This window comes from Nocardiopsis protaetiae (genome assembly GCF_045446735.1).
GTDB lineage: Bacteria > Actinomycetota > Actinomycetes > Streptosporangiales > Streptosporangiaceae > Nocardiopsis > Nocardiopsis protaetiae.
The window spans coordinates 1-43,631 of record NZ_JBJJBV010000027.1 but is presented as its reverse complement, the minus strand read 5'-3'; the positions used below and the strand labels follow the sequence as shown (position 1 = coordinate 43,631).

At 73.2% G+C, this 43,631-nt stretch carries 34 protein-coding genes and 2 rRNA genes; 28 read left to right on the top strand and 8 right to left on the bottom strand.

The window, feature by feature from the left end:
- Positions 1-461, top strand: a 23S ribosomal RNA gene (locus tag ACJOT3_RS06965); the annotation flags it as partial.
- A 106-nt stretch (positions 462-567) separates the two neighbouring features.
- Positions 568-683: ribosomal RNA gene (gene rrf, locus ACJOT3_RS06960) — 5S ribosomal RNA — on the top strand.
- Between the two features lie 2,229 nt (positions 684-2,912).
- Here rrf and ACJOT3_RS06955 read toward each other — a convergent pair.
- The gene (locus tag ACJOT3_RS06955) at positions 2,913-3,995 is read right to left on the bottom strand and encodes a hypothetical protein (protein WP_406970008.1); all 1,083 of its coding nucleotides are present in this window, start codon (positions 3,993-3,995) and stop codon (positions 2,913-2,915) included.
- Here ACJOT3_RS06955 and ACJOT3_RS06950 point away from each other — a divergent pair.
- The gene (locus ACJOT3_RS06950; RefSeq protein WP_406970006.1) at positions 3,963-4,796 is read left to right on the top strand and encodes a hypothetical protein; all 834 of its coding nucleotides are present in this window, start codon (positions 3,963-3,965) and stop codon (positions 4,794-4,796) included. The genes ACJOT3_RS06955 and ACJOT3_RS06950 overlap by 33 nt on opposite strands.
- 53 nt (positions 4,797-4,849) lie before the next feature.
- Positions 4,850-5,254: an NUDIX domain-containing protein gene (locus ACJOT3_RS06945; RefSeq protein WP_406970004.1), complete on the top strand. Its 405-nt coding sequence runs from the start codon at positions 4,850-4,852 to the stop codon at positions 5,252-5,254.
- 9 nt (positions 5,255-5,263) lie between these two features.
- On the opposite strand, the gene ACJOT3_RS06940 is transcribed toward ACJOT3_RS06945, so the two are convergent.
- Positions 5,264-6,208, bottom strand: coding sequence for a GNAT family N-acetyltransferase (locus ACJOT3_RS06940; RefSeq protein ID WP_406970002.1), 945 nt, complete (start codon positions 6,206-6,208; stop codon positions 5,264-5,266).
- A 202-nt stretch (positions 6,209-6,410) separates the two neighbouring features.
- Between ACJOT3_RS06940 and ACJOT3_RS06935 the strand changes: the two genes are divergently transcribed.
- The gene (locus ACJOT3_RS06935) at positions 6,411-8,039 is read left to right on the top strand and encodes an alpha/beta fold hydrolase (protein WP_406970000.1); all 1,629 of its coding nucleotides are present in this window, start codon (positions 6,411-6,413) and stop codon (positions 8,037-8,039) included.
- Positions 8,040-8,184: 145 nt separating this feature from the next.
- Here ACJOT3_RS06935 and ACJOT3_RS06930 read toward each other — a convergent pair whose 3' ends face one another.
- Entirely contained in the window at positions 8,185-9,189 is a 1,005-nt protein-coding gene (locus tag ACJOT3_RS06930) for an MBL fold metallo-hydrolase (protein ID WP_406969999.1), read from the bottom strand.
- 266 nt (positions 9,190-9,455) lie between these two features.
- Between ACJOT3_RS06930 and ACJOT3_RS06925 the strand changes: the two genes are divergently transcribed.
- Positions 9,456-9,911 (top strand): single-stranded DNA-binding protein, encoded by a 456-nt coding sequence (locus ACJOT3_RS06925; RefSeq protein ID WP_406969997.1) that lies wholly within the window; start codon positions 9,456-9,458, stop codon positions 9,909-9,911.
- A gap of 836 nt (positions 9,912-10,747) precedes the next feature.
- Here ACJOT3_RS06925 and ACJOT3_RS06920 read toward each other — a convergent pair.
- Positions 10,748-11,755 carry an HAD-IIA family hydrolase gene (locus ACJOT3_RS06920; protein ID WP_406969995.1) on the bottom strand — a complete coding sequence of 336 codons (1,008 nt, stop codon included), beginning with the start codon at positions 11,753-11,755 and terminating at the stop codon, positions 10,748-10,750.
- Positions 11,756-12,195: 440 nt separating this feature from the next.
- Positions 12,196-13,002 carry an AAC(3) family N-acetyltransferase gene (locus ACJOT3_RS06915; RefSeq protein WP_406969993.1) on the bottom strand — a complete coding sequence of 269 codons (807 nt, stop codon included), beginning with the start codon at positions 13,000-13,002 and terminating at the stop codon, positions 12,196-12,198.
- A 96-nt stretch (positions 13,003-13,098) separates the two neighbouring features.
- On the opposite strand from ACJOT3_RS06915, the gene ACJOT3_RS06910 reads away from it, so the two are divergent.
- The gene (locus ACJOT3_RS06910; RefSeq protein WP_406969991.1) at positions 13,099-14,655 is read left to right on the top strand and encodes a serine hydrolase domain-containing protein; all 1,557 of its coding nucleotides are present in this window, start codon (positions 13,099-13,101) and stop codon (positions 14,653-14,655) included.
- On the opposite strand, the gene ACJOT3_RS06905 is transcribed toward ACJOT3_RS06910, so the two are convergent.
- Together ACJOT3_RS06905 and ACJOT3_RS06900 are read right to left on the bottom strand one after the other, a co-directional pair.
- Positions 14,621-16,033: a DUF1015 family protein gene (locus tag ACJOT3_RS06905; RefSeq protein ID WP_406969989.1), complete on the bottom strand. Its 1,413-nt coding sequence runs from the start codon at positions 16,031-16,033 to the stop codon at positions 14,621-14,623. The genes ACJOT3_RS06910 and ACJOT3_RS06905 overlap by 35 nt on opposite strands.
- 20 nt (positions 16,034-16,053) lie before the next feature.
- Positions 16,054-16,404 carry an SCP2 sterol-binding domain-containing protein gene (locus tag ACJOT3_RS06900; RefSeq protein ID WP_406969987.1) on the bottom strand — a complete coding sequence of 117 codons (351 nt, stop codon included), beginning with the start codon at positions 16,402-16,404 and terminating at the stop codon, positions 16,054-16,056.
- Positions 16,405-16,615: 211 nt separating this feature from the next.
- On the opposite strand from ACJOT3_RS06900, the gene ACJOT3_RS06895 reads away from it, so the two are divergent.
- The 13 genes from ACJOT3_RS06895 to ACJOT3_RS06835 all read left to right on the top strand — a co-directional run bounded on the left by ACJOT3_RS06895 (position 16,616) and on the right by ACJOT3_RS06835 (position 32,784).
- A complete protein-coding gene (locus tag ACJOT3_RS06895; protein ID WP_406969985.1) occupies positions 16,616-17,368 on the top strand; it encodes a coiled-coil domain-containing protein in 753 nt (250 codons plus the stop codon).
- 100 nt (positions 17,369-17,468) lie between these two features.
- Entirely contained in the window at positions 17,469-17,657 is a 189-nt protein-coding gene (locus tag ACJOT3_RS06890) for a hypothetical protein (protein ID WP_406969983.1), read from the top strand.
- Positions 17,658-17,663: 6 nt separating this feature from the next.
- On the top strand, positions 17,664-18,464 hold the full coding sequence (locus ACJOT3_RS06885) for a TlyA family RNA methyltransferase (protein ID WP_406969981.1): 801 nt from the start codon (positions 17,664-17,666) through the stop codon (positions 18,462-18,464).
- A gap of 113 nt (positions 18,465-18,577) precedes the next feature.
- On the top strand, positions 18,578-19,510 hold the full coding sequence (locus ACJOT3_RS06880; protein ID WP_406969979.1) for an NAD kinase: 933 nt from the start codon (positions 18,578-18,580) through the stop codon (positions 19,508-19,510).
- A gap of 105 nt (positions 19,511-19,615) precedes the next feature.
- On the top strand, positions 19,616-21,325 hold the full coding sequence (recN, locus tag ACJOT3_RS06875; RefSeq protein ID WP_406969977.1) for a DNA repair protein RecN: 1,710 nt from the start codon (positions 19,616-19,618) through the stop codon (positions 21,323-21,325).
- 189 nt (positions 21,326-21,514) lie between these two features.
- A complete protein-coding gene (steA, locus tag ACJOT3_RS06870) occupies positions 21,515-22,687 on the top strand; it encodes a putative cytokinetic ring protein SteA (RefSeq protein WP_406970013.1) in 1,173 nt (390 codons plus the stop codon).
- Positions 22,684-23,712, top strand: a complete 1,029-nt coding sequence (locus tag ACJOT3_RS06865) for a copper transporter (protein WP_406969975.1) — start codon at positions 22,684-22,686, stop codon at positions 23,710-23,712. Before steA ends, ACJOT3_RS06865 begins: the two co-directional genes overlap by 4 nt.
- A gap of 386 nt (positions 23,713-24,098) precedes the next feature.
- Positions 24,099-24,848, top strand: a complete 750-nt coding sequence (locus ACJOT3_RS06860; protein ID WP_406970012.1) for a hypothetical protein — start codon at positions 24,099-24,101, stop codon at positions 24,846-24,848.
- A 10-nt stretch (positions 24,849-24,858) separates the two neighbouring features.
- Positions 24,859-26,481 carry a murein biosynthesis integral membrane protein MurJ gene (gene murJ, locus ACJOT3_RS06855; RefSeq protein ID WP_406969973.1) on the top strand — a complete coding sequence of 541 codons (1,623 nt, stop codon included), beginning with the start codon at positions 24,859-24,861 and terminating at the stop codon, positions 26,479-26,481.
- A complete protein-coding gene (locus ACJOT3_RS06850) occupies positions 26,478-27,560 on the top strand; it encodes a glycosyltransferase family 4 protein (protein WP_406969971.1) in 1,083 nt (360 codons plus the stop codon). Before murJ ends, ACJOT3_RS06850 begins: the two co-directional genes overlap by 4 nt.
- 379 nt (positions 27,561-27,939) lie before the next feature.
- A complete protein-coding gene (locus ACJOT3_RS06845) occupies positions 27,940-28,965 on the top strand; it encodes a TerC family protein (protein ID WP_406969969.1) in 1,026 nt (341 codons plus the stop codon).
- A gap of 364 nt (positions 28,966-29,329) precedes the next feature.
- Positions 29,330-32,164 carry an excinuclease ABC subunit UvrA gene (gene uvrA / locus ACJOT3_RS06840; RefSeq protein ID WP_406969967.1) on the top strand — a complete coding sequence of 945 codons (2,835 nt, stop codon included), beginning with the start codon at positions 29,330-29,332 and terminating at the stop codon, positions 32,162-32,164.
- Positions 32,165-32,385: 221 nt separating this feature from the next.
- The gene (locus ACJOT3_RS06835) at positions 32,386-32,784 is read left to right on the top strand and encodes a Rieske (2Fe-2S) protein (protein ID WP_406970010.1); all 399 of its coding nucleotides are present in this window, start codon (positions 32,386-32,388) and stop codon (positions 32,782-32,784) included.
- A gap of 74 nt (positions 32,785-32,858) precedes the next feature.
- On the opposite strand, the gene ACJOT3_RS06830 is transcribed toward ACJOT3_RS06835, so the two are convergent.
- Complete coding sequence (locus ACJOT3_RS06830) at positions 32,859-33,998, bottom strand: mechanosensitive ion channel family protein (RefSeq protein WP_406969965.1); 1,140 nt, start codon at positions 33,996-33,998, stop codon at positions 32,859-32,861.
- Positions 33,999-34,186: 188 nt separating this feature from the next.
- Between ACJOT3_RS06830 and uvrC the strand changes: the two genes are divergently transcribed.
- The 8 genes from uvrC (at position 34,187) to tpiA (ending at position 43,606) form a co-directional block, all read left to right on the top strand.
- Entirely contained in the window at positions 34,187-36,250 is a 2,064-nt protein-coding gene (gene uvrC / locus ACJOT3_RS06825) for an excinuclease ABC subunit UvrC (protein ID WP_406969963.1), read from the top strand.
- Complete coding sequence (rapZ, locus tag ACJOT3_RS06820) at positions 36,247-37,131, top strand: RNase adapter RapZ (RefSeq protein WP_406969961.1); 885 nt, start codon at positions 36,247-36,249, stop codon at positions 37,129-37,131. Before uvrC ends, rapZ begins: the two co-directional genes overlap by 4 nt.
- Positions 37,132-37,544: 413 nt before the next feature.
- Complete coding sequence (locus ACJOT3_RS06815; RefSeq protein WP_406969959.1) at positions 37,545-38,522, top strand: gluconeogenesis factor YvcK family protein; 978 nt, start codon at positions 37,545-37,547, stop codon at positions 38,520-38,522.
- A gap of 37 nt (positions 38,523-38,559) precedes the next feature.
- The gene (locus tag ACJOT3_RS06810; protein WP_406969956.1) at positions 38,560-38,943 is read left to right on the top strand and encodes a DUF488 domain-containing protein; all 384 of its coding nucleotides are present in this window, start codon (positions 38,560-38,562) and stop codon (positions 38,941-38,943) included.
- A gap of 200 nt (positions 38,944-39,143) precedes the next feature.
- Complete coding sequence (whiA, locus tag ACJOT3_RS06805) at positions 39,144-40,124, top strand: DNA-binding protein WhiA (protein ID WP_311512911.1); 981 nt, start codon at positions 39,144-39,146, stop codon at positions 40,122-40,124.
- A gap of 330 nt (positions 40,125-40,454) precedes the next feature.
- Positions 40,455-41,459, top strand: a complete 1,005-nt coding sequence (gene gap / locus ACJOT3_RS06800; protein ID WP_406969954.1) for a type I glyceraldehyde-3-phosphate dehydrogenase — start codon at positions 40,455-40,457, stop codon at positions 41,457-41,459.
- A 146-nt stretch (positions 41,460-41,605) separates the two neighbouring features.
- Positions 41,606-42,790, top strand: a complete 1,185-nt coding sequence (locus tag ACJOT3_RS06795; RefSeq protein WP_406969952.1) for a phosphoglycerate kinase — start codon at positions 41,606-41,608, stop codon at positions 42,788-42,790.
- Positions 42,791-42,826: 36 nt separating this feature from the next.
- Entirely contained in the window at positions 42,827-43,606 is a 780-nt protein-coding gene (gene tpiA / locus ACJOT3_RS06790; RefSeq protein WP_406969950.1) for a triose-phosphate isomerase, read from the top strand.
- Positions 43,607-43,631: the final 25 nt, after the last annotated feature.

Genomic DNA, 43,631 nt, shown 5'->3' with positions numbered 1-43,631 from the left:
CCCCGGGGATAACAGGCTGATCTTCCCCAAGAGTCCATATCGACGGGATGGTTTGGCACCTCGATGTCGGCTCGTCGCATCCTGGGGCTGGAGTTGGTCCCAAGGGTTGGGCTGTTCGCCCATTAAAGCGGCACGCGAGCTGGGTTTAGAACGTCGTGAGACAGTTCGGTCCCTATCCGCTGTGCGCGTTGGAGACTTGAGAAGGGCTGTCCCTAGTACGAGAGGACCGGGACGGACGAACCTCTGGTGTGCCAGTTGTCCTGCCAAGGGCATGGCTGGTTGGCTACGTTCGGGAGGGATAACCGCTGAAAGCATCTAAGCGGGAAGCTTGCTTCGAGATGAGGTCTCCTGCCTCCTTGAGAGGGTAAGGCTCCCTAGAGACGATGGGGTTGATAGGCCGGGTGTGGAAGCCTTGTGAGGGGTGGAGCTGACCGGTACTAATAGGCCGAGGGCTTGTCCGCTGCAGATAATTGGGTGCTCGCGCATACATGTTCACATAGCTGGTGGAATCTAGGTTTCCTGGTGCTGTGCCCTGTTTTTGGGGTGTGGTGTTGGGTGTTGGGTTTCCGTGGTGGTTATGGTGGGAGGGTCACACCCGGTTACTTTCCGAACCCGGTCGTTAAGTCTCCTTGCGCTGATGGTACTGCCCTGTGGTGGGGTGGGAGAGTAGGTTGCCGCCACGGTTTTCTTGCGGGTTGAGAGCCCCCTCTGTTGCAGAGGGGGCTTTCCCTGTTTGGGGGGTCGTTCTTCGGAACGGCCCCCCCTTTTTTTGTGCCCCGGGGCCGGCCGGCGGGCGGTTTTGTGGGTGTTCTTTGTTAACGCTGTGGGGGGCGGGGGTGTGTCTGTTTTGGGGCCCAGGCACAGTTCGGGGGAGGGGATCGGTTCCTCCGGCTCCAGGGGGTGGGCGGAGGCGTTGCCTCCGTTCTTGGTCCTGTGGGGGTGAGGGCCTGCGGGTGTCGGGACCTTCGCCGCAGGGGGTTTCCCACCTTCCCCGGGGCCTTGGCCCCAGCCCGGTCACCTTCTTGACCGCCCTCGCCGCAGGGGGTTTCCCACCTTCCCCGGGGCCTCAGCCCCAGCCCGGACACATCCCTGACCACCCCCGCCGCAGGGGGTGACGGCCACACGAGGCCTCTCGCCCCAACCCCAGGGGGTTTCGGTAGAGCGGGACTCGGCCCCGGCCCCAGGGGGTGAGACAGCAAGAGCAGGTTTCCAAGTGGCCAGCCATCTGCGGAGGGCGGTGTGCGGAGACCGCTCTCGGTCGCGTTGGTCTCCACGGGTCACCCCCTGGGAACGTACAGACCCGGGCTGGGCGCGGAGCCGTCCCCACGGTACGACGCCCGGCAGACCAAAAAGACGTACGCGTCTCCTGCACGTCCCCGGTGGTGGGGGTGTTTTCCGGGGACGGGTCGGGGCACAGCGCACATCCCCGGCCACACAGGTCCACGGAAAGACGCTCCGCCTGCAAACCCGCGGTTGCACAGACCTCGCTTGAAAGCCCGACCACAGACGGGGTAACCCCCGCTGTCAGTGCCCTCCCCAACCACAGGGGGTGTCGGGAGGAAGGACCGGGACCTGCGCCGCAGGGGGTGACGGCCGCGGTTACCCGCGGCCCCAGCCCAAGGCCGGAAGGTGAACCGCGACCTGCGCTCAAGGGGGTGAGGGCCGCGGTTACCTGCTGCGCCCGGACACGGGGGGTGTCGGGAGGAAGGACCGGGACCTGCGCCGCAGGGGGTGACGGCCGTACTTGTCCTTGGGCCCGGGGACAGGGGGTGTCGGGAGGCGGGACCGCCACCGGCACCACCGAAAATGTGGACGCGGTTCACCCCTGGGGCCGGGGAGGGCGATCGGGGCCGGGGTTTCACCCTCTGGAGCGCAGGCCGAGGTTCTTCCTCCCGACACCCCCTTGGGTCGGGGAGGGCACTGACAGCGGGGGTTACCCCGTCTGTGGTCGGGCTTTCAAGCGAGGTCTGTGCAACCGCGGGTTTGCAGGCGGAGCGTCTTTCCGTGGACCTGTGTGGCCGGGGATGTGCGCTGTGCCCCGACCCGTCCCCGGAAAACACCCCCACCACCCGGGACGTGCAGGAAACGCGTACGCCTGGTGGTCTGCCGGGCGTCGTACCGTGGGGACGGCTCCGCGCCCAGCCCGGGTCTGTACGTTCCCAGGGGGTGACCCGTGGAGACCAACGCGACCGAGACCGGCCCCCTACACCGCCCTCCGCAGATGGTTGCTGTTCTGGAAACCTGCTCTTGCTGCCTCACCCCCTGCGGCGGAGGTCGCGGTCCTTCCTCCCCAACCCCCCTGGGGTTGGGGCGGGAGGCCTCGTGTGGCCGTCACCCCCTGCGGCGGGGGAGGCACAACGCACTCCGGCTATGGCTAAGGCCCCGGGCAGGAGACCGGGCTGGGGCCAGGGCCCAGGGAAGGTGGGAAACCCCCAGGGGCCGAGGCCGGAGGCCTCCCGCGGCCGTCACTCCCTGGGGCGGGGGCGGCCACGGATGTGACAGGGCTGGGGCCAAGGCCCCGGGAAAGGTGGGAAACCCCCTGGGGTGGGGTCGCGGTAGCTACAGCGTTCACCCCATGGGTCCGGGGACGGAGGTGATACCTTCGCCCACCCCCTGGGGCGGGAGGAACCGATCCCTCCTCCGAGCTGTGCCTAGGCCCCGAACAGGTACACCTTCGCCCCCACAGCGTTAAAAGGGCATGGGTGGACGGCAGCGGTCTCTTTACAGGGGCCAGGCCCTCAGGCGGGTTTTGTACCCCGGAGAGGAGTTCCCTCCGGTAGCGGTGCCGGCTCGCCCTCGCCTCTGCCGGGAGCCGGTATTTCCCGCTGGCCTGGGACTTTGAGCACTCGGACTTTGGCGGCCCGCATCTGCTCCATGACGTAAGCTGGAGGGCACGAGTACTTGATGCGCTGCTACTGCTCAGTGGCAGCGCTTTTGACTGTTGACGGACGGGTTGGATGACTGAGGACAGCCGATCGGGAGACCGCCAGGACTCCGGAGCCAACGAGCACAGCGGTGACCGCTCCGGCGCGTCTTACGGTCGGGGACGTGGTGACAACTCCCGCTCCCGTTCCGGCTACCGGGGTGACCGTGACCGTGGCCGTGATGACCGCGGTGGGGGTTTCCGCGGCGGAGACCGGGATCGTGGTGGGTACCGGGGCCGCGATGATCGCGGCGGGTACAGAGACGACAGGGACCGGCGTGACGACCGTGGTGGATACCGCGGCCGTGACGATCGCGGGGGTGACCGCCGCGAGGGCGGCTACCGTGACGACCGCGGTGGTTACCGGGGAGACCGGGACCGGCGCGATGACCGCCGTGAAGGCGGCGGTGGCGTTCGCGACGACCGTGGTGGTTACCGTGGGGGCGATCGCCGTGAGGGCGGTCACCGGGGTGACGACCGCGGAGGCTACCGGGGCGACCGGGACCGGCGTGATGACCGCGGTGGTTACCGTGGCCGTGATGACCGTGGTGGTGACCGCCGTGAGGGCGGTTACCGGGGTGACGACCGCGGAGGCTACCGGGGCGACCGGGACCGGCGTGACGACCGTGGTGGTGACCGCCGTGAGGGTGGCTACCGGGGTGACGACCGCGGTGGGTACCGTGGCCGTGACGACCGTGGTGGTGACCGCCGCGATGACCGTGGTGGCCACCGTGGCGGTGACCGCCGCGAAGGCGGCTTCCGTGGTGACCGCGACCGCCGTGACGACCGCGGCGGATACCGCGGCGACCGTCGGGACGACCGGCGTGGTGGCGGGTACCGCAACGACCGGGGCGGCTACCGCGGGCACGACGACCGCCGTGGGCCCCGTGAGGACCGGGACCCCGCGGATGTCGCTCCGCCGCTTCCCGAAGAGGCCACCTACGACCAGCTCGACGCCGACACCAGGCGCGACCTCAGCTCGCTGCCCAAGTCCCTCGCGGAGCTGGTCGGCAAGCACATCGTGGCGGCCGGCCTCCTCGTGGACGAGGACCCGGAGCGGGCCTACACCCACGCCGCCTACGCCCGGCGCAAGGCGTCCCGGGTCCCCGGTGTCCGGGAGGCCTCCGGTGTCGCCGCGTACACGGTGGGCAAGTGGCAGGAGGCCCTCTCCGACCTGCGTGCCGCGCGTCGGATGAGCGGCCGCGACAACTTCCTGGCGATCATGGCCGACTGCGAGCGCGGCCTGGGCCGTCCCGAGCGGGCCCTGGAGATCACCGGGGACCCCGCCGCCGAGCAGCTGGACGCCGCCGAGCGCATCGAACTGCGCATCGTGGCCGCCGGTGCCCGGCGGGACATGGGCGACGTCAAGGGCGCGCTGGCCGAGCTCCAGGTTCCGGAGCTGAAGGAGCGCCGCGCCCGGCCGTGGATCGCGCGCCTGTTCTACGCCTACGCCGACGTCCTGGAGGAGCTGGGCCGCGAGGAGGACGCCCGCGAGTACTTCTCGCGTGCCTCCGCCGTGGACACCGACGGTGTGACCGACGCCGACGAGCGCCTGGCCGTCCTGGAGGGCGTCGAACTGGTCGACGTGGACCTTGAGGACGGCATCATCTGGACCGACGCCGAGGAGCAGGACTTCGAGGAGCCGGAGGACCTGCGGGAGCGCCGCCCGGCAGAGCCGGTCCTGGACGAGGGCGACCTCGACGACGAGGACGGCTTCGAAGGCGAGGAGGACGACGTCGAGGACGAGGTCCGCGACGCCGACACCGCCGAAGCCTCCGAGGACGACGAGGACGAGGACGTTGAGCCCGAGTCCGTGAAGGACGACGAGGGCACCGGGGAAGCCGACGCCTCCCCGGACCGGGAGCGCGACTGACCCCGGATCCCCCGGCACCGTCGAGCGGTCGTGGACCGCTCGGCGGTGCCGTCGTGCGTCTGGGGGTCCTTCCCCCGGCCCACGACTCCGTGGTGTGCCTGACCCACCGCGGCGGCCGGGCGCTGATGGTGCGCAACCGGTGGCGGGCCTGGGAGTTCCCCGGCGGGCACGCCGAGGCCGGGGAGGGTGTCGTGGACACCGCCCGGCGGGAGGCCGCCGAGGAGGCCGGGGCGACCCTGGGCCCGGTGGAGGTCGCCGGGTACTACGTGCTCGCCGGCGGGCACGTCACGGTCGTCACCCACGCCCCCGTCCTGGAGACGGTTCCGCTCACCGGCGAGTTCGAAACGGTGGAGGTGCGGGAGTTCGACGTCCTGCCCCCGGAGGAGAGCCTGTCCTGGGCCGACGGCCTCTACGCCCACCTGCTGCGGGCGCTGGGCCTGCCCGGTGCCCGTCCCTGAGCCGGTCGGTCACCCGACGGGTTTGACGTAGTCGGTCTCCTTGCCCAGCAACGAGTAGCCGAGTCTGCGGTTGATGGCCAGCATGGGCGCGTTGTTCTCGTGGTTGCCGGTGGAGGCGTGGGTGAACCCCCGCTCGCGGGCCCGCAGCAGCGCGGCGTGCTTGGCGTAGCCGGCCAGGCCCCGCCCCCGGAACTCACGCAGGGTCCCCGTCATCGACGACTCCAGGCGGGACTCCCGGTCGGAGGCGTAGCAGGTGATGCCCGCCGGGGTGCCCTCGTACAGGAAGACCAGGCTGAGGTCGAGGTCGCTGAGCGGGTGGTTCCAGGGGCCGTTCACCCAGTCCTCGAACGTCATGAAGCCGACGCCCGGGGCGGCACCGGGTTCGTCGGCGCTGGCCAGCCGGTCCAGTTCGTACACCGGCCGGGGATCGTCGGCGTAGTCACTGAACGGCCGCAGCTCCACACCCGCGGGGGGTTCCGGGGCCGGGGGCAGCAGGGACAGGTCCAGGCCCAGGATGTGGTGGGCCTCCTCCGGCTCGTACCCGTGGGCGAGGACGACCTCGTGAAGCGCCGGGCCGCCCATCTGGACCGGCTCCTCGGCGGCCTCGGCGCGCAGGACGCGGGCGCCCCGTTCCACCAGGGACTCCTCCGAGGCGCTGAGCAGGCGCGCGGCCAGCTCGCCGCTCTCACGGTGCCGCTCCGCGATCGCGGCGAAGAAGGTCAGGCCGTGCGGGTCCCGGCCCTCGGGGCGGGTGAGCAGCGAGCGGATGAAACCCACGACCCCGCCGTCGGCGTCGGTCGCGACGAGCGGCACGTCCGTCGAGTGAGGGGTGGGGTTCTCCATGCGCCAGCACACGGCCTTCTCGGTGAGGACCCGGTAGGGGTGATGGGCGCGCAGGAACGGGAGGACGGAGGGGACGTCCGCCGTCGTCATGGGTCTGATCTCAAGCGTCATGCGGTGAGCCTAGGTGGCCCGGATCTGCCCCGCACGCGGTTTTCCGGCCCGGTTCCCGGTCTCGGGGCCGTCCCCTCCGCGTGTCCGCCTGGCCGATCCGGGCCACCTTCTCCAGGGGCCCTTGTCCGGTCCGGACCGGGCACGTACCGTCCCCGGTGCGGTCGGCGGATCGCCCGCGGCCCGGGAACCCAGGAGGTCGTGCATGGGACGAGGACGGACCACGGGTCGAAGCCTGTCGTTGCTGGTGGGCGGCTCCCTCATCGGCTCGCTGCTCGCAGCGGTGCCGGCCGCCGCGGACGACCGGGAGACGGAAGCCGCGGCAGGGGTGGAGTGGGGTCCCTGCCCCGAGGGGCCCGGGCTGAGCACGCTGGAGTGCGCCACGGTGGCGGTGCCGCTGGACTACGGCGACCCCGACGGTGCGCGGATCGAGATCATGGTGTCCCGGCTGGCCGGTACGGCCCCGGACCGGCGGCGCGGGGTGCTGCTGCTCAACCCCGGCGGCCCGGGCGGGTCCGGGCTGGCGACCCCCGCGGAACTGGTCGACTTCGGTCTGCCCGCCAGCGTTCTCGACAGCTACGACCTCATCGGCATGGACCCCCGGGGCGTCGGCCACTCCTCACCGGTGAGCTGCGGGTTCACCGACGATGACGGGTACTGGGGCGGCATCGCTTTCTACGCCGTCGATGACGCCGCGGTGGAAGCGCAGGCCGTGATCGCGGAGGCGGTCGCCGACCAGTGCGCGGAGAACGACACCGACGGGCTGCTGCCCCACATGTCCACGGTGAACACGGCACGCGACATGGACCGGGTCAGGGCCGCACTCGGCGAGGAGAAGATCAGCTACCTCGGTTATTCCTACGGGTCCGCGCTGGGCGCCGCCTACACCTCGCTGTTCCCCGAACGCTCCGACCGGATCGTCCTGGACAGCGTCGTGGGCGACACGTTCGTCGGCTACGGCAGCTCGCGGACCGCCGGGCCCGGAGCCGAGGACACGTTCCCCGACTTCGCCGCGTGGGCGGCGGAGCACGACGATTCCTACGGCCTGGGGGACTCCCCGGAACGGGTGCGGGAGACGTACTTCGAGATCGCGGGACGGCTCGACGAGGAACCGGTGGCCGGTCTGGACGGCGGGCTCTTCCGGTACGCCACCTTCATCGGCCTGTACGGGGCGCAGCTCTACCCGCGGACGGCGCAGCTGTGGCAGTCGCTGCGCGAGGCCGACGAACCCGGGGCCCGGCGGCTCCTGGACGAGCACGGTCCCTTCGGCGCGGTGGCCGCGGACCGCGGCGACGGCGAGGGGACGGCGGCGGAACCCGCGCCCGCCGACAACCTGTGGTCGGCGAACCTCGCCGTGACCTGTATCGACACCGACTGGCCCGAGGACCTCGACGTCTACCGGAGAACCGTTGCCCGGGACCGGCAGAAGTACCCGCTCTACGGTGCGGCCGCGGCCAACATCAGGCCCTGCGCCTACTGGCACCACGAGCCGTCCGAGCGGCCGGTGCGGATCACTGGCGAGGGGCCGCGGAACGTGCTGATCGTGCAGGACCTGCGCGACCCCATCACACCGCACCGCAACGGGGTGGCGCTCAACGAGAGGTTCGGGGAGCGTTCCCGGCTGGTGAGCGTCGACGCGAGCGGGCACGGCGTCGTCTATGTCCACGGACAGAACACCTGTGCCTGGAACGTCACCACGCGCTATCTGGTCAAGGGGGTTTTCCCTCGGGGCGACGTCTCCTGCGGGCCGTCGGCGGCCTCCGGCCCCGGGCCGGACGGCGGGCGGCACGGTGAGCGGGACGAGGCCCTGTTCCGCTGGTGGAACCTCGTGTGAACATCGCGGGGCCGCGGCTCCCGCGTGTGGAGGGGCGGCCCTGGCGGGCCCGCCCCTACGGGCCTTCCCGCCGCCGTTGCGCGGCGGCGGGTGCGGACCCGTGCCCGGGCTCTGCGCCCGGGCGCCGGGCGCAGTGCTCCGTCCCTCAGCCTCGCTCTTCCCGCTCCTTGCGCTCGGCCTCGGCGCGTTCCTGTTCGAGCCGGTCGAGCCAGTGCACGATCCCCGACACGTTGGCCTCGGCGCCGCTGAGGGTGTCCAGGACGGCGGCGGCCTCCGGGGAGGCGTCCGGCGGCAGCGGCTTGTAGCGGCTGATGACCTTGTCCCGGACCATGGCGATGGCGTGGTCGAGGTCGCCGACGGAACCGTGCGACTCGCGCACCGTCTCCACCCACAGGTGGAGTTCGTCCCGGGCGCGGTCGATGGTCTCGGCGACCGTGTCGACCGCTCCGAAGTGCGAGAACATCAGGCGCTGGGCGCCGATGTCGGAGAACAGCCGCAGGGTGCGCAGGCACGCCCCCATGTCGAAGTCCGGCGGCGGGGTGGCCGGGCGGATGTCCCCGGTGAGCTGGTTGTAGACGCCCAGGGCGTCGCCGACGTACAGGTCGCCGGTGAGGGTGTCGACCAGGCCCATGTGGTGTTTGGCGTGCCCGGGGGCGTAGTGGGTGACGAGCCTGCGGCCGCCTCCCAGGTCGATCTCGCCGCTCTCGGCGACGGAGCGGATGCGCTGGGCCTCGGTGGGGTTCATCTGCCCGAACAGGGTGTCCAGGCGGTCGCCCCAGACCATGGCGGCGCTGCGCATGAGGCGGCTGGGGTCGGCGAGGTGGCGGGCGCCGCGCTCGTGGACGACGATCTCGGCGTTGGGGAAGAGGGCGGCCATGTCGCCGGTGCCGCCCGCGTGGTCGAGGTGGATGTGGGTGACGACGATCGTGGCCAGGTCGGCGGGTGACAGGCCCAGGGCGATGACGGCGTCGTGCAGGACCCGCGCCGAACCGGCGGTGCCGACCTCGACGATGCAGGGGCGCTCGGTGCGGATGAGGTAACTGGACACGATGCCGGGGTATCCGGCGAGCATCGTGTCAATGGCGAAGATGTCGTTGCCCAGGGGGGTGATCCCCTCGGGCAGGCGGCTCACGTCCACGTCATCGTGCACGGTAGGCACCCCTGTTCCCTGTGGTCGTCGTGGGTTCCGGGAGGAACCGCATCCGAATCCGACTCTAGGACACGGGGGTGATGTGTGTCCTGGTCGGGGGCGGGATCATCGGATGACGACTCCCCGGGAGGGTTTTCCACAGGCGCGAGAAAGTTCTTTTGCCGCGGGTCGGGCCCGGTGATCCTGAAGGTGGGGGCACACGCACCGGCCGTCGTGCCACCCACCGATCCACGCCGGTATCACGGGGTCTTCGGAAGGAACGACGCATGCGGCGGAACAGTGCAGGGGACACGGTGCGGGACACGCGGGGGACGGGGGAGGCCGACGCGGACGAGGGGCACCGCAACGAGGTGCTGCTGGTGGGGCGGATCACCGCCGAGCCGGGGTTCCGGGAGATGGCGAGCGGGGACCGGTTGGCCACGTGGCGGATGTGCATGACCAGGCCCCCGCGCGAGGGGGTGTCGGGGCGCCGTTTCGATGCCATCTACTGCGTCTGCTTCGACCCGGGGCTGCATCCGGAGCTGGAGGCGTGGCGGCTGGGCGACGTCGTCCGGGTGACGGGTGCGCTGCGCCGCCGGATCTGGCACGGGCGGCCGGAGGTGCGCAGCATGCACGAGGTGGAGGTGCGGACCGCGGCCCTGGTGCGCCGCGCCCGCCCGGACGCCGCCAAGGCGCCCGCGGTCCCGCACCCGCGCCCGGCCGCAGAAGGCACCGAGCGGTGACCGCCCGCACACCGGGCGATGCCCTCGCACGCGCCCTCGCCGCCCTGGTGCGCCTGCTGTTCCCCACCGCCGGCCGCACCCGCGCCCCCCGCCCGCCCACGGCCCGGCCCCGACCCGGGCCCGGAGCCCCCACCCCCGATCACGTCCTCGGCACGCCGCCTGACACGGCGGGTGCCCGACCCGACGGCGGTGCCCCCGACATCACCGCCGACGGCTCGCTCGCCACCGTCGACCCCGCCCGGTCCGAACGCGGTGCTCCCGCCGCCGACCGTGTCCGCGGCCCTCGGCCGGACATTGCCCGGATGGCGGGTGCCCCGCGGGTCCCGCCGGACGACGATGCCCTTGACGACGGTTGGCCCACCACACCTGTGGCCACCGCCGCCGCGGCCCTGTCCGAACGCGGTGCCCCCACCGCCGACCGTGTCCGCGGCCCTGGGCCGGGCACGGCCCGGGTGGCGGGTGCTCCGCGGGTCCCGCCGGACGGCGTCCCCGGTCCCGACGCTGAGCGCCCCCGCAGTTTGCGACCGGCCCCGGCCCGGGTGGCGGATGTTCTGCGGGTCTCGCCGGACGGTGTCCCCGGTCCCGTCGCCGACCGCCCTCGCGGTTCGCGATTGGACACAGCCCGGGTGGCGGGTGTCCTGCGGGTCCCGCAGGGCGGTGTCCCCGGTCCTGCCGCCGACCGTGTCTGCGACCCTCGGCCGGACACGGCCCGGATGGCGGGTGTTACGCGGGTCCCGCCGGACGGCGGGGGCGCCGGGCGGGGGTGTGCGAGGGTGCGGCGGGGGTCGCCGTACGGGGAGGCGTTCAGGCCCGGGTGGGCGATGCCCCGGCCCGGGTCACCAGCCCAGCGCGGCCAGGGCGGTGCGTGCGGCCGGGCCGGTCGGGTCCACCGCCGGGTTCTCCCACACGGCCGCGCACAGGGCGCGCAGGCCGTCCAGCCGGTCGCCGGACCCCTCCAGCACCGGGCCGTCGGCGGTGAGGGCCACGGTCCAGCCCCCGCAGCGGGTACCGCCGTCGACCGCCTCGACCCCCGGGTGGGTGTCGTTCATGCCAGACACGTCCCACGACAGGTAGTTGGGGCGCTGGTGCTCCGGGGCGGCGAGCAGGTCCAGCGGGGTGGCCACCCCCGACAGCACCAGCAGGCCCGCGGCGCCGTGCACGATCGCGCCCTCGATGTCGGTGTCCAGGCGGTCGCCGACGATGAGCGGGTTCTCGGCCCCGGTGCGCCGCATGCCCTCCTCGTGGAGCGGACGCATGGGCTTGCCCGCGACGATCGGCTCCACGCCGGTGGCGTGCGCGATCACCCGGACGAAGGAGCCGTTGGCCGGGGTGACGCCCCACTCGGTGGGGGCGGTGGAGTCGGCGTTGCTGGCGACGTAGAGGGCACCGCGCGACACCGCCAGCGAACCCTGGTCGAGGAGGTCGCGGCTCATGGAACGGGAGTAGCCCTGCACCACGGCGACCACGGAGTCGGTGGCGACGGTGACCGGGGTGAGCCCCATGCGGCGCACCGCCTGGCGCAGCCCGGTGTCGCCCACCACCAGCACCTGCGAACCCGCCGGGTGGCGCTCGGCGACCACCCGGGCGGCCGCCTCGGCGGAGGTCACCACGTCCTGCGGGGTGGCGCTGATGCCCAGGTGGGTGAGGTGCTCGGCGATACGGGCCGGGGTGCGGCCCGCGTTGTTGGTCACGAACGCCACCCGCGCCCCCGCGGCCCGTGCCTTGTCGACGGCCTCCGGGGCGGCGGGCACCGCGCTCGGGCCGATGTAGACGACCCCGTCCAGGTCCAGGAGCATCGCGTCGTGGATCGTGCTCAGGGGGCGCTCGGCGGCGAGCAGGGACATGGCGGACCCGTTCCGTACGGCGGAGGTGGACGCCCTCCAGGGTATGCCGCCGCCCCCGGCCGGCGGGGCCGCGGGCCTCCCCGTCCGATGTGCCGTCCGTCGCAGCCCCGCCCGTGGCCTGGCACCGGCCACCACCACCGCCGGGCTCCACCCCGCCGTGGTGGCCCGGTGCCCTGGCCATCCGGGGCCCGCGCCCCCGGGCCGGGGGGACGGGGTCTCCAGGGGCGCCGTGCCGTCCCCGGCCTGTGGTCGACCCCCGCGCCGTCAGCGGTCGCCGCCCCGGGACGGGCGGTTGGTCCGGCAGGTGGGCGGCGGTGCGCAGCGGCACTCTGTCCGGAGATGCCCCGTCTCCAGGGCGGGCGCGGTGCGGCGCGGGGGCGCTTCCGGCCGGGCCGGCCTGCCGGGCGCGTCGGTGGCCGCCTCTGTGGCCGGTACCGGCGTCAGGTGGTGGGGCGGTGGGCGGTGAGCCAGGGGACGGCGAAGGCGACGGCGTCGGAGACGCGGAAGAGGCGGGCCGTGGCCGAGCCGACCCGTCCCGTGGTGACGGCGTCGGTGGCCTCGAAGTCCCCGCCCAGGGCGGTGAAGTCGTCGGAGTCCAGGACGGTGTCGGTGAAGGTGGCCCAGGTGCGGCCGCCGTCGGGGGTGGCGACCGCGCAGCCGACCGTTTCGGTGCGGGGTTCGGGCACCCGGTACTCGGCGAGGTGGAAGGCGGTGCAGGAGTCGTAGCCGGTGCCCAGCAGCAGGACGCGGGCGTCCAGCAGGCGGCCCAGCGGTGAGCCGTCGCCCAGGCGGCAGGCGAGGGGGTGGTGGTCCAGCAGGGCGTGGGCGCGCGGGCCCACGGCGGCGAAGGAGGTCTGCGGGTGCGGGCTGCGCACGGCGCCCGGGAGGGTGCGGACCAGCTCGGGGATGCGCCCCATGTACGCGCTGGGGGTGGTGAGCGGGTCGAAGCCCGGGGTGTGGTCGCGGATGGCCGGCCACCAGGACTCGGGCACCGGCGGGTTGCCCCACTGTGACGGGTCGCTGTTGTCCATGGTCTGGGCGGGCACCACGAGGGTGCCGTCGGGGCCCAGCGCGTCCAGGAGCGCCTGGACGACGGCCTGGGCGCCGCCGCACACCCAGCCCAGGGCGGACAGGGAGGAGTGGAGCAGCACGGTCTCCCCCGGGAGCAGCCCCAGGTCGGCCAGGTCGCGGGCGAGGGAGGCGCGGGTGCGCGGCGCGTCCTGTGCGGGTTCGGGCGCGGCGGTCATGGGGCGGGTCTCCTTGTCCGGGGTGCGGTGGACCGCAGGAAGGGTGTGCGGTCGGCATCGTGGTGGTCCGGGCGGCTCGCCCGGGAGCATGGCGCCATGGTGATGAAGGCGATGTCGATGGCGGCCCTCGTGGCGACGGTGGCCGTGGTGTGGGCGGGGCCCGCGGCGGCGGACGCGGCCGCGCCCGTGGATGGTCTCACGGCCGCGGCGGTGGACGCACGGGTGCAGGCCTACCTGGAGGGGGCGCCGCTGCCCGGGGTGGCGGTGGCCGTCACCCGGGGGAGCGAGGTGGTGCGGGCGGCCGGGTACGGGGTCGACTCCCGCGGGGAGCCGGTGGGCGCCGACACCCCGATGGGGGTGGCGTCGGTGAGCAAGGCGTTCACCGCCCTGGTGGTGGCGTCGCTGGTGGAGGAGGGGAGGCTGGGCCTGGACGACCCGGTGGTCGAGCACCTGCCGGAGTTCGCGGTGGACGACCCGCGCGGTGCGCGGATCACCGTGCGGCAGCTGCTCACGCACACCTCCGGCATGTCCGACCGGGGTTTCCGGGAGAAGAGCGAGCCGGCCCCGGCGGACCTGGAGGGCGCGGTGGCGCGGCTGGCCGACGCCCGGCTGGTGGCCGACCCCGGGGTCGAGCGGCACTACCACAACCCCAACTACCAGGTCGCGGCCCGCATGGTGGAGGTGGTGGAGGGCGAGCCGTTCGCCGAGGTGCTGCGCGAACGGGTGCTGGAACCGCTGGGCATGGCGGACACGGCCACGGTGGACACCGCGGCGGACGTGTCCGCGGCCGGGGTCGCCCCCGGGCACGTGCCGGTGCTGGGCCGCGCCCTGGCCCTGCCGGAACCGGAGGGGTACTTCAACGGGAGCGGCGGCATGGTGTCGACGGCCGCCGACATGGCGCGCTGGCTGGTCGCCCAGAACACCGGGGGCCGTGCCGCCGACGGCGGCGCGGGGGTGCCCGCGGGCGCGGTGGCGCTGACCCATGCCCCTGCGCCCCGCACCCCGCCGCTGACGAACGCCTCGGCCGACGCCCCGGATCCGGCGGCCGGCTCCGGGCTGGGCTGGCAGGTCCGGGAGACCGACGGGGGAGCGCCGCTGGTGGTGCACGGCGGTATCCAGTTCACCTACACCGCCCACCACGCGCTGTTGCCGGAGAGCGGGGTGGGGATCGCGGTGATGGCCGGCACTGGGCTGGGCGCGGGCGACGCCTCCGCCCTGCTGTGGGACCTGGTGGCCCTGGCCGAGGGGCGGGGGCCGACCGGCTCCCCGGCGCCCTGGCTGTTGACGCTGGACCTGGTCTGCGCCGCCGCTGTGGCGGCGGTGGCCGCCGGAGCGGTGCGGGGGGTGCGCCGCGCCGGGGTGTGGGCCCGGGACGGGCACCGGTGGCGGCGCCTGCCCGGGGCGGTGGGGGCGGCCGCGGTGGTGGCCGCGGCCCTGGTCCCCCACCGGCTGCTCTCGTCGCTGGCGGGCGGCCGCGACGCCACCTGGGTGCAGACCCTGTACACGGCGCCGTCCGTGGTGGTGCTGCTGGTCGCGGCCGCGGTAGCGCTCGCCGTGGTGTGGGCGGTGCGCCTGCGGGCCCTGGCGGCGCACCGCCGCCCGGGCCCCGCGCGGGAACTCAGCGGTGCCGGGGCGGTTCCAGCAGGCGCATGACCAGCCCGGTGCGCGGCTTGGGCCCGAACGACGTGGACTTGCGCGGGGTGAGCTCGCCCTGCCCGGCGATCTCGTAGACCAGGCCGACGTCCAGGGCGGGCACGATCACCGCGGTGCCCTTCTCGTGGTGGGCGGCGGCCACCGCCTCGGCGGGGTCGTCGTGGACCATGCGCACCGCCTCCTCCGAGACGCCCCACAGCGGCAGCAGAACCTCGTGCAGGGCCGCGGTGGGCAGGTGCCGCCACTGCTCGGAGCGGCCGGGCATCGCCCGGGCCAGGGCGTCCTGGTCGAAGTCGTGCACCAGGTGGGCCTCGCCGTCGGGGGAGGCCAGCACCAGCGCGGGCCCCTCCACCGCCTCGCACGCGTGCGCGGACACCCCGTCCACGGCCTCGACCGCGGCGACGGTGCGGGCACCGGCGACGGCGTCCTCGACGCTCAGGCCCGGCAGCACGCGGTGGATGGCGCCCAGCCGGGGCGGGTGGGTGTCGCTGTCCACGAGCAGCGCCAGCCCGTACCGCCACCCGGGGTCGCCGTGGGCGGCGCGCAGGCGGCGGTAGGCGGCGTAGCGGTGGTGGCCGTCGGCGATGAGCGCGGACCGGTCGGCCAGGTCGGCGGCCACACGGGCGTGGACGGCGGGGTCGGTGATCGCCCACAGGCGGTGTTCGGCGCCGTCGCGGGTGCGGGCCTCCACCAGGGGCGCGTCGGTGACGGCCTCGGTGGCGGCGGAGGCGGCCCCGCCCGCGCCGCGGTACAGCAGGAAGATGGGTTCGAGGTTGGCCCGGGCGACCCCCATGAGGGTGTACCGGTCGTGCACCGGCGCGTCGGCCACGTCCTCGTGGGGCAGGACGGGGGACACCGTGCCCCCCTCTACCGGGCCTCCCTCTGCCCGGCCCTCCTCGACAGCGCTCCCCTCCGCGGCACGTTCCCCCGCGGCGCCTCCCTCGGCGGCACGCTTCTCCGCGGCACCCCTCTCCGCGGCGCCCTCCTCGGGCAGCCGCAGGTTGCCGATCAGCCCGCGCTGGCGGCGCCCGTCCGCGGTGACCTGCTCGTACACGTACAGGGCCGGCCGGGGGTCGCGGGCGAGCACGCCGGTGGCGACCCAGTCGTGCAGCAGCGCCGCGGCCGCGCGGTACCGGCGGGGGACCGCCCCTTCGGTGCCGTCGGCGCTGGCGCGGCTGAGCTCGAAGGGCAGGGTGACCCGGGCGGCGTTGTGCGGGTCGGACCGCTGTAGGGCCCGCGCCTCCTCGGCGTCGGGGACGTCGTAGGGCGGGGCCAGCAGGCGGGCGAGGTCGAATCCCCCGTCGATGAACCGGTCGAGGTCCCCGTTCGTGTAGCGCAGACCGCGGAAGGGTTCCAGTTCGAGAGGTTGGCGTGGCATCCCAGCAAGGTACCGCCCGGTCACAGGAGTTTGCGCATGCGCAGCAGGTCCCCCATGCTGGCGTCCACCTTGACCCGGCGGGTCAGGATGGCGCGGGCCGGGTCCAGCCGCCCGTCGGCGAGGTCGACGAGGTCGTCGCTGCTGACGGTGATGCGCACCTGGGGCCTGGGCGCGGGGGCGGTCTCGGGGCGGTGGGTGATGTCGCTGAGGCCGTCGGCGGTCAACCGCATGTCGAACACGGTGGCCAGGTCGGGGACGAGCACGCTGACGGAGCGTTCGACGATGACCCTGCGCCGTTCGACCTCGGGTTCGGCGAGGATCTGCTCGTTGAGCTTCGCGATGCCCTCCAGGCATGCGTCGATGCTGTTCATGGCCACATGATGCCGTATCCGGCGCGGGTGGCCGGGGCGGCGGTGCCCTTCGGCCAAAGGGACGAACGGGACGACCTCCCGGTTTCGCGTGCCAGGGGCCGCGCCGCCCGGGTAGCGTTGTGCGCGCAACCCCCCGTCGCACGGTGCCCCTCCCGCTGTCCGGTGCCGTTTTCCCCTTTTGGTGTTCTGTCCGTCAAGGAGTACGCGAATCATGGTCGTCGACGCGGTGCGCACGTATCTGGATGCCGCCAGTGGTCTCACCGAGCTGTCCCGCAAGGAGGCGGTGGCCGCGGCCAAGGTCCTGCTGCGGGCGGGCGGGCCGGGCGCGTCGGCGGAGCCGGAGCCGGGCGGCACCCCGCCGCGGGTGGGGCAGAGCATCCAGGCGCTGGCGGGGGAGCTGCTGGAGACCAGCCGGGCCAACCGGGAGGCGCTGGCGGAGCTGGTGCGCTCGGAGGTGGAGCACCGCCTGGAGCGGATGGACGTGGTGCCGCGCTCCGAGCACGAGCGGCTGGTGCGCCGGGTGGCGGAGCTGGAGCGGAGGCTGGCGGCCCGGTCGGGCCGGGAGTGGGCCCCGGCGGTCTCCGCGGTCCCGGCGGTGGAGGTTCGGGCCGTGGAGGTCGAGGAGGTGCCCGCGGCCGCGGTCGCCACCGCGGTCAAGGCCGCTGTGACGGACATCGCCCCGGCCGCGGCACCCGAGCGGGAGGCCCCGCGGGCCCCCGGGTCCGCCGAGCCCGGGGAGACCCCGGAGGCCTCCGGCGACACCCCGCAGACGCCCCCCGCCGACGCCACCGCCACCGATACCGACGCCACCGCCGACACCCGTACCGACGGGGAGGCCGCCGCGGCCTCCCCCGAGAAGCCCGCCGCCAAGACGGGGACGGCCAAGCCCGCCGCCAAGGGCACCCGGGCGCGCGCGGGCACGGCCAAGCGCACCGCCAAGTCCCGCAGCACGACCAAGAAGTAGCACCACCGCGGGGCACGGCCACCGCGAACCGAGGCCGCCGCGGACCACCGATCGCGGACCACCCACCGTGTACAGCCGACCGCCGACATCGGGAGTGCCGATGAACCCCAAGGAACAGGCCGAGGAACTGGCCGCCCGGACCCTGGAGGGCACCCGGGAGCGCCTGGAGGGCCTGGCCGCCCTGCCCACCGCCGAGCACGTGGAGGTCTTCGACTCCCTGCACCGCGAGCTGTCGGCGGTGCTGGGGGCCCTGGACCAGGACCCGGCGCACAAGCCGCCGGTATCCTAGGTGATCATGGCGAAACGTACTCGGCTCGACGCGGAACTGGTCCGCCGCGGGCACGCACGCTCACGCGGCCACGCGGCCGAGATCATCGAGGGGGGCCTGGTCAAGGTGGCCGGGATCGTCGCCTCCAAGGCGGCCACCCAGGTCGGACAGGACCAGCCCATCGTGGTGCGCACCCCCTCCGACGAACCCCCCTACGTGTCCCGCGGGGCGCACAAGCTCATCGGCGCCCTCGACGCGTTCTCCCTGAACGTCGCCGACCGGCGCGCCCTGGACGCGGGCGCCTCCACCGGCGGGTTCACCGACGTGCTGTTGCGCCGCGGCGCCGCCCACGTGACCGCCGTGGACGTGGGCTACGGCCAGCTGGCGTGGTCGCTGCGCAGTAACGACCGGGTGCGCGTCATGGAGCGGGTCAACGTCCGCGAGCTCACCCCGGAGATGATCGGAGAGCCGCGCCCGGACCTGGTGGTCGGCGACCTGTCGTTCATCTCCCTGAAGCTGGTGCTGGGGCCGCTGCAGGGCGTGGTCGCCCCCGAGGCCGACTTCGCCATGATGGTCAAGCCCCAGTTCGAGGTGGGCAAGGACCGGGTCGGCGCGGGAGGCGTGGTGCGCGAACCCGAGCTGCGCGCCGGTGCGGTGGCCGACGTGGCCGCCCACGCCCTCACCCTGGGCCTGGGCACGGTCGACGTGGCCGCCAGCCCGCTGCCCGGCCCCTCGGGCAACGTCGAGTACTTTCTCTGGCTGCGCTCGGGCGCCCCGGCCCTGGACCCGGCCCGGTTGGAGCGGGCGGTGGCGGAGGGGCCGGCCTAGGACCGTGGCACCCTGTCGCACGAGTCCGGTAACGTGACCCGGCCGGGTGGGCGCACACGCCTCCCGGCCCGCATTCGAACTCCCCTTCGGGGAGTGGACGTAAGGGGACGACGATGACCAGGACCGGCGGACGCAGCGTTCTCCTGCTGGCCCACACCGGTCGGCCCGCGGCGGTGCGCAGCGCACGGCTGGTCCACGAGAGCCTCAGCGGCGCCGGGATGACCGTGCGCATGCTCAAGGGCGAGGTGGACGAGCTCGCCGAGGCGGGCTGTGTCCTGTCCCCGATCGAGGTCGTCGAACCCGAGTCGGCGGCCGAGGGTGTGGAGCTGGTCATGGTGCTGGGCGGTGACGGCACCCTGCTGCGGGCGGCCGAGCTGGCCCGGCCCGCGGGCGCCCCGCTGCTGGGCGTGAACCTGGGGCACGTCGGGTTCCTGGCCGAGGCCGAACGCGAGGACCTGGGCGCGACCGTGCGCAGCGTCGTGGAGCACAACTACGACGTCGAGGAGCGGATGACCCTGGACGTGGCCGTGTTCAACGGCGGCCGCGCCGACGGGACCCCCTCGGTGCGCACGTGGGCGCTCAACGACGCCACCCTGGAGAAGGGCGAGTCGCGGCGGATCGTCGAGGCGGTCCTGGAGGTCGACGGCCGTCCGCTGTCGCGCTGGGCCTGCGACGGGGTGGTGTGCGCCACGCCGACGGGGTCGACCGCGCACGCCTTCTCCGCGGGCGGCCCGGTGGTGTGGCCGGACGTCGAGGCCCTGCTGGTGGTGCCGTTGAGCGCGCACGCGCTGTTCGCCCGGCCGCTGGTGGTGGGCCCGCAGGCCACGGTGGCGCTGGAGGTGCTGCCGGACACGGCGCCGGGCGTGCTCTGGTGCGATGGACGGCGTATGGTCGAATTGCCCGCCGGGGCACGGATCGAGATCACCCGTGCCGATACGCCGGTCCGGTTGGCCCGGTTGCACCGGGCGCCCTTCACCGACCGGCTGGTGGCCAAGTTCGGGCTCCCCGTGGCGGGGTGGCGCGGCCGCCGGGAGCAGGGTCGCTGACCGCGGCCGTACCCGTGTCCGCGGGTGCGCCGGCCCCGGGGTGCCAGAGCCGCGGGGCGCAAGAGTACGTCAAGACAGTGGGGCCGACGATCAGGAGAGGGTTCGGTGCTCGAAGAAGTCCGCATCCAGGGACTCGGGGTCATCGACGACGCCGTGTTGGAACTGTCACCGGGGTTGACCGTCGTCACCGGTGAGACCGGCGCAGGTAAGACCATGGTCGTCACCGGGCTGGGACTGCTCTTCGGCGGTCGTGCCGACCCTCAGCGGGTCCGCCCCGGCGCCGACCGGGCATGGGTCGAGGGCCGGTTGACGGTCCCGCGCGAGGGCCGGGTGGCCGAACGGGTCTCCGAGGCCGGCGGCGAGCTCGACGACGACGTGCTGATCGTGGCGCGCACCGTGTCCGCCGAGGGGCGCTCCCGGGCGACGCTGGGCGGCCGTTCGGCGCCGGTGAGCCTGCTGGCGTACCTGGCCGACGACCTGGTGGCCGTGCACGGCCAGTCCGACCAGCAGCGGCTGCTGCGCACCGACCGCCAGCGCGCGTCGCTGGACCGGTTCGCGGGGGAGGAGCTGGCCAAGGCGCTCAAGCAGTACACGGCGGCGCACCGGCGCCACCGCGAGGTGTCTGAGGAGCTGACGGAGCTGACCGAGCGGGCGCGCGAGCGCGCCCAGGAGGCGGACATGCTCCGGTTCGGCGTGGAGGAGATCGCCGCCGCCGAACCCGTGTCGGGCGAGGACGCCGAGCTGCTCACGGAGGAGACCCGGCTGGCGCACGCCGACGGGCTGCGGGTGGCGGCCACCACCGCGCACGAGGCGCTGGTGGGCGACCCGGCCTCCGACGTGGAGGTGGACGTGTCGGCGCTGCTGTCGGCGGCCCGCCAGGCGGTGGCGTCGGTGAGCGAGCACGACCCGGCGCTGGCGGCGATCGGCGAGCGCCTGGACGAGGCGTCCTACATCCTGACCGACGCCGCCACGGAGCTGGCCTCCTACGCCGAGTCGGTGGACGCCGACCCGGCCCGGCTGGCGCACGTGCAGGAGCGGCGCGCGCTGATCACCTCGCTCTCGCGCAAGTACGGCGAGACCGCCGACGACATCCTGGCCTGGGCCGAGGACGCGGCCAAGCGGCTGGCGTCCCTGGAGGGCGACGACGAGCGCATCGAGGAGCTGCGGTCCGAGGTCGAGGAGCTGCACGGGCGGATGGACCACTGGGCGGGCGAGCTCACCCGGATCCGCACCGAGGCGGCCGAGCGGTTCGGCGCGGCGGTCACCGAGGAGCTGACCGCGCTGGCGATGCCGCACGCGCGGGTGAGCGTGCGGATCACCACGGGGGAGGAGTTCGGCTCCCACGGGCGCGACGAGGTGGAGCTGCTGCTGGCACCGCACCCCAGCGCCCGGCCGCTGGCGCTGCACAAGGGCGCCTCGGGCGGTGAGCTGTCCCGGGTGATGCTGGCGATCGAGGTGGTGTTCGCGGGCGCCGACCCGGTGCCGACGTTCGTGTTCGACGAGGTCGACGCGGGTGTGGGCGGCAAGGCCGCGGTGGAGATCGGCCGCCGCCTGGCGCGGCTGGCCCGCCGCTCCCAGGTCATCGTGGTCACCCACCTGCCGCAGGTGGCGGCGTTCGCCGACGCCCACCTGGTGGTGGAGAAGTCCACCGACGGGCTGGTCACCGAGAGCGGTGTGGTGCGCCTGGACCGGGGCGGCCGGGTGCGCGAGCTGTCGCGGATGCTCGCGGGTCTGGAGGATTCCGAGCTGGGCCGGGCCCACGCCGAGGAACTGCTGGTCAACGCCGATCCGGAGCGCGCCTACCCGGCGGCGTGAGGGCGTCGCCGGCGGGGCGGTCGTGACGTGTGATGGGTGAGTCGCCCCGAGACGGGTAGGTCCCGGGGTGCGGCGCAAAGAGCGCCGATGACCCGAACACGCCGACCGCCACGCTGTTATGACTCTGCGTAGGCGAGTTCTGACAGTATGCCAGCGATGAAGGTATCGGATGCGCTCAGCGCCACAGTCATGCGGTTCCGCCGCACCCGGGCGGACGCTCCCACCGGGCTGGTCGCGCCCGTGCGATCGGACCGGCGCACCAAGAACCTGACCAAACGCCTGCGCCCCGGCGACATCGCGGTCATCGACCACGTCGACATCGACCGCGTCAGCGCCGAGGCGCTCGTGGAGTGCGGGGTGTCGGCGGTCCTCAACGTCGCCCGGAGCATCTCGGGGCGCTACCCCAACCAGGGCCCGGAGCTGATCACGGCGGCGGGCATCCCCCTGGTCGACGACGTCGACCCCGAGGTGTTCACCCGCGTCCGCGACGGCGAGCGGCTGCGCCTGGAGGACGGTGTCCTCTACCGGGGCGCCGAGCCCGTCGCCAAGGGCACCGTGCAGACCCCCGAGACGGTCGCCGCCGCCATGGCCGAGGCCCGCGCCGGGCTGGCCATCCAGCTGGAGGCGTTCGCGGCCAACACCATGGCCTACCTCCAGCACGAACGCGACCTCCTCCTGGACGGCATCGGCATCCCCGAGATCGCCACGGACATGGAGGGCCGCCACGTCCTGATCGTCGTGCGCGGCTACCACTACCGGGAGGACATCGCCGCCCTGCGGCCCTACATCCGCGAGTTCCGCCCGGTGATCATCGCCGTGGACGGCGGGGCCGACGCGGTCATGGAGGGCGGCTACCGGCCCGACATCATCGTCGGGGACTTCGACTCGGTGTCCGACCGGGCACTGGCCAGCGGCGCCGAGCTGGTCGTGCACGCCTACCGGGACGGGCGCGCCCCCGGACTGCAACGCCTGACCGACCTGGGCTACCCCGCCGTGGTGTTCCCCGCGACCGGCACCAGCGAGGACGTGGCGATGATGCTCGCCGACGGCTCCGGGGCCTCCCTCATCGTGGCGGTGGGCACCCACGCCACCCTGGAGGAGTTCCTCGACAAGGGGCGGTCCGGGATGGCCAGCACCTTCCTCACCCGGCTCCGGGTGGGCGGCAAGCTCGTGGACGCCAAGGGCGTCAGCCGCCTGTACCGCTCGCGGATCTCCCCGTGGGCGCTGCTCGGGCTGGTCGCGGCCTGCCTGCTGACGATCGTGGTCGCCGCCTACAGCTCACCGGCCGGGCAGGTCTACCTCACGTTCCTCGCGGCGCGCTGGGACGCGTTCTCCTACTGGCTGACGGGGCTGTTCACGTGATCGATTTCCGCTACCACCTGGTGTCCATCATCGCGGTGTTCCTGGCGCTGACGGTGGGGCTCGTCCTGGGCACCACCATGCTCCAGGACCCCCTCCTCAACACCTTGCAGAACGAGACCGCCGACCTGCGGGGGCAGACCGAGGACCTGCGCGCCGAACGCGACGTCGCCGACCGGGTCAACGCCGGCGCCGACGAGCTCGCCGACGCCGCCGCCCGGGACCTGCTCCGGGACCGGCTGCGCGGCCTGGACGTGGTGCTCGTGCAGGCGCCGGGCGCCGACCCCGAGACTGCGGACGCGCTGGGCGACCGGGTGGAGGAGGCGGGCGGCTCGGTCACCGGGCGGGTCGAGGTCCGCTCGGAGTTCGTCGACCCGGGCAACGCCGCGTTCGTCGACGAGCTGGCGCTGCAGGTCTCCGCCGACCCGGGGTCCCTGGAGGGTGTGGGGACCTACGAGAAGGCGGGCACCGAGATCGGCCGGGCCCTGGCCCGGGCGCCCGAACGCGACGACGAGGACACGGACCGCGGGCACGACCCGGCCGCGGTCCTGGAGACGTTCGTCGAGGGCGGGCTGATCTCCGTGCGCGGGGAGCCCGCGGGCGAGGCCGACGCGCTGGTGTTCGTCGCCCCGTCCTCGGCCGAGCAGGCCGGGCGCGACGACCGGGAGGCCGTCAACACGGTGCTGTCCGCTTTCACCTCGGCCCTGCACGACCGGGTCGAGGGGCTGGTCCTGGCGGGGGACGTGCCGTCCTCGCGCGGGCACGGGATGCTCGCCCAGGCCCGCGCCGCGGAGGCGACCTTCGCGACCGTGGACATGACCGGCCGCCCGATGGGCGACATCGTGGCGGTGCTGGCGCTGGCCGAGGACATCGACGGCGACGGCGGCGCCTACGGGGTGGGCGATGGGGTGCGCGGCTTCATGCCGGACCCGCTGCCCGAACCCCGCGCGTCCGCCTCGCCGTCACCCTCGCCCTCCCCGTCCCCGGGCACCGACGAGGCCCGCCGGGCCCCCCGGGACGGTGAGTGATGGGTCTCGCCTCCCTGCTCCCGACCGCCGGGCGCCGCCGCCCGGCCCCCGCCACCTCTATCGTCACCTCCACCGTGCAGGGCCTGGTCGGCGCCGCCGTGGCGGCGGCCGCCGCCCGCACCGCCTACACCCTCCTCACCCGCGCCACCCCCGACGCCGCACCCGCCCGCGTCCCCGCCCCTCGCACCGCATCCGATGCGCGTGTGCTCGTCGGAGCCGCCCTGACCACCGGTGCGCCCGCGCACGCGGCCGGTCCGGCGTCCCCGGACACCGCCGGTGGATCCGGCGGCACCGCCGGGCACGACGGGGCCGCGGCCCCCGGCGCGGCGGCCCCGGCCGCCGGGCGGTCCCCGGACGGCTCCCGCCCGGCAGGGGGACCGGGTGCCGTGCCCGGCACCGACGCGGCCGGCGTCGCGGCCCCCGGGGCGTGGTGGCGGACGAACTTCCGGGGGCGGCGGGTGACCCTCCAGGAAGGCCCCGCGCTGGCCTCGGGGCTGTGCGCGGCGAGCCTGCTCACACCCGGCCTGGACCCGCGGGTGCGGGCGGCCACCGCGCTGGCCGCCGCCGGGGCCGCCGGGTTCGGCGCCTACGACGACCTGGCCGGATCCGCCGACACCCGCGGCCTGCGCGGCCACCTCGGCGCCCTGTTCCAGGGACGGGTGACCACCGGGGCGGTCAAGATGGCGGGCATCGGCGCCACCGGCCTGGCCGCCGCCGCCCTGCTGCGCCGCGGCCCCCTGGACACCCTGGTGGACGGGGCGCTCATCGCCGCGGGTGCCAACCTGTTCAACCTGTTCGACCTGCGCCCGGGCCGCGCCGTCAAACTCGGCCTGCTGGCCGCCCTGCCCGGGCTGGCCTCCCCGGCGGCCCCCGTGCTGGCGCCCACCATCGGCGCCTGCGCCGCCCTGCTCCCCGACGACCTGGCCGAACGCTCCATGCTCGGCGACGCCGGCGCCAACGCCCTGGGCGCCGCCCTGGGCGCCGCCGCGGCGGCCCGCGCCCCCCGGCCGGTGCGGCTGGCGCTGCTGGGCGGGGTGGTCGCCCTGACCCTGGCCAGCGAGGTCACGAGCTTCTCCAAGGTCATCGACCGGGTGCCCCCGCTGCGCGCCCTGGACCGGTGGGGGCGGTGCGCGTGAGGGGCCCGGGGTGTCCCGCATCGCCGCCGGGGTGACGCACGGGGTCGGCCGGGCCGCGCTGCTCATCGCCGCCGTCACCGTCGGCGCCCGGGTGGCGGGGTTCGGGCGCACGGTGGTGTTCTCCCAGACGGTGGGCGACACCTGCCTGGGCACCGCCTACATCACCGCCAACCAGCTGCCCGCGGTGCTGTTCGAGATCGTCATCGGCGGGGCGCTGACCGCGGTGGTCGTCCCGGTACTGGCGGCCGCGGCCGGGCGGGGCGAGCGCGAACAGGTGGAGCACACGGCCTCGGCCCTGCTCACCTGGGTGCTGCTGCTGTCGGTGCCGCTGGCCGGGCTGATCGCGCTGTCCGCCCCCTACGCGATGGCGCTGATGCTGGGCGCGGGTGCGGGCTGCGACCCGCGGGTGCTGGCGGCGCTGTCGGTGCGGATGCTGCTGGTGTTCGCCCCGCAGGTGGTGTTCTACGGGCTGGCCGCGGTGCTGTACGGGGTGCTGCAATCGCATCGGCGGTTCCTGTCCCCGGCGGCGGCGCCGCTGGTGTCGAGCGTGGTGGTGATCTGCTCCTACCTGCTGTTCGTGCCGCTGGGCGGGGCCTACCGGGACGACCCGGCCGGGCTGCCCCTGGGCGCGGAACTGGTGCTGTCGCTGGGGACGACCGCCGGGGTGCTCGCCCTGTTCCTGACGGTGCTGGGCCCGGCGGTGCGGCTGGGGCTGCGCTGGCGCCCGCGGCTGGTCTTCCCGCCCGGGGTGGGGCGGCGGGTGCGGTCGCTGGCGGCGGCGTCCCTGGTGCCGCTGGTGGCGATGCAGGCGTGCCTGCTGCTGTCGGTGGCGCTGGCCAACCGGGGCGGCGGCGCGGGCGGGTCGGTGCTGTACTCCTACGCGTGGGCGCTGTTCACCCTGCCCTACGGGGTGATCGCGGTACCCATCGCGACCAGCGCGTTCACCGCGCTGGCGGTGGCCCACGCCGACCGCGACCGGGGCGCGTACGCCGAACTGGTGGCGGGACCCGCCCGGGCCTGCGTGGTGCTGACCGCGGCGGTGGGCACCGCGCTGGCGGCCGCGGCGCTGCCGGTGGCGCAGGTGTTCGCCCGGCACGACCCGGTGGCGCTGGAGCGGGCCCTGGCGGCCTACGCGCCGGGTGTGGTGGGGTTCGGGTTGGTGGCGCTGTTCAGCCGGGCGCTGTACGCCTCCCACCACGGCAGGCCTGCGGCGGTCGCCCAGACCCTGGGCTGGCTGCTGGTGATGGTGTGCTCCGTGGTGTCGGTGTCGCTGGTGCCCGCCGGGTGGGCGATCGCCGCCCTGGGCTGGTCGACGACGGTGGGGCTGACCTGCGCGGCGCTGGCGTGCACGGTGGCCGTGGGACGGGTGCACGGCGCGGCGGCGCTGGCCGGGACGGGCCGGTCCGTCGCCGCGGTGGCGGTGGGCGGTGTGCTGGGCTGGGCGGCGGGCCGACCGGTGGCCGCGGTGCTGGCGGGCGGCGGGGTATGGCCCTCCGTGGGGGCGGCCCTGGTGTCGGGTGCGCTGGCGGTGGTGGTGTTCGCCCTGGTGGCGGCCGTGGTGGACCGGTCGTCGGCGCGGGCGGCCCTGGATCGGGTCCGGAGCGTGTTCGAACACAGGAGGGGGAACCGGTGAACGGCAGGATCGCGTTGGTGCTGGGGATCAGCACCGGTGGAGTGGGCAGGCATGTGCGGTCCCTGGGCGAGGGGCTGGTCCGGCGGGGGTACCGGGTGGCGGTGGTCGGCCCGGCCTCGGCCGAGCGGGAGTTCGCGTTCACCGACGCCGGGATGCGGTTCGCGCCGGTGCGGATCGGGTCGGCCCCCTCGGTCGCGGACCCCGCGGCGGTGCTGCGGCTGCGTTCGGTGCTCAGGGGCGCCGACGTGGTGCACGCCCACGGGATGCGGGCCGGCGCGCTGTGCGCCCTGGCGGGGACGCACCCGCTCGTGGTGACCGCGCACAACGCCCCGCCGCGGGTGGAGGGCCCGCTGGCCGCCGCCTACCCGGTGCTGGAGAGGATCGTGGCGCTGCGCGCCGACGTGGCGCTGGGGGTGTCGGGGGACCTGGTGCGGCGGCTGGAGCGGGTGGGCGCGCGCGACGCCCGCCCGGCGGTGGTGGCGGCGCCCGACACCGGGCTGCCGGTCAAGGGCCGGGAGGCGACCCGGTCGGACCTGGCGGTGCTGCCGGAGCGGCCCCTGCTGCTGACCATCGCCCGGCTGGCCGAGCAGAAGGGCCTGGACATGCTGCTGGAGGCGGCCCCGTCGATCGCCGACCGGCGCCCGGAGCCGATCATCGCGATCGCGGGGGACGGACCGCTGTGGGGCACCCTGCACGACACCGCCGCGGAGCTGACGGCCGACGTGCGCATGCTGGGGCACCGCACGGACGTGGCCGACCTGCTGGCGGCCGCCGACGTGTTCTGCCTGACCAGCCAGTGGGAGGGGCACCCGCTGGTGATCATGGAGGCGCTGCGGGCGGGGCTGCCGGTGGTGTCCACCCGGGTGGGCGGCATCCCGGACCTGTACGGGGGGACGGTGCTCATGGTGCCGCCGGGCGACCCGCAGGCGTTCGCGGCGGCGGTGGGGCGGGTGCTGGACGACCCCGCGCTCGCCGAGGACCTGCGCGAGCGGTCCAGGGCGGCGGCGCGGTCGCTGCCCGGCGAGGAGGACGCGGTGGCGGCGGCCTGCGCGGTGTACAAGTCGGTGCTGGGGCGGTGAAACGGGGGACGGGAGGAATGTCCCGGGGGATCCGCGCCTTATATACCAGGGGCACCGATCCGTCCGCCAGATGTCCTCAAGGAGCGGATGATGTGTCCCCGGGGTCGTTCGACCTCATCCTCCGCGCCACTTCTGCGCAGAGGATGGATGTGGCATCGTGGTCACCGGCCAGGCGTGCACGGTCACATCATGCGACCGGTATTCTTGCCTGGCATGTGAGGGGAGTATCCCTGTCGCGGCGGCGCCGTCATCACGGAGCACAAGGATGTGTTCCCGGTACCGTCGGTTCGTACCACGTTCGGTGCGAGCGGGAGAGACCTCCGGCAGCTCGACGTGCGTGCAAACAGCCCGCGCGCACTGACCGGAGGAGTAAACGACAGTGAACGTACCCTTGTGGGTCTGGCTCGCCACGATCGGCGGCATGATCGCCATCCTGGTCATCGACCTGGCGATCGTCGACCACCCGTGGAGCAAGAAGAAGGGCCCCCAGGAGTTCGGGGTCAAGCAGGCCGCCTGGTGGGCGGCCTTCTACATCGGCATCGCCATCCTCTTCGGCTTCGGCCTGTGGTACTACGGCGGTGCGACCGCGGGCGCCGAGTACTTCGCCGGGTTCGTCACCGAGAAGAGCCTGAGCGTCGACAACCTCTTCGTGTTCTACCTGCTGATGGGCTCCTTCGCGGTGCCCAAGAAGTACCAGCACGAGGTGCTGCTCGTCGGCATCGTCATCGCGCTGGTCATGCGCGGCATCTTCATCATCCTCGGCGCCCAGGTCATCAACGCCTGGAGCGAGGTCTTCTACCTGTTCGGCGCCTTCCTCATCTACACCGGGTACAAGATCGTCCGGGACCACGTGAAGGGCGACGAGGAGGAGAAGGACTTCACCCAGACGCCGGTCGTGCGCCTGGTCAAGCGGTTCTGGCCGGTCACCCCCGACTACCACGGCTCGCACCTGACGGTGAAGCTCGACGGCAAGCGCCACATCACCCCGATGCTGCTGGTCATCCTGGCCATCGGCGTCATCGACCTGGTCTTCGCGGTCGACTCGATCCCGGCGATCTTCGGCCTCACCCAGGACGCCTACATCGTCTTCACCGCCAACGCGTTCGCCCTGCTGGGCCTGCGCCAGCTGTACTTCCTGCTGGCTGGCCTGATGGACCGCCTGGCCTACATCAGCTGGGGCCTGTCGGCGATCATGGTGTTCATCGGCGTCAAGATGATCCTGCACGCGCTGCACGAGAACGGCGTGCACGTCCCGGAGATCAGCACCTCCCTGTCCCTGACGGTGATCATCGGCGTCATGGTGGTCACCATCGCCGGCAGCCTGATCAAGTCCGCGGCCGACGGCCGCAAGGCCCCGCCCGCCCTGGAGGAGGACGAGAGGGACCCGGCGGGCGACCGCTCCTGAGTCCGAGCCGCCACAGCACGCTCCCGGCCGGGGGCGGTCCCGCGCACCGGGACCGCACCCGGTCTTTCTTTTCCCCGGGTCGTGTGAAAACCCGGATATCGAACATCAGTTCGTCTATAGTGGACCCGTATCGGCGTCGGAGCGTCAGGGCCCGGCATTTCTCCGTTGCGGAAGAAACCGTCGGCGGGGGTCGTTAGGCTTGACGCACGGGGACACCTGTACCCTCCCCACCCCCTTCAGCGGCCCGGATCCGGGGCCGGGGCGGTCGTCCGGGGGGACCCGATCGCCGAACACACGAACCACGCACGGCAGGCCGACGCCCGACCGGTGCCCTGTGTGCCACAGCCGAAGGATGTTGCAGTCGATGGTCGAACAACTGGTGGTCCGGGGTGCCCGGGAGCACAACCTCAAGGACGTGTCGCTGGACCTGCCCCGCGACTCCATGATCGTGTTCACCGGCCTGTCCGGTTCGGGCAAGTCCTCGCTGGCCTTCGACACGATCTTCGCCGAGGGGCAGCGCCGCTACGTCGAGTCCCTGTCGGCGTACGCCCGCCAGTTCCTGGGCCAGATGGACAAGCCCGACGTGGACTTCATCGAGGGGCTGTCCCCGGCGGTGTCCATCGACCAGAAGTCCACCAGCCGCAACCCCCGCTCCACCGTCGGCACCATCACCGAGGTGTACGACTACCTGCGGCTGCTGTGGGCGCGCATCGGCGTCCCGCACTGTCCCGAGTGCCGCCGCGAGATCGCCCGGCAGAGCCCGCAGCAGATCGTCGACCGGGTGCTGGAGATGACCGAGGGCACCCGCTTCCAGGTGCTGGCCCCGGTCGTGCGCGGCCGCAAGGGCGAGTACCTGGAGCTGTTCAAGGACCTGCAGTCCAAGGGGTACACCCGCGCCGTCGTGGACGGCAAGGCCGTGCGCCTGGACGAGGCGCCCAAGCTGGGCCGCTACGACAAGCACGACATCTCGGTCATCGTGGACCGGCTCTCCGTCAAGGAGTCCTCCCGCGGGCGGCTCAACGACTCGGTGGAGACCGCGCTCAAGCTGGCCGGCGGCACCATCGTGCTCGACTTCGTCGACCTGGCCGAGGACGACCCCGAGCGCGAGAAGGTGTTCTCCGAGCACCTGTACTGCCCCTACGACGACCTGTCCTTCGAGCAGCTGGAGCCGCGCTCCTTCTCCTTCAACGCCCCCTACGGCGCCTGCCCCGAGTGCTCGGGGCTGGGCACCCGCATGGAGGTCGACCCCGAGCTGATCGTCCCCGACCCGGCCAAGACCCTGGCCGAGGGCGCCCTGGCCCCCTGGTCGGGCGGCCCCAACGGCGGGTACTGGGACCGGCTGCTCACCGCCCTGGGCGAGGCGATCGGCTTCGACCTGGACACCCCCTGGGAGAAGCTGCCCAAGCGCGCCCGCAAGGCGATCCTGGAGGGGCACGACACCCAGGTCCACGTCAGCTACCGCACCAAGTACAACCGCGAGCGGTCCTACTACACCGACTTCGAGGGCGTCATCCCCTGGGTCAAGCGCCGCTACACCGAGACCGAGAGCGACTACGGCCGCGAACGCCTTGAGGGCTACATGCGCAGCGTGCCCTGCCCCGCCTGCGAGGGCACCCGGCTCAAGCCGGTGGTGCTCGCGGTGACCGTGGGCGGGCGCTCCATCGCCGAGGTGGCGTCGATGTCGCTGGCCGACAGCGGCCGCTTCCTGGCCGACCTGCGGCTCTCGGACCGCGACATGGTCATCGCCGCCCAGGTCCTCAAGGAGATCAACGCCCGGCTGGGCTTCCTGCTGGACGTGGGCCTGGACTACCTCACCCTGGCCCGCTCCTCCGGTTCGCTCTCGGGCGGCGAGGCCCAGCGCATCCGGCTGGCCACCCAGATCGGCTCGGGCCTGGTGGGCGTGCTCTACGTGCTGGACGAGCCGTCCATCGGCCTGCACCAGCGCGACAACGCCCGCCTGCTGGAGACCCTCCAGCGGCTGCGCGACATCGGCAACACGCTCATCGTCGTGGAACACGACGAGGACACCATCCGCGCCGCCGACTGGGTGGTGGACATCGGCCCCGGCGCGGGCGAGCACGGCGGCCACGTCGTGGTGTCGGGCATCGTCGACGAGCTGCTCACCAACGAGGAGTCGCTCACCGGCGACTACCTGTCCGGCCGCCGCTCCATCGACCTGCCGGCGGTGCGCCGCCCGCTCACCAAGGGGCACGAGCTGGTCGTCAGGGGCGCCCGCGAGAACAACCTGCACGACATCGACGTCAGCTTCCCGCTGGGGGTGTTCACCGCCGTCACCGGGGTGTCGGGCTCGGGCAAGTCCACGCTGGTCAACGAGATCCTGTACAAGGCGCTGGCCAAGGAGCTCAACGGGGCGCGCGACGTCCCGGGCCGGCACGTGCGGGTCAACGGCCTGAACAAGGTCGACAAGGTCGTGCACGTGGACCAGAGCCCCATCGGGCGCACCCCGCGGTCCAACCCGGCCACCTACTCGGGCGTGTTCGACCACATCCGCAAGCTGTTCGCGCAGACCACCGACGCCAAGACGCGCGGCTACCTGCCGGGCCGGTTCTCGTTCAACGTCAAGGGCGGGCGCTGCGAGGCCTGCTCCGGCGACGGCACGCTCAAGATCGAGATGCAGTTCCTGCCCGACGTGTACGTGCCCTGCGAGGTGTGCCACGGCGCCCGGTACAACCGGGAGACGCTCCAGGTCAAGTACAAGGGCAAGAACATCTCCGAGGTCCTGGACATGCCGATCTCGGAGGCGCTGGAGTTCTTCGAGCCGGTCAACGCGATCCGCCGCCACCTGCAGACCCTCACCGACGTGGGGCTGGGGTACGTGCGCCTGGGCCAGCCCGCCACCACGCTGTCGGGCGGCGAGGCCCAGCGGGTCAAGCTCGCCGCCGAGTTGCAGCGCCGCTCCACCGGGCGCACCGTGTACGTGCTGGACGAGCCCACCACGGGCCTGCACTTCGAGGACATCCGCAAGCTGCTGGGGGTGCTCAACCGGCTCGCCGACACCGGCAACACGGTGATCGTCATCGAGCACAACCTGGACGTCATCAAGACCGCCGACCACATCATCGACATGGGCCCCGAGGGCGGTTCCGGCGGCGGCACCCTGGTCGCCCAGGGCACCCCGGAGGAGGTCGCGGCGGTCGCCGAGTCCTACACCGGCCGGTTCCTGGCCAAGCTGCTCTGACCCGCGCCCCCGGGCGCGCCCGGCCCGTCCCCGGACCCCTGCCTCCAGGTGGGCTCCGGGGGCGGGCCGCCGCCGTCGCACGGACCCGGCAGCGGTCGGCAACGGCTTTCACCGGCCCCGGAACGAAGTACTCCCCACCGCCTACTACAGTGCGTCGTAGGTTTGGACGCGCAGGTGAGGAGCGGTTCGTCGTGGCGGTCGAGAAGACGTGCGGATGCGGGGTGAGCAGGCGGCGCCTGCTCGGGACGGCCGGGGCGGTCGCCGCCGTCGGCGCCGTCACCGCGGTGAGCGCCTGCGGCGGGGAGCCCCCCAAGCCGCAGGACGTCCGGCGGGGCCACGTGATCGGCCAGACCACCGACGTCCCCGAGGGCGGCGGCACCGTCTTCAGCCACAGCAAGCTGGTCGTCACCCAGCCCGAGGCCGGCGACTACCGGGCCTTCGCCGCCTCCTGCACCCACGGCGGCTGCACCGTCCAGCAGGTGGAGGACGGCGTCATCCGCTGCCTGTGCCACGGCAGCGAGTTCGACTACACCACCGGCGAGGTCGTGGTGGGTCCGGCGCAGGTGGCGCTGGAGGAGTTCACGCTCACCATCGACGGCACCGACATCATCCTGGACTGAGCGCCGCGGCGCCGCCGCACGCACAACGCCCCGGGACCGTCGCGGTCCCGGGGCGTTCGCGTGTGTGAGAGGGCTCAGGCGTCCTCGGCGGGGTCCTCGCGGTCGCCGGAGCCGTTGCGCTCCGCGCGCAGGGCGGCCACGGAGGCGACCGCGGCGCGGGTGATCTCCTCCTCCTCGGCCGCCACCACCTCGGTGCGGTTGCGCGGCAGCGACTGCGGGTAGTGCTCGACCAGCCAGCCGATGAGGTGCTCCCGGATCTGGCAGGCGATGTTCCACTGGGCGCCGGTGTCGGCGGCGGTCGCCACGACGCGCACCATCACCTCGCCGTTCTCGGTGATGTCCACCACCTGGCAGGACCAGCTGCGCCCGTCCCAGTGGCTGCTGGAGGTGATGAGGCGGCCCGCCTCCTCGCGCAGCTCCGCGATCGGCACCTCCCAGTCCAGCGGCATCATCACCTTGGCGGTGATCGCCGTGCCCGACTTGGTCCAGTTCTCGAAACTGGTCGTGGTGAAGTTCGCGACCGGCACCACCAGGCGGCGCTCGTCCCAGATCTTGATGGTGACGTTGACCAGGGTCAGCTCCTCGACCCGGCCCCACTCGCCCTCGACCACGACGACGTCGCCGATGCGCAGCGCGTCGCTGAACGCCAGCTGCAAACCGGCGAACAGGTTGCCCAGGGTGGACTGGGCGGCCACGCCGGCGACGATGCCGATGATGCCGGCGGAGGCCAGCAGCCCGGCGCCCAGCGCCTGCACCTGCGGGAAGGTGAACAGGATCGCGGAGATCGCCAGTATCACGAAGACCGAGGTGGCCACCCGGCGCAGCAGCCGCATCTGCGTCTGCAGGCGGCGCGCCCTGCGGTCGGCGTCGCCGTTGGCGTGCGAGAGCCGGGCCAGGATGGTGTCGGTGACGGCGTAGGCGAGGCTGACGCCCAGGGCGGTCAGCGACGCGATCATCAGGATGACCATCGCGTGCTGGAGGTTGGCGTAGGTGCTCCAGCCCACGTCCTCACGTCTGGGCAGGGCGAGGTTGGCGCCCACCACCGCACCGGCGGCGTACGCGGAGTAGCGGGTCCTGATCACCAGGAAGTTCGCGATGCTCCACACCTTGGCGAGCTTGTGCTTGAGCACCCAGCGCGCGGCGAACACCAGTGCCACGGAGATGGCCACGGCGATGCCGAGGGCGATCCAGGCCCAATATTCGTCGAGGTCCACGACGCGAGACCCCCTTTGTCGTTCATGTCGGAAAGGGTCGATGTACCCGCCCAACCTAGAGCATGCGGATACCTGATCGTGACGTTCGGGCGACCCGATCGTGGTGATCGGGGGTGGCCCTCGCCGCCGACCGGGGTGGGCCGGGCCACGAGTGGCCGGATGTCCCCACCGCACACCACAATGGGGGCATGCCTGCGACACCTCACCTGCGTCCCGTGCCCGGCTCCATTCCGACCTCCCCGGGGGTCTACCGCTTCCGGGACGGGTCGGGCCGGGTCATCTACGTCGGCAAGGCCAAGAACCTGCGCTCGCGGCTGTCGTCGTACTTCCGGGACTTCGCCGGCCTGCACCCGCGCACCCAGCAGATGGTCTCCACCGCCGCCGACGTGGACTGGACGATCGTGGGCACCGAGGTGGAGGCGCTCCAGCTGGAGTACTCCTGGATCAAGGAGTACGACCCGCGGTTCAACGTCAAGTACCGCGACGACAAGAGCTACCCCTACCTGGCGGTGACCCTCAACGAGGAGTTCCCGCGCGTGCAGGTGATGCGCGGCGCCAAGCGCAAGGGGGTGCGCTACTTCGGCCCGTACTCGCACGCCTGGGCGATCCGCGAGACCGTGGACCTGCTGCTGCGGGTGTTCCCGGTGCGGACCTGCTCGGCCGGGGTGTTCCGGGGCGCCCGCACCAGCGGCCGCCCCTGCCTGCTGGGCTACATCGGCAAGTGCGCGGCGCCGTGCACGGGGAAGATCTCGCCGGAGGACCACCGCGCCCTGGCCGACGACTTCTGCTCCTTCCTGGCCGGGGACACCGGCCGCTTCATCCGCCGCCTGGAGGGTGACATGAAGGATGCGGCGCTGGAGATGGAGTACGAGCGGGCGGCCCGGCTGCGCGACGACATCGAGGCCCTGCGCGCCGCCCTGGAGAAGCAGGCGGTGGTGCTGCCCGACTCCACCGACTGCGACGTGATCGCCCTGGCCGACGACCAGCTGGAGGCGGCCGTGCAGATCTTCTACGTGCGCGGCGGGCGCATCCGCGGCCAGCGCGGCTACGTGGTGGACAAGGTGGACGACGCCGGGCCCGCCGAGCTGATGGCGACGTTCCTGGGCCAGCTGTACGGCTCCACCGAGGGTGCCGAGGAGAACGAGGGGACCGGTACCGCGGTGCCCCGCGAGGTGCTGGTCTCCCACGAGCCCGCCGACCCGGAGGCGGTGGCCGGGTGGCTGGCCGGGCACCGGGGCGCCAACGTGGACCTGCGGGTCCCCCGGCGGGGGGACAAGCGGGCGCTGATGGAGACCGTGGAGAAGAACGCCGCGGAGGCGCTGGCCCGGCACAAGACCCACCGGGCCGGGGACCTGAGCACCCGGAGCCGCGCCCTCAACGAGCTCCAGGAGGCCCTGGACCTGGCGGAGGCGCCGCTGCGCATCGAGTGCTTCGACATCTCCAACCTCCAGGGCGAGCACGTGGTCGCGTCCATGGTGGTGTTCGAGGACGGGCTGGCCCGCAAGTCCGAGTACCGGCGCTTCTCGGTGCGCGGCAGCGGCGAGGGCGGCGCCGAGCAGCACGACGTCGCCGCCATGTACGAGGTGGTCAAGCGCCGCTTCCGCCGCTACCTGGAGGAGAGCGCCCGCAGCGGCGAGGTCGCCCGGATGGGGGAGACCGGCGCCGACACGGCCGACGGCGAGGCGGCCGGCGGCGACCCCGCGGCACGGGACGGTCACGTGATCGACGACGAGCCGAAACCCGGTAAGTTCGCCTACCCCCCTAACCTGGTGGTGGTGGACGGGGCGCGACCCCAGGCCCAGGCCGCGCGCCGTGCCCTGGACGAGCTGGGCATCGACGACGTCGCCGTCTGCGGTCTGGCCAAGCGCTTGGAGGAGGTGTGGTTGCCCGACGACGAGGACCCGGTCATCCTGCCGCGCACCAGCGAGGGCCTCTACCTGCTCCAGCGGGTGCGCGACGAGGCGCACCGGTTCGCCATCGCCTACCACCGCCAGAAGCGGGCCAAGGCGCTCACCGGGAGCGCCCTGGACGAGCTGCCCGGCCTGGGTCCGGCCCGCCGCACCGCCCTGATCAAGGCGTTCGGGTCGGTCAAGCGGCTGGCGGGGGCCACGGCCGAGGAGATCGCCGCGGTGCCCGGCATCGGCCCCAAACTGGCCGAGGCCGTGCACGCGCACCTTTCCGGGAGCCCCGCGGCACGGGAGGCCGACGGGGCACCGGTACCGAACAGCACTGACGGGGGAGGAGACACATGACGGTCGAACTGGGCGGGGAGCTGCCGCCCGAGGTGGTCATCGTCACCGGGATGTCCGGTGCGGGCCGGAGCACGGCGGCCAGGGCCCTGGAGGACCTGGACTGGTTCGTGGTGGACAACCTGCCGCCGGGCCTGGTGCCGACGATGATCGAGCTGGCGGGGCGCACCCACGGCGCGGTGCCGCGGGTGGCGGTGGTCGTGGACGTGCGGTCGCTGGCGTTCACCGAGGACCTGCTGTCCACGGTGGAGGAACTGCGCAAGCGCGACATCACGGCGCGGGTGCTGTACCTGGAGGCGGGCGACGACGCGCTGGTGCGCCGGTTCGAGGGCGTGCGCAGACCCCACCCGCTGCAGGGCGACGGGCGGCTGACCGACGGCATCGCCCGCGAGCGCGAGACCCTGCGCGCCATCCGCGGCGAGGCCGACCTGGTCATCGACACCTCCCAGCTCAACGTGCACCAGCTCAAGGCGCGGGTGATCGGCTTCTTCGGGGAGAGCGACGAGGCGCGCCCGCGCGCCAACGTGGTCTCCTTCGGGTTCAAGCACGGGCTTCCGGTGGACGCCGACCTGGTGCTGGACTGCCGGTTCCTGCCCAACCCCCACTGGATCCCGGAGCTGCGGCCGATGAACGGCCGCGACGAGCCGGTGAGCGACTACGTGCTGTCCCAGGACGGGGCCAAGGAGATGCTGGAGGCCTACAGCGAGGTCCTCAAGCTCACCATCGAGGGCTACCAGCGCGAGGGCAAGCACTACATGACCCTGGCGGTGGGCTGTACCGGCGGCAAGCACCGCAGCGTGGCCATGGCCGAGCAGTTCGCGGAGCGGCTGCGCGCCCAGGGCGTGGAGGTCCACGTGGTGCACCGGGACGTGGGCCGGGAGTGAACCAGGGGGCCGGGGGCGGCCCCGGCCACAGGTTGCGCGAGGCGCCGGCGGGGTTCTGGAGGCCCGGAGGAGATGTCTTCGAGGAGAGGTCTGTGGCCGAAGGCCATCCGTTGAGGGTGGTGGCGGGCGAGGACGGCCGCGTAGGGCCACTGTGTTTCCTCAAAGCCATTCCCGCCTTTTAGGGGCGCCGAGCACGGACCAAAGCGAAGCGGAGGTTCAAAGGAACACGGCCCCGGGCGGTTCGGTGAACCGAATCGCCAAGCGGGCCGTCTTCCCTTACATTGACTCGGTCACCGTCGGTGCCGATACCCCGTGGGGCGGGGGCTCCGGCGGTTCGGGGTCGTCGGGCGCGTCCGCCGTCCTCGGCGGTGCGGCCCGGCGCTGCACACGGGTACGAGGGGCAGGCCACGACCATGGCGAACAGCACCGCACCGGACGGGGACGACGCACCACGTCCGCCTCGGGTGGTCGCGTTGGGCGGCGGGCACGGCCTGCACGCGTCCCTGTCGGCCCTGCGGCGGGTGACCACCGACGTGACCGCGGTGGTGACGGTCGCCGACGACGGCGGTTCCAGCGGGCGGCTGCGCCGCGAGCTGGGGGTCCTGCCCCCGGGCGACCTGCGGATGGCGCTGGCCGCGCTGTGCGGCGACGACGAGTGGGGCCACACCTGGAGCAAGGTGGTCCAGCACCGGTTCCGCTCCGAGGGGGACCTGCACGGCCACGCCGTGGGCAACCTGCTCATCGTGGCGCTGTGGGAGCTGCTGGGCGACTCGGTGGCCGGCCTGGACTGGGTGGGCCAGCTGCTGGGCGCGCACGGCCGGGTGCTGCCGATGTCGTCGGTGCCGCTGGACATCTCCGCGGAGGTGGTGGGCGCCGACCCCGCGAGCCCCGGCGAGGTGACGACGATCCGCGGCCAGGTGGCCTGCGCGAGCACCGGCGGCCGGGTGCGGTCCATCTCGCTCATCCCGGAGGACCCCCCGGCGGAGCCGCAGGCCGTCAAGGCGGTGCGGGAGGCGGACTGGGTGGTGTTCGGCCCGGGCTCGTGGTTCACCAGCGTGCTGCCGCACCTGCTGGTGCCGGACCTGGCGCACGCCCTGGTCACCACGCGGGCCAGGCGGGCGGTGGCGCTCAACCTGTCCCCGCAGCGGGGGGAGACCGACGACTTCCGGCCCGAGACCTACCTGGAGGTGCTGCGCGAGCACGCGCCCAAGCTGGGCGTGGACGTGGTGCTGGCCGACCGGGGCACGGTGGAGGAGACCGAGCCGCTGGCGGCGGCCGCGCGCGACCTGGGCGGTCGGCTGGAGCTGGCCGACCTGGCGATGGGCGACGGCAGCCCCCGGCACGACCCGGCGCTGCTGGCGCGGGCCTTCGAGCGGATCCTGAAGAACTGACGGGTTCCCCGGGCGGTCCCCGGGGGACACCGGCGCCATGGGCTACGACATCACCGTGGAACGGGTCTACGACGAGGTGCGCGCCGACCCGCCGCCGGGCGCGCTGTTCCCGGTCGACCGGCTCTGGCCGCGCGGGGTCCGCAGGAGCGCCCTGGAGGGCGTGCCGTGGATCGGAGGGGCGGGCCCCGGCACGGAGCCGCGCACCTGGTTCGGCCACGACCCGGCCGGGTTCGGGGAGTCCGCCCGCCGCTACCGGGCGGAGCCGGCCGACCGGCCGCAGGTGCCGGAGCCGATCCTGGCGGCGGCGCGCCGGGAGCCGGTGACGCTGTTGTACTCGGCGCGCGACCAGGAGCACAATCAGGCGGTGGTGCTGCGCGACCACCTGCTCGGGTTGCTGTCACCGCAGGTCGGGGGCAATTGACCGCACACCGCCACGAACGCCGTGTCCCGCGGTGCCAACGGTGTCGGGCCGACGGCAACACGCCGTTCAAGGGTCGGCACCGAGCGTCTCGTAACGTAGTCTGCCTCGAAGAAAGTCGCTCGTGGCGGGGCCGCGGCGACACCACCGGTGCTCGGGCGCGCGGCACCGGCCAAGGTCGTTTCAAGGGGAGGATCGCAGCGATGGCGATGACCGGCGTGGTGAAGGATGAACTGAGCCGTCTGGCCATTCTGAAGCCATGCTGCCGCAAGGCGGAGGTGTCCACCATCCTGCGGTTCACCGGGGGGCTGCACCTGGTGGGCGGCCGGATCGTGATCGAGGCCGAGCTGGACACCGGTGCCGCCGCGCGTCGTCTGCGCAAGGACATCTCCGAGGTGTTCGGACACGAGTCCGAGGTGGTCGTGCTCTCCCCGAGCGGCCTGCGCAAGGGCAACCGGTACGTGGTGCGGGTGATCAAGGAGGGCGAGTCGCTGGCCCGGCAGACGGGGCTGGTCGACAACAACGGCCGTCCGGTGCGCGGCCTGCCCCGGCACGTGGTGGCGGGTGGGGCCTGCGACTCGGAGTCGGCGTGGCGGGGCGCGTTCATCGCGCACGGCTCGCTCACCGAGCCCGGCCGGTCGATGTCGCTGGAGGTGACCTGCCCGGGTCCGGAGGCGGCGCTGGCGCTGGTGGGCGCCGCGCGCCGGCTCAAGGTGCACGCCAAGGCGCGCGAGGTGCGCGGGGTGGACCGGGTGGTGGTGCGCGACGGCGACTCCATCGGCGCTCTGCTGACCCTGCTGGGCGCCCACCAGAGCGTGCTGGCCTGGGAGGAGCGCCGGATGCGCCGGGAGGTGCGGGCGACCGCGAACCGGCTGGCGAACTTCGACGACGCGAACCTGCGGCGCAGCGCCCGGGCGGCGGTCGCGGCCGGGGCGCGGGTGGAGCGGGCGCTGGAGATCCTGGGCGAGGACGCCCCCGAGCACCTGGTGGCGGCGGGCAAGCTGCGCCTTGCGCACAAGCAGGCGTCCCTGGAGGAGCTGGGCCAGCTGTCGGTGCCGCCGCTGACCAAGGACGCCATCGCCGGGCGTATCCGCAGGCTGCTGGCCATGGCGGACAAGCGGGCGGCCGATCTGGGAATCGAAGGGACCGAGGCGAACCTCACTCCGGACATGCTGGTGCCCTGACCTGCGCCTGCGCGCCCGGGGCCGCGATCGGCGCGTAACACCGATGTTCGGCTTTGTTAACTGCGAGAACTCGCCGATAACTTCAGCAAATGGTATAGACCTCTTCGCTTTGCGGTGTCAGGATGGTCGCGAATCCACGAGCCGTTCGGAGCACGGTCGGCATGGGTCGGTAACCGACCCCCGCACGTCCTCCGCTAGGCTCTTTGTGAACACCCGATGCGGCGTAACACCTGTTCACAGCCGCCCCAGCGGTGTACACCGCGGTCCGGGCGCGAGCCGGTCGGCAATGCCGGGTGTAAATGAAGTGCGATATATGAGGGGATTGGTTCCGTGACCATCCGTGTAGGCGTCAACGGCTTCGGTCGCATCGGCCGCAATTTCTGGCGAGCGGTCGCCGCGGGCGGCAGCGACATCGAAATCGTGGCGGTCAACGACCTCACCGACACCAAGACGCTCGCGCACCTGCTCAAGTACGACACCGTGCTCGGCACCCTGGCGGGCGACGTCGAGGTGGGCGAGGACTTCATCCGCGTCGGTGACAAGAACATCAAGGTCCTCGCCGAGCGCGACCCGGCCCTGCTGCCCTGGGGCGAGCTGAACGTCGACGTCGTCATCGAGTCGACCGGCCGCTTCACCAAGGCCGAGGACGCCAAGAAGCACCTGGCCGCCGGCGCCAAGAAGGTCATCATCTCCGCCCCGGCCAAGGGCGAGGACATCACCGTCGTCATGGGCGTCAACGACGACAAGTACGACCCGGCCGACCACGACGTCATCTCCAACGCCTCCTGCACCACCAACTGTGTGGCGCCCATGGCGAAGGTGCTGCTCGACGCGTTCGGCATCGAGCAGGGCCTGATGACCACGGTGCACGCGTACACCAACGACCAGGTCATCCTGGACTTCCCGCACTCGGACCTGCGCCGCGCCCGCGCCGCCGCGCAGAACATCATCCCGACCACCACCGGTGCCGCCAAGGCCACCGCCCTGGTCATCCCCGAGCTCAAGGGCAAGCTGGACGGCATGGCCATGCGCGTGCCGGTGCCGGACGGCTCCGTCACCGACCTCGTCGTCACCCTGGGCCGCGAGGTCACGACCGAAGAGGTCAACGCCGCGTTCAAGGCCGCCGCCGAGGGTCCGCTCAAGGACGTGCTGGTCTACACCGAGGACCCGATCGTCTCCTCCGACATCGTCGGCACCTCGCCCTCCTGCACCTTCGACTCCAGCCTGACCATGGCCTTCGGCAAGCAGGTCAAGATCGTCGGCTGGTACGACAACGAGTGGGGCTACTCCAACCGCCTGGTCGACCTGGCCAAGCTGGTCGGCTCCGGCCTGTAAGTCGCCCCGGCCCCCCGGGCCTCCGGCGCGTGACACGGCACCCCTCCGCCCGCACTGCGCGCGGAGGGGTGCCGTCGTGAGCGCGCCCCTTTCCGGCCCCTGCCACCAGGGGCGGCAAGACCGATATTCGTCACGAGGAGACCAGCATGCGGACGATCGACGACCTCGACGTCTCCGGCAAGCGCGTGTTCGTCCGGGCCGACCTGAACGTGCCCCTGGACGGCGAGCGGATCACCGACGACGGGCGCATCCGTGCGGCCCTGCCGACCATCGACGCGCTCCGCGAACGCGGCGCCCGCGTCATCGTCGCCGCCCACCTGGGCCGCCCCAAGGGCGCCCCGGACCCCCGCTACTCCCTGCGCCCGGTGGCGGCCCGGCTGGGCGAGCTGCTCGGCACCGAGGTGGCCTTCGCCGCCGACACCGCCGGCGAGTCCGCCCGCGCCGTCTCCGCCGGGCTGGCCGACGGCCAGGTGGCGCTGCTGGAGAACGTGCGCTTCGAGCCCGGCGAGACCAGCAAGGACGACGCCGAGCGCGGCGAGCTGGCCGACCGGTTCGCGGAGCTCGCCGACCTGTACGTGGGCGACGCGTTCGGCGCGGTGCACCGCAGGCACGCCAGCGTCTACGACTTGCCCGGCAAGCTCCCGCACGCCGTCGGCGGCCTGGTGCTGACCGAGGTCGAGGTCCTCAAGAAGCTCACCAGCGACCCCCAGCGCCCCTACGCCGTGGTCCTGGGCGGCTCCAAGGTCTCCGACAAGCTCGGCGTCATCGACAACCTGCTGGGCGCGGCCGACCGCATCCTCATCGGCGGCGGCATGGTGTTCACCTTCCTCAAGGCCCAGGGCCACGAGGTCGGCACCAGCCTGCTGGAGACCGACCAGCTCGACACCGTCCGGGGCTACCTGGAGCGGGCCGAGCGCGAGGGCGTGGAGATCGTCCTGCCGGTGGACGTCGTGGCCGCGGAGAAGTTCGCCGCCGACGCCGCCCACGCCGACGTGGACGTGGACGCCATCCCGGCCGACCGGATGGGCCTGGACATCGGCCCCAGGAGCCGTGCCCTGTTCGCCGAGAAGCTCGCCGACGCCAGGACCGTGTTCTGGAACGGCCCCATGGGCGTGTTCGAGATGGAGCCCTACGCCGGGGGCACCCGCGCCCTGGCCCAGGCCCTCATCGATTCCGACGCCTTCACCGTGGTCGGCGGCGGCGACTCGGCCGCGGCCGTGCGCGCCCTCGGCTTCGACGAGGCGGCGTTCGGCCACATCTCCACCGGCGGCGGTGCCAGTCTGGAGTACCTGGAGGGCAAGGACCTGCCCGGCATCGACGCCCTGCGCTGACGCGCACCCCCGAGACTTTCCGAGGAAGTGATCCGTATGACCCAGCGGCAGCCGCTCATCGCGGGCAACTGGAAGATGAACAACAACCACCTGGAGGCCATCGCGCTCGTCCAGAAGCTGGCGTTCTCCCTGGAGGACAAGGACTACGAGGCCGCCGAGGTCGTCGTCCTGCCCCCGTTCACCGACATCCGCAGCGTGCAGACACTGGTGGACGGCGACAAGCTGCGCATCGGCTACGGGGCCCAGGACATCTCCGCCCACGACAAGGGCGCCTACACCGGTGAGATCTCCGGCGCCATGCTGGCCAAGCTGGACTGCGCCTACGTCCTGGTGGGCCACTCCGAGCGCCGCGAGTACCACAACGAGGACGACGCCCTGGTCAACGCCAAGATCAAGGCCGCGTTCAAGAACGACATCGTGCCGCTGCTGTGCGTGGGCGAGGGCCTGGAGGTGCGCAAGGCCGGCCACCAGGTCGAGCACGTGCTGGCCCAGCTCGACGGTGCCCTCAAGGAGATCCCGGCCGAGCAGGCCGAGCGCCTGGTCATCGCCTACGAGCCGGTGTGGGCCATCGGCACCGGCGAGGTCGCCACCCCGGCCGACGCCCAAGAGGTGTGCTCGGCGATCCGCGCCCGCCTGGCCGAGCTGTACTCGGCCGACCTGGCCGACAAGGTGCGCGTGCTCTACGGCGGCTCGGTCAAGGGCGACAACGCCCCCGGCATCATGGCCGAGAAGGACGTGGACGGCGCCCTGGTGGGCGGCGCCTGCCTGAAGGCCGACGAGTTCGTCAAGGTCATCCGCTTCGCCGAGAACGGCTGACGCCCTCTCCCTCCTCTCCCCGCCC

Excerpts from the sequence above, each read along its gene's own strand:
- ACJOT3_RS06940 (WP_406970002.1), bottom strand. The coding sequence starts at position 6,208 with ATGACGCTTGAGATCAGACCCATGACGACGGCGGACGTCCCCTCCGTC.
- ACJOT3_RS06935 (WP_406970000.1), top strand. The coding sequence starts at position 6,411 with ATGGGACGAGGACGGACCACGGGTCGAAGCCTGTCGTTGCTGGTGGGC.
- ACJOT3_RS06925 (WP_406969997.1), top strand. The coding sequence starts at position 9,456 with ATGCGGCGGAACAGTGCAGGGGACACGGTGCGGGACACGCGGGGGACG.
- ACJOT3_RS06920 (WP_406969995.1), bottom strand. The coding sequence starts at position 11,755 with ATGTCCCTGCTCGCCGCCGAGCGCCCCCTGAGCACGATCCACGACGCG.
- ACJOT3_RS06915 (WP_406969993.1), bottom strand. The coding sequence starts at position 13,002 with ATGACCGCCGCGCCCGAACCCGCACAGGACGCGCCGCGCACCCGCGCC.
- ACJOT3_RS06910 (WP_406969991.1), top strand. The coding sequence starts at position 13,099 with ATGGTGATGAAGGCGATGTCGATGGCGGCCCTCGTGGCGACGGTGGCC.
- ACJOT3_RS06905 (WP_406969989.1), bottom strand. The coding sequence starts at position 16,033 with ATGCCACGCCAACCTCTCGAACTGGAACCCTTCCGCGGTCTGCGCTAC.
- ACJOT3_RS06900 (WP_406969987.1), bottom strand. The coding sequence starts at position 16,404 with ATGAACAGCATCGACGCATGCCTGGAGGGCATCGCGAAGCTCAACGAG.
- ACJOT3_RS06895 (WP_406969985.1), top strand. The coding sequence starts at position 16,616 with ATGGTCGTCGACGCGGTGCGCACGTATCTGGATGCCGCCAGTGGTCTC.
- ACJOT3_RS06890 (WP_406969983.1), top strand. The coding sequence starts at position 17,469 with ATGAACCCCAAGGAACAGGCCGAGGAACTGGCCGCCCGGACCCTGGAG.
- ACJOT3_RS06885 (WP_406969981.1), top strand. The coding sequence starts at position 17,664 with ATGGCGAAACGTACTCGGCTCGACGCGGAACTGGTCCGCCGCGGGCAC.
- ACJOT3_RS06880 (WP_406969979.1), top strand. The coding sequence starts at position 18,578 with ATGACCAGGACCGGCGGACGCAGCGTTCTCCTGCTGGCCCACACCGGT.
- steA (WP_406970013.1), top strand. The coding sequence starts at position 21,515 with ATGCGGTTCCGCCGCACCCGGGCGGACGCTCCCACCGGGCTGGTCGCG.
- uvrA (WP_406969967.1), top strand. The coding sequence starts at position 29,330 with ATGGTCGAACAACTGGTGGTCCGGGGTGCCCGGGAGCACAACCTCAAG.
- uvrC (WP_406969963.1), top strand. The coding sequence starts at position 34,187 with ATGCCTGCGACACCTCACCTGCGTCCCGTGCCCGGCTCCATTCCGACC.
- rapZ (WP_406969961.1), top strand. The coding sequence starts at position 36,247 with ATGACGGTCGAACTGGGCGGGGAGCTGCCGCCCGAGGTGGTCATCGTC.
- ACJOT3_RS06815 (WP_406969959.1), top strand. The coding sequence starts at position 37,545 with ATGGCGAACAGCACCGCACCGGACGGGGACGACGCACCACGTCCGCCT.
- ACJOT3_RS06810 (WP_406969956.1), top strand. The coding sequence starts at position 38,560 with ATGGGCTACGACATCACCGTGGAACGGGTCTACGACGAGGTGCGCGCC.
- whiA (WP_311512911.1), top strand. The coding sequence starts at position 39,144 with ATGGCGATGACCGGCGTGGTGAAGGATGAACTGAGCCGTCTGGCCATT.
- ACJOT3_RS06795 (WP_406969952.1), top strand. The coding sequence starts at position 41,606 with ATGCGGACGATCGACGACCTCGACGTCTCCGGCAAGCGCGTGTTCGTC.
- tpiA (WP_406969950.1), top strand. The coding sequence starts at position 42,827 with ATGACCCAGCGGCAGCCGCTCATCGCGGGCAACTGGAAGATGAACAAC.